General features: G+C 63.8%; 53 protein-coding genes and 2 pseudogenes. 35 read left to right on the forward strand and 20 right to left on the reverse strand.

Going from position 1 to position 56,953, the window contains the following annotated elements:
- Nucleotides 1–429 precede the first annotated feature (429 nt).
- The 11 genes from XH81_RS12915 to fabZ all read left to right on the forward strand — a co-directional run bounded on the left by XH81_RS12915 (nt 430) and on the right by fabZ (nt 12,283).
- A complete protein-coding gene (locus tag XH81_RS12915) occupies nt 430–1,425 on the forward strand; it encodes a 30S ribosomal protein S2 (protein WP_028141512.1) in 996 nt (331 codons plus the stop codon).
- A gap of 132 nt (nt 1,426–1,557) precedes the next feature.
- Nucleotides 1,558–2,481 carry a translation elongation factor Ts gene (tsf, locus tag XH81_RS12920; protein ID WP_028141513.1) on the forward strand — a complete coding sequence of 308 codons (924 nt, stop codon included), beginning with the start codon at nt 1,558–1,560 and terminating at the stop codon, nt 2,479–2,481.
- Between the two features lie 61 nt (nt 2,482–2,542).
- Nucleotides 2,543–3,259 (forward strand): UMP kinase, encoded by a 717-nt coding sequence (gene pyrH / locus XH81_RS12925; RefSeq protein WP_028141514.1) that lies wholly within the window; start codon nt 2,543–2,545, stop codon nt 3,257–3,259.
- A gap of 70 nt (nt 3,260–3,329) precedes the next feature.
- Complete coding sequence (frr, locus tag XH81_RS12930; RefSeq protein ID WP_028141515.1) at nt 3,330–3,893, forward strand: ribosome recycling factor; 564 nt, start codon at nt 3,330–3,332, stop codon at nt 3,891–3,893.
- An 11-nt stretch (nt 3,894–3,904) separates the two neighbouring features.
- A complete protein-coding gene (locus tag XH81_RS12935) occupies nt 3,905–4,663 on the forward strand; it encodes an isoprenyl transferase (protein WP_028141516.1) in 759 nt (252 codons plus the stop codon).
- A complete protein-coding gene (locus XH81_RS12940) occupies nt 4,660–5,502 on the forward strand; it encodes a phosphatidate cytidylyltransferase (protein ID WP_028141517.1) in 843 nt (280 codons plus the stop codon). Before XH81_RS12935 ends, XH81_RS12940 begins: the two co-directional genes overlap by 4 nt.
- A 4-nt stretch (nt 5,503–5,506) precedes the next feature.
- Entirely contained in the window at nt 5,507–6,730 is a 1,224-nt protein-coding gene (gene dxr, locus XH81_RS12945; protein ID WP_038971459.1) for a 1-deoxy-D-xylulose-5-phosphate reductoisomerase, read from the forward strand.
- A gap of 44 nt (nt 6,731–6,774) precedes the next feature.
- The gene (rseP, locus tag XH81_RS12950; protein ID WP_028141519.1) at nt 6,775–7,926 is read left to right on the forward strand and encodes an RIP metalloprotease RseP; all 1,152 of its coding nucleotides are present in this window, start codon (nt 6,775–6,777) and stop codon (nt 7,924–7,926) included.
- A gap of 177 nt (nt 7,927–8,103) precedes the next feature.
- Nucleotides 8,104–10,632, forward strand: a complete 2,529-nt coding sequence (gene bamA, locus XH81_RS12955) for an outer membrane protein assembly factor BamA (RefSeq protein ID WP_028141520.1) — start codon at nt 8,104–8,106, stop codon at nt 10,630–10,632.
- Between the two features lie 125 nt (nt 10,633–10,757).
- Nucleotides 10,758–11,825 carry a UDP-3-O-(3-hydroxymyristoyl)glucosamine N-acyltransferase gene (gene lpxD / locus XH81_RS12960; RefSeq protein WP_028141521.1) on the forward strand — a complete coding sequence of 356 codons (1,068 nt, stop codon included), beginning with the start codon at nt 10,758–10,760 and terminating at the stop codon, nt 11,823–11,825.
- Nucleotides 11,822–12,283 (forward strand): 3-hydroxyacyl-ACP dehydratase FabZ, encoded by a 462-nt coding sequence (fabZ, locus tag XH81_RS12965; protein WP_028141522.1) that lies wholly within the window; start codon nt 11,822–11,824, stop codon nt 12,281–12,283. The genes lpxD and fabZ overlap by 4 nt, the downstream gene beginning before the upstream one ends.
- A 27-nt stretch (nt 12,284–12,310) precedes the next feature.
- Here fabZ and XH81_RS12970 read toward each other — a convergent pair whose 3' ends face one another.
- On the reverse strand, nt 12,311–12,634 hold the full coding sequence (locus tag XH81_RS12970) for a KTSC domain-containing protein (RefSeq protein WP_028141523.1): 324 nt from the start codon (nt 12,632–12,634) through the stop codon (nt 12,311–12,313).
- A gap of 175 nt (nt 12,635–12,809) precedes the next feature.
- Here XH81_RS12970 and lpxA point away from each other — a divergent pair, with 175 nt between their 5' ends.
- Genes lpxA through lpxB form a run of 3 tightly spaced genes read left to right on the forward strand, consistent with a single transcriptional unit; the run spans nt 12,810 to nt 15,653 of the window.
- On the forward strand, nt 12,810–13,601 hold the full coding sequence (gene lpxA, locus XH81_RS12975) for an acyl-ACP--UDP-N-acetylglucosamine O-acyltransferase (protein WP_028141524.1): 792 nt from the start codon (nt 12,810–12,812) through the stop codon (nt 13,599–13,601).
- A 19-nt stretch (nt 13,602–13,620) separates the two neighbouring features.
- Nucleotides 13,621–14,478, forward strand: a complete 858-nt coding sequence (locus XH81_RS12980) for an LpxI family protein (RefSeq protein ID WP_038971467.1) — start codon at nt 13,621–13,623, stop codon at nt 14,476–14,478.
- The gene (lpxB, locus tag XH81_RS12985; protein WP_085968104.1) at nt 14,475–15,653 is read left to right on the forward strand and encodes a lipid-A-disaccharide synthase; all 1,179 of its coding nucleotides are present in this window, start codon (nt 14,475–14,477) and stop codon (nt 15,651–15,653) included. Before XH81_RS12980 ends, lpxB begins: the two co-directional genes overlap by 4 nt.
- A gap of 137 nt (nt 15,654–15,790) precedes the next feature.
- Here the strand turns inward: lpxB and XH81_RS12990 are convergent, their stop codons facing one another.
- From XH81_RS12990 to gltX, 8 genes are all read right to left on the reverse strand, one after another.
- On the reverse strand, nt 15,791–16,558 hold the full coding sequence (locus XH81_RS12990) for an SDR family NAD(P)-dependent oxidoreductase (RefSeq protein ID WP_028141527.1): 768 nt from the start codon (nt 16,556–16,558) through the stop codon (nt 15,791–15,793).
- The gene (locus XH81_RS12995; RefSeq protein WP_028141528.1) at nt 16,555–17,664 is read right to left on the reverse strand and encodes an ABC transporter ATP-binding protein; all 1,110 of its coding nucleotides are present in this window, start codon (nt 17,662–17,664) and stop codon (nt 16,555–16,557) included. The genes XH81_RS12990 and XH81_RS12995 overlap by 4 nt, the downstream gene beginning before the upstream one ends.
- 10 nt (nt 17,665–17,674) lie before the next feature.
- A complete protein-coding gene (locus XH81_RS13000; RefSeq protein WP_028141529.1) occupies nt 17,675–18,532 on the reverse strand; it encodes a carbohydrate ABC transporter permease in 858 nt (285 codons plus the stop codon).
- Nucleotides 18,525–19,448, reverse strand: coding sequence for a carbohydrate ABC transporter permease (locus XH81_RS13005; protein ID WP_271596225.1), 924 nt, complete (start codon nt 19,446–19,448; stop codon nt 18,525–18,527). The genes XH81_RS13000 and XH81_RS13005 overlap by 8 nt, the downstream gene beginning before the upstream one ends.
- On the reverse strand, nt 19,445–20,731 hold the full coding sequence (locus XH81_RS13010; RefSeq protein WP_028141531.1) for an ABC transporter substrate-binding protein: 1,287 nt from the start codon (nt 20,729–20,731) through the stop codon (nt 19,445–19,447). The genes XH81_RS13005 and XH81_RS13010 overlap by 4 nt, the downstream gene beginning before the upstream one ends.
- A gap of 57 nt (nt 20,732–20,788) precedes the next feature.
- Nucleotides 20,789–21,967, reverse strand: a complete 1,179-nt coding sequence (locus XH81_RS13015) for an ROK family transcriptional regulator (RefSeq protein WP_028141532.1) — start codon at nt 21,965–21,967, stop codon at nt 20,789–20,791.
- A 274-nt stretch (nt 21,968–22,241) separates the two neighbouring features.
- Nucleotides 22,242–23,546 carry a citrate synthase gene (gene gltA / locus XH81_RS13020; RefSeq protein ID WP_028141533.1) on the reverse strand — a complete coding sequence of 435 codons (1,305 nt, stop codon included), beginning with the start codon at nt 23,544–23,546 and terminating at the stop codon, nt 22,242–22,244.
- A gap of 147 nt (nt 23,547–23,693) precedes the next feature.
- The gene (gene gltX, locus XH81_RS13025; protein ID WP_028141534.1) at nt 23,694–25,133 is read right to left on the reverse strand and encodes a glutamate--tRNA ligase; all 1,440 of its coding nucleotides are present in this window, start codon (nt 25,131–25,133) and stop codon (nt 23,694–23,696) included.
- Nucleotides 25,134–25,299: 166 nt separating this feature from the next.
- Between gltX and XH81_RS13030 the strand changes: the two genes are divergently transcribed.
- The 17 genes and pseudogenes from XH81_RS13030 (at nt 25,300) to XH81_RS13110 (ending at nt 40,483) form a co-directional block, all read left to right on the forward strand.
- Complete coding sequence (locus XH81_RS13030; RefSeq protein ID WP_271596226.1) at nt 25,300–26,976, forward strand: glutamine--tRNA ligase/YqeY domain fusion protein; 1,677 nt, start codon at nt 25,300–25,302, stop codon at nt 26,974–26,976.
- Between the two features lie 7 nt (nt 26,977–26,983).
- Nucleotides 26,984–27,370, forward strand: coding sequence for an SgcJ/EcaC family oxidoreductase (locus XH81_RS13035; protein ID WP_028141536.1), 387 nt, complete (start codon nt 26,984–26,986; stop codon nt 27,368–27,370).
- Between the two features lie 202 nt (nt 27,371–27,572).
- Nucleotides 27,573–27,806, forward strand: a complete 234-nt coding sequence (locus XH81_RS13040) for a DUF2171 domain-containing protein (protein ID WP_015685840.1) — start codon at nt 27,573–27,575, stop codon at nt 27,804–27,806.
- 94 nt (nt 27,807–27,900) lie between these two features.
- A pseudogene (locus XH81_RS13045) lies at nt 27,901–28,812 on the forward strand (ComEC/Rec2 family competence protein); the annotation flags it as partial.
- Nucleotides 28,813–28,973: 161 nt separating this feature from the next.
- Complete coding sequence (locus XH81_RS13050; RefSeq protein ID WP_271596227.1) at nt 28,974–30,185, forward strand: tyrosine-type recombinase/integrase; 1,212 nt, start codon at nt 28,974–28,976, stop codon at nt 30,183–30,185.
- 1 nt (nt 30,186) lies between these two features.
- Complete coding sequence (locus XH81_RS13055) at nt 30,187–30,654, forward strand: hypothetical protein (protein WP_271596228.1); 468 nt, start codon at nt 30,187–30,189, stop codon at nt 30,652–30,654.
- 95 nt (nt 30,655–30,749) lie between these two features.
- Nucleotides 30,750–30,941, forward strand: a complete 192-nt coding sequence (locus XH81_RS13060; RefSeq protein WP_140479925.1) for a helix-turn-helix transcriptional regulator — start codon at nt 30,750–30,752, stop codon at nt 30,939–30,941.
- 2 nt (nt 30,942–30,943) lie between these two features.
- On the forward strand, nt 30,944–31,222 hold the full coding sequence (locus XH81_RS13065) for a transcriptional coactivator p15/PC4 family protein (protein WP_271596229.1): 279 nt from the start codon (nt 30,944–30,946) through the stop codon (nt 31,220–31,222).
- Nucleotides 31,219–31,665 (forward strand): hypothetical protein, encoded by a 447-nt coding sequence (locus tag XH81_RS13070; protein ID WP_271596230.1) that lies wholly within the window; start codon nt 31,219–31,221, stop codon nt 31,663–31,665. Before XH81_RS13065 ends, XH81_RS13070 begins: the two co-directional genes overlap by 4 nt.
- Nucleotides 31,666–31,706: 41 nt before the next feature.
- Nucleotides 31,707–32,903, forward strand: coding sequence for an AAA family ATPase (locus XH81_RS13075; RefSeq protein WP_271596231.1), 1,197 nt, complete (start codon nt 31,707–31,709; stop codon nt 32,901–32,903).
- 697 nt (nt 32,904–33,600) lie between these two features.
- Nucleotides 33,601–34,038 carry a hypothetical protein gene (locus XH81_RS13080; RefSeq protein WP_271596232.1) on the forward strand — a complete coding sequence of 146 codons (438 nt, stop codon included), beginning with the start codon at nt 33,601–33,603 and terminating at the stop codon, nt 34,036–34,038.
- Nucleotides 34,039–34,176: 138 nt separating this feature from the next.
- Complete coding sequence (locus XH81_RS13085; protein WP_271596233.1) at nt 34,177–34,914, forward strand: hypothetical protein; 738 nt, start codon at nt 34,177–34,179, stop codon at nt 34,912–34,914.
- Nucleotides 34,911–35,387 (forward strand): hypothetical protein, encoded by a 477-nt coding sequence (locus XH81_RS13090; protein WP_271596234.1) that lies wholly within the window; start codon nt 34,911–34,913, stop codon nt 35,385–35,387. Before XH81_RS13085 ends, XH81_RS13090 begins: the two co-directional genes overlap by 4 nt.
- A 2-nt stretch (nt 35,388–35,389) precedes the next feature.
- Entirely contained in the window at nt 35,390–35,584 is a 195-nt protein-coding gene (locus XH81_RS13095; RefSeq protein ID WP_271596235.1) for a hypothetical protein, read from the forward strand.
- A 16-nt stretch (nt 35,585–35,600) separates the two neighbouring features.
- Nucleotides 35,601–35,843 carry a hypothetical protein gene (locus tag XH81_RS13100; protein ID WP_271596236.1) on the forward strand — a complete coding sequence of 81 codons (243 nt, stop codon included), beginning with the start codon at nt 35,601–35,603 and terminating at the stop codon, nt 35,841–35,843.
- Complete coding sequence (locus tag XH81_RS13105; RefSeq protein WP_271596237.1) at nt 35,840–37,090, forward strand: hypothetical protein; 1,251 nt, start codon at nt 35,840–35,842, stop codon at nt 37,088–37,090. The genes XH81_RS13100 and XH81_RS13105 overlap by 4 nt, the downstream gene beginning before the upstream one ends.
- A 3-nt stretch (nt 37,091–37,093) precedes the next feature.
- Entirely contained in the window at nt 37,094–40,483 is a 3,390-nt protein-coding gene (locus XH81_RS13110; RefSeq protein WP_271596238.1) for an LPD38 domain-containing protein, read from the forward strand.
- On the opposite strand, the gene XH81_RS13115 is transcribed toward XH81_RS13110, so the two are convergent.
- Nucleotides 40,480–41,418 carry a hypothetical protein gene (locus XH81_RS13115; RefSeq protein ID WP_271596239.1) on the reverse strand — a complete coding sequence of 313 codons (939 nt, stop codon included), beginning with the start codon at nt 41,416–41,418 and terminating at the stop codon, nt 40,480–40,482. The genes XH81_RS13110 and XH81_RS13115 overlap by 4 nt on opposite strands.
- Nucleotides 41,419–41,459: 41 nt before the next feature.
- Entirely contained in the window at nt 41,460–41,966 is a 507-nt protein-coding gene (locus XH81_RS13120) for a DUF6932 family protein (RefSeq protein WP_271596240.1), read from the reverse strand.
- A gap of 752 nt (nt 41,967–42,718) precedes the next feature.
- Here XH81_RS13120 and XH81_RS13125 point away from each other — a divergent pair.
- A complete protein-coding gene (locus XH81_RS13125; protein WP_271596241.1) occupies nt 42,719–43,336 on the forward strand; it encodes a hypothetical protein in 618 nt (205 codons plus the stop codon).
- A gap of 141 nt (nt 43,337–43,477) precedes the next feature.
- On the opposite strand, the gene XH81_RS13130 is transcribed toward XH81_RS13125, so the two are convergent.
- Nucleotides 43,478–44,176 carry a hypothetical protein gene (locus tag XH81_RS13130; RefSeq protein ID WP_271596242.1) on the reverse strand — a complete coding sequence of 233 codons (699 nt, stop codon included), beginning with the start codon at nt 44,174–44,176 and terminating at the stop codon, nt 43,478–43,480.
- 917 nt (nt 44,177–45,093) lie between these two features.
- On the opposite strand from XH81_RS13130, the pseudogene XH81_RS13135 reads away from it, so the two are divergent.
- Nucleotides 45,094–46,467 (forward strand): annotated as a pseudogene (locus tag XH81_RS13135) (ComEC/Rec2 family competence protein); the annotation flags it as partial.
- 9 nt (nt 46,468–46,476) lie between these two features.
- Here the strand turns inward: XH81_RS13135 and XH81_RS13140 are convergent.
- The 7 genes from XH81_RS13140 to XH81_RS13170 all read right to left on the reverse strand — a co-directional run bounded on the left by XH81_RS13140 (nt 46,477) and on the right by XH81_RS13170 (nt 53,091).
- Nucleotides 46,477–47,418 carry a GAF domain-containing protein gene (locus XH81_RS13140; protein WP_028141556.1) on the reverse strand — a complete coding sequence of 314 codons (942 nt, stop codon included), beginning with the start codon at nt 47,416–47,418 and terminating at the stop codon, nt 46,477–46,479.
- Nucleotides 47,419–47,634: 216 nt separating this feature from the next.
- The gene (locus XH81_RS13145) at nt 47,635–48,069 is read right to left on the reverse strand and encodes a hypothetical protein (protein WP_028141557.1); all 435 of its coding nucleotides are present in this window, start codon (nt 48,067–48,069) and stop codon (nt 47,635–47,637) included.
- Between the two features lie 561 nt (nt 48,070–48,630).
- Nucleotides 48,631–49,332 (reverse strand): transcriptional repressor LexA, encoded by a 702-nt coding sequence (gene lexA, locus XH81_RS13150; protein ID WP_026202323.1) that lies wholly within the window; start codon nt 49,330–49,332, stop codon nt 48,631–48,633.
- 176 nt (nt 49,333–49,508) lie between these two features.
- On the reverse strand, nt 49,509–50,720 hold the full coding sequence (locus XH81_RS13155; RefSeq protein ID WP_028141558.1) for a molybdopterin molybdotransferase MoeA: 1,212 nt from the start codon (nt 50,718–50,720) through the stop codon (nt 49,509–49,511).
- A 223-nt stretch (nt 50,721–50,943) separates the two neighbouring features.
- A complete protein-coding gene (locus XH81_RS13160) occupies nt 50,944–51,150 on the reverse strand; it encodes a hypothetical protein (protein ID WP_038971469.1) in 207 nt (68 codons plus the stop codon).
- 169 nt (nt 51,151–51,319) lie between these two features.
- The gene (locus XH81_RS13165; protein WP_028141560.1) at nt 51,320–51,943 is read right to left on the reverse strand and encodes an HAD-IA family hydrolase; all 624 of its coding nucleotides are present in this window, start codon (nt 51,941–51,943) and stop codon (nt 51,320–51,322) included.
- A gap of 14 nt (nt 51,944–51,957) precedes the next feature.
- On the reverse strand, nt 51,958–53,091 hold the full coding sequence (locus tag XH81_RS13170; RefSeq protein ID WP_028141561.1) for an alpha-hydroxy acid oxidase: 1,134 nt from the start codon (nt 53,089–53,091) through the stop codon (nt 51,958–51,960).
- 354 nt (nt 53,092–53,445) lie between these two features.
- On the opposite strand from XH81_RS13170, the gene XH81_RS13175 reads away from it, so the two are divergent.
- Complete coding sequence (locus tag XH81_RS13175) at nt 53,446–54,783, forward strand: S41 family peptidase (protein WP_028141562.1); 1,338 nt, start codon at nt 53,446–53,448, stop codon at nt 54,781–54,783.
- Nucleotides 54,784–54,884: 101 nt separating this feature from the next.
- Here the strand turns inward: XH81_RS13175 and XH81_RS13180 are convergent, their stop codons facing one another.
- Nucleotides 54,885–55,139, reverse strand: coding sequence for a hypothetical protein (locus XH81_RS13180; protein ID WP_028141563.1), 255 nt, complete (start codon nt 55,137–55,139; stop codon nt 54,885–54,887).
- 462 nt (nt 55,140–55,601) lie between these two features.
- Between XH81_RS13180 and XH81_RS13185 the strand changes: the two genes are divergently transcribed.
- The gene (locus XH81_RS13185; protein WP_028141564.1) at nt 55,602–56,822 is read left to right on the forward strand and encodes an OpgC domain-containing protein; all 1,221 of its coding nucleotides are present in this window, start codon (nt 55,602–55,604) and stop codon (nt 56,820–56,822) included.
- The last annotated feature ends 131 nt before the right edge of the window (nt 56,823–56,953 follow it).

The following is a 56,953-nucleotide window of genomic DNA, read 5'->3' on the forward strand; positions in this document are numbered from 1 at the left end:
TCCGCCCATGGCGCGGCCCGCACCCCCGCCGCCGGTGGCTCGACCGGCACCCCCGCCGCAGCCGCGTATGGCCGTTGCACCACCACCCCCGCCGCGCCCGGCCGCGCCTCCACCGCGCCCCGCACCCCCACCGCCGGCGGCCAAGAAGTGCCCGCCGAACCAGCCCAGGTGCTAGTCAAGTGTTAGTCACGTGCTAATCAAGTGCTAGTCGGGCGTTAGGGAGCGGCCCGGTCTCCAGGGAAAGGACCTCTCGCGGGCGAAATCCGCCCCCGAAAGGCCCTTATTTCCTTGCTTCTGGCCGAAATGGCGCTATACAGCGCCGCATCTCACACGGAAGCATGGCTCACAAGGCCGTCCGGTGGCAGCCGGGGCGACAACGCTCCGTTTTGCTCACACGCTTCCGGAGGAACCAACCGGAGAACTAGAACGATGGCGCTACCCGATTTCACCATGCGTCAGCTGCTTGAAGCTGGCGTGCACTTTGGTCACCAGTCTCACCGCTGGAATCCGAAAATGGCTCCGTTCATTTTCGGCGCTCGCAACAACATTCACATCGTCGACCTCGCGCAGACCGTGCCGATGCTGCACACGGCCTTGCAGGCGGTCAGCGACACCGTCGCCAAGGGCGGCCGCATCCTGTTCGTCGGCACCAAGCGCCAGGCGCAGGACGGCGTCGCGGACGCTGCCAAGCGCTGCGCGCAGTATTTCGTCAATTCGCGTTGGCTCGGCGGCACGCTGACCAACTGGAAGACGATCTCGGCCTCGATCAAGCGCCTGCGTCACCTCGACGACGTGCTGTCGGGCGGCGATGCCAGCTCCTACACCAAGAAGGAGCGTCTGACGCTTCAGCGCGAGCGCGACAAGCTCGACCGCTCGCTCGGCGGCATCAAGGACATGGGCGGTCTGCCCGACCTGATCTTCGTGATCGACACCAACAAGGAAGACATCGCGATCCAGGAAGCCCAGCGGCTCAACATCCCGGTCGCTGCGATCGTCGACACCAATTCGGACCCGAAGGGCATCACCTATGTGGTGCCGGGCAATGACGACGCCGGCCGTGCGATCGCGCTTTATTGCGACCTGATCGCGCGCGCTGCCATCGACGGCATCTCCCGCGCTCAAGGCGATTCGGGCATCGACGTCGGCGCCTCGGCCCGTCCGCTCGCTGAAGAGCTGCCGGCAGCTTCGTCGAGCGGCTTCCAGGGCCTCGCAGGTCCGCGCGGCACCGCCGACGACCTCAAGAAGCTCCCGGGCGTGTCGGGTGCGATCGAGAAGAAGTTCAACGACCTCGGCATCTTCCACTTCTGGCAGCTCGCCGAGCTCGATCACGACACCGCGCACACGATCGGCGAAGAAGTCGGTCTGCCGAGCCGTGCGGACGCCTGGGTGGCCAAGGCCAAGGCGCTGACCGCGGAAGCGGAATAGTCAAGAGAGCGATGGGTTGGCCGGACAAGTTCCGGCCACCATTTCAGTTGACGCGAATCCCTGAGATGGACCGCGGCGGGGCGCTTCGATGCCACGCCGCGGCGAACCAGCAGGCACAAAGGATTTTCAACGATGGCAACGATCACAGCTGCGATGGTCAAGGACCTGCGCGAGTCGACCGGCGCGGGCATGATGGACTGCAAGGCCGCGCTGACCGAAAACGACGGTAACATGGAAGCGGCGCAGGATTGGCTGCGCAAGAAGGGCCTGTCCAAGGCTGCCAAGAAGTCGGGCCGCGTCGCGGCCGAGGGCCTGATCGGCGCCCTGACCAAGGGCACCAAGGGTGTCGTGGTCGAGGTCAACTCCGAAACCGACTTCGTCGCGCGTAACGGCCAGTTCCAGGGCCTGGTCAAGATGGTCGCCCAGGTCGCATTCGACGCCGGCTCCGATGTCGAGAAGATCAAGGCCGCCAAGGTCGGCGACGTCACGGTCGAAGCCGCCATCAATGACGCGATCGCCACCATCGGCGAGAACATGACGCTGCGCCGCGCAGCTTCGCTCGAAGTGAGCCAGGGCGTGGTGTCGAACTACGTCCACGGCGCGGTCGTCGAGGGCGCCGGCAAGATGGGCGTGATCGTAGCGCTGGAATCGCCCGGCAAGGCCGACGAGCTCGCAACGCTCGGCCGCCAGATCGCGATGCACATTGCCGCCGCGAACCCGCTGGCGCTCGATCCGTCCGGCCTCGATCCGGCGGTCGTCAAGCGCGAGAAGGACGTGCTCGCCGACAAATATCGCCAGCAGGGCAAGCCCGAGAACGTGATCGAGAAGATCGTCGAGTCCGGCCTCAAGACCTACTACAAGGAAGTCTGCCTGCTCGAACAGGCCTTCATCCACGACACCGGCAAGTCGGTGGCGCAGGCGTTGAAGGAAGCCGAGGGCAAGGTCGGCGGGGCCCTGAAGATCGCCGGCTTTGTGCGCTATGCTCTTGGTGAGGGAATCGAGAAGCAGGAAAGCGACTTCGCGGCCGAGGTCGCTGCGGCCAGCGGCAAGAAGTAAGCGCCGGAACACCTCCTTCCGGCGTGCCGCCGGAAGCGGCGCCCGGACAAGGAAAGTGCTCATGTCTGATCCGGTCTATCGTCGCGTCGTGATCAAGCTGTCCGGCGAATATCTCGCGGGACAGCAAGGCTTTGGCATCGATCAGCCGACCGTCGACCGGGTTGCGGACGACCTGATTGCGGCCCGCAAGCTCGGCACCGAGGTCGCGGTCGTGATCGGCGGTGGCAATATCGTGCGCGGCGTCGAGGTCTCCGCCCGCGGTGTGTCGCGCCCGACCGGCGACACCATGGGCATGCTCGCCACCATGATGAACTGCCTCGCGCTGGAAGCGGCGATCGAGCGCAAGGGCACGCCGGCGCGCACACTGTCGGCCTTCGTGATGCCCGAGATTTCCGAGCTGTTCACCCGCACTGCGGCGCACAAATATCTCGCCGAGGGCCGGATCGTGCTGCTTGGCGGCGGGACCGGCAATCCGTTCTTCACCACCGATACGACCGCGGTGCTGCGCGCCGCCGAGATCGGCGCCCAGGCGGTTCTGAAGGCCACCAATGTCGACGGCGTCTACTCGGCCGATCCGAAGAAGGATCCGGCCGCCACGCGGTTTGACCGGCTGACCCATTCGCAGGCGATCGAGGGCGGCTACAAGGTGATGGATGCGACCGCCTTCGCGCTTGCCCGCGAGACGTCTCTGCCTATCATCGTATTCTCGATCGCGGAGCCGGGTTCGATCGGCGCGATTCTACGTGGCGTCGGCCACGGAACCATTGTCGCCGGCTGACCGCTCATCTGTCGCGCGCCTTCAGGGAAGGTCGCGGGAGCGGTCGCCGGGATCTTGAAGGAGAAACGTGATGTCCACGGGTACTTTCGACCTCAACGAAGTGAAGCGCCGCATGCAGGGCGCCGTCCAGTCCCTCAAGCACGAGCTCGGCGGCCTGCGGACGGGGCGCGCCTCCGCCTCGATGCTCGATCCGGTGCAGGTCGACGCCTATGGCAGCCACATGCCGCTCAACCAGCTCGCCACCGTCAGCGTGCCGGAGCCACGCCTGATCTCGGTGCAGGTCTGGGACAAGTCGATGGTCAAGGCGGTGGAGAAGGCGATCGTCGATTCCAACCTCGGTCTGTCGCCCGCGACCGAAGGCCAGGTGCTGCGCCTGCGCATCCCCGAGCTGAACGAGGAACGGCGCAAGGAACTGGTGAAGGTCGCGCATAAGTATGCGGAGGCCGCCAAGGTTGCCGCGCGCCACGTCCGCCGCGATGGCCTCGACGTCCTCAAGAAGCTCGAGAAGAACCACGAGATGTCCGAGGACGACCAGAAGCGCCACGCCGACGAGGTGCAGAAGGCGACCGACGGTACGATCACGGAAATCGACCAGTTGCTGGCCGCCAAGGAAAAAGAAATCCTCACCGTTTAAGGCCACCTTCAATGTCCAACGCCGCCGCGCCCGCAACGGAAGGACCCGACCGGTCCGAGGCGCCCGCGCACGTCGCCATCATCATGGATGGCAATGGGCGCTGGGCGGCCGCGCGCGGTTTGCCGCGTGCGGAGGGGCATCGCCGCGGCGTCGAGGCTCTGCGCCGCGTCGTGCGTGCCTCGCACGAGCTCGGCATCCGCTACCTCACCATCTTCTCCTTCAGCTCGGAGAACTGGTCGCGTCCGGCGAGCGAGATCGGCGATCTCTTCGGTCTGCTCCGCCGCTTCATCCGTAACGATCTCGCCAGCCTGCATCGCGACGGCGTCAAGGTCCGCATCATCGGCGAACGCGATGGGCTCGAGAGCGACATCTGCGCGCTGCTCAACGAGGCCGAGGAGCTGACGCGTGACAACACGCGCCTCACGCTCGTCGTCGCCTTCAATTACGGCTCCCGGCAGGAGATCGCGAAGGCGGCGCAGAAGCTCGCGCGCGAGGTCGCCGAGGGCACGCGCAATCCCGATACGATCGACGCCGAGACGCTGGGAGCGCATCTCGATGCGCCCGACATTCCCGATCCCGATCTCATCATCCGCACCAGCGGCGAGCAGCGCCTATCCAATTTCCTGATGTGGCAGGCGGCCTATAGCGAGCTCGTGTTCGTGCCGATCCACTGGCCCGATTTCGACAAGGCGGCGCTGGAAAGCGCGATCGCCGAATTCGCCAGGCGCGAGCGCCGTTTCGGCGGCCTGGTCGCGAAAACCGCCTCGTGAGCGAACAAGACGCCGCACCGGCGGGCGCCAAGCCTGCCCCGAGCAATCTGGTGATGCGGGTCCTCGCAGCGCTGGTGCTGGCGCCGCTGACCATCGCGGTCGCTTATGCCGGCGGCTGGTTGTGGGCGCTGCTCGTCACCCTGGTGTCGATCGGGCTGTTCGCGGAATGGCTGACGGTGGTGGGCGCGGGCTCGGCGGCGCTGACCGGGGCAGGGACGATCGTCATCGCGATGATGGGGGCTGCGGTCGCTTTTGGCGGGCTCAAGACCTCCGTCATCGTCGGCCTCGTCGGCGGCGCGATCGTGACGCTGATCGCGCGCGGCAAGTTCATCTGGGCTGCGACGGGCTTTGCTTATGCAGCGGCAGCGCTGCTGGCCTCGATCCTGGTGCGAAAGGATCTCGTCAACGGCTTCTCCGCGCTGATGTTCGTGCTGCTGGTGGTGTGGGCGACCGACATCGGCGGCTATTTTGCCGGTCGCAGCATCGGCGGGCCGAAGCTCTGGCCGCGCGTGAGCCCGAAAAAGACCTGGTCCGGGGCGCTGGGCGGCTTCGTCGCAAGCCTTCTGGTTGCGGTGGGCTTTGCGGCTTGCGGGTTCGGAAAGATGGGGCCATTGCTGCTGGTCAGCGCCATCCTTTCGGTGGTGTCGGCATTGGGCGATCTGTTCGAATCCGCGGTCAAGCGGCTCTTCGGTGTCAAGGATTCCAGTCACTTAATTCCCGGCCATGGCGGGCTTATGGACCGCCTGGACGGTTTTGTCGCCGCCATCCTGGCGGCATGGATTATCGGCTTTCTCCGCCATGGTGTGCATAGCGCCGGAAGCGGTCTTATGGTTTGGTGAGGATATGAGCGCGGTCCCATTGCGTAATAACAAGGCTGCGGCGTCCAGCGTCCGCAGCGTCACAGTTCTCGGCGCTACCGGCTCGATCGGCGACAGCACGATGGATCTGCTGCGCGCTTCGCCCGAGCGCTATCGCGTCGAGGCGCTGACGGCGAACGGCAATGTCGAAGCGCTGGCAAAGCTCGCGAAGGAATTTTCCGCGCGCTTCGTCGCGATCGCCGACACCTCCAAGCTCGCCGAGCTCAAGGCCGCGCTCGCCGGGACCAGCACCGAATGCGGCGCCGGCGAGAGCGCGGTGATCGAGGCCGGCGCGCGTCCGGCCGATTGGGTGATGGCGGCCGTGAGCGGCGCTGCCGGATTGAAACCGGCGCTGGCGGCGGTCGATCGCGGCGCGCATGTGGCGTTGGCCAACAAGGAATGTCTGGTCTGCGCCGGCGATTTCTTCATGCAGCGTGCGGCCAAGGCCGGCGCCTGCATCCTGCCGGCCGATTCCGAGCACAATGCGCTGTTTCAGGCGCTTGCTTCGGGCAATCGGGATGAACTCGTCCGTGTCATCATCACCGCCTCGGGCGGCCCGTTCCGCACCTGGAAGCCGGCTGACATCGAGCAGGCGACGCTCGAGCAGGCTCTGAAGCACCCGAACTGGAGCATGGGCCAGAAGATCACGATCGATTCCGCGTCGATGATGAACAAGGGGCTCGAGGTGATCGAGGCGTCCTATTTGTTCGCGCTGTCGCCTGACGAGATCGACGTCCTCGTGCATCCGCAGTCGATCATCCACGGCATGGTCGAGTTCTCCGACCGTTCGGTGATGGCCCAGCTCGGTGCGCCCGACATGCGCACGCCGATTGCGCATTGCCTCGGCTGGCCCGACCGGATCAAGGGGCCGGCGGCCAAGCTGGACCTCGCCAAGATTGGCCAGCTGACCTTCGAGGCACCGGACTTCGAGCGCTTCCCCGGATTACGGCTGGCTTTCGATTCGCTCCGGACCGGGAAGGGGGCGACCACCGTCTACAACGCGGCCAATGAGGTCGCGGTCGCCGCCTTCATTGCCGGCAAGATCCGGTTCGGCGCGATCGCCCGGCTGGTGGAGGCAACATTGGATGACTGGATTCGCAGCGGGAACCAGGCGCCCCTGACGTCGGCCGATGATGCAATCTCTGTTGACCATGTTGCTCGAAATAGAGCTGCCGCCCTATTGCCTCAAATTGCCTTAAAGGCATCCTAGATGGTTCGGGGCCAGGGCCTTGCGGCGCTGGATGAGGGAATTCGATGATCGACTTTTTTGTCCATAGTTTCAATACGTTGAGCCATGGGCTCCTCGGCTACGCGGTTCCCTTCCTGTTCGTCCTGACGATCGTCGTGTTCTTCCACGAACTCGGCCATTTCCTGGTCGCGCGCTGGGCGGGCGTTCGCGTGTTGACCTTCTCGCTCGGTTTCGGACCTGAGCTGGTCGGTTTCAATGACCGCCACGGCACCCGCTGGAAAATCTCGGCCATCCCGCTCGGCGGCTACGTCAAGTTCTTCGGCGACGAGAGCGAGGCCTCGACCCCCTCGGCCCAGACGCTCGCGGCCATGACGACCGAGGAGCGCGCCGGCAGCTTCCACCACAAGAAGGTCGGCCCGCGCGCCGCCATCGTCGCGGCCGGACCCATCGCCAATTTCATCCTGGGCGCGCTGATCTTCGCGGGCATGGCGCTGTATTACGGCAAGCCGAGCACGATCGCGCGGGTCGATGGCGTCGTCGTCGATGGCGCCGCGGCTGCGGCCGGCTTCAAGATCGGGGACGTCGTCGTCCAGATCGACGGCAAGCCGATCGAGAGCTTTGCCGACATGCAGCGAATCGTTGCGATGAATGCGGGTTCGGCGCTTGCCTTCCAGGTGAAGCGGGACGGCGCCATCGTCTCGCTGACCGCAACGCCGGCGCTGCTCGAGCGCAAGGATCCGTTCGGCAACAGCCACCGTCTCGGTGTGCTCGGTGTGGAGCATAAATCTCAGGCCGGCGAGGCCTCGACCGCCCCGGTGGGCATCGGCGAGGCGCTCAAGATCGGGGTTGAGCAGGTCTGGTTCATCATCACCAGCACCTTCAAGTTCCTGGGCTCTCTGTTCGTCGGAAACGGCAATCCGAACGAGGTCAGCGGGGTTCTGGGCATCGCGAAGATGTCGGGGCAGGCGGCCAGCGCCGGGTTCCAGTTCGTGATCAATTTGTGCGCGGTGCTGTCGGTGTCGATCGGCCTGCTGAACCTGTTCCCGATCCCGCTGCTCGATGGCGGCCACCTGATGTTCTATGCGGCGGAGGTCGTCCGCGGCCGACCCCTGTCCGAGCGGACTCAGGAGATGGGGTTCCGAATCGGGCTCGGTTTAGTGCTGATGTTGATGGTGTTTGCGACCTATAACGACATCCTGCGGATGGCGGCATCTTGATGGAGGCTTTTTTGTGGCGTTGCTGATGAGCAACGTCTTGGAATGAAATTGAAATTACGGCGCTTTCGGCCGTTTGCGGCGTCGGTGAAATTGGCTACAAGCGGCCTGAACTTGGGGAATCTTCCAGACCGGCGTTGGGGTTGGGTCTGGCTCGGAATGATAAGGGCGCGTTGCGCGATGAAGTTTGGACTGCGACTCCGGGGGGGCTTGCTCGCAACCCTGATCATGTTCGGCGCGCCGGTGATTGCCCCGGTCGGGGCTGTTTTTGTGTCTTCGTCTGCGCTCGCTCAGACCGTGCAGTCGATTTCCGTCGAAGGAAATCGCCGGGTCGAGGTGGAGACGATCCGCTCCTATTTCAAGCCGGGTCCGGGCGGGCGCCTGGATCAAGGCGCCATCGACGACGGCCTCAAGGCCTTGATCGAGACCGGCCTGTTCCAGGACGTGAGAATCAACCGCGGCGGCGGCGGCCAGATCGTCGTCTCCGTGGTGGAAAACCCGGTGATCGGCCGGATCGCCTTCGAGGGCAACAAGAAGATCAAGGACGAGCAGCTCACCACTGAAGTCCAGTCCAAGGCGCGCGGCACCTTCTCCCGCGCCATGGTGCAGTCCGACACGCTGCGAATCGCTGAAATCTATCGCCGGTCCGGCCGCTACGACGTGCGCGTCACGCCCGAGGTCATCGAGCAGCCGAACAACCGCGTCGACCTCATCTTTACGATCGAGGAGGGCGCCAAGACCGGCGTCAAGTCGATCGAGTTCGTCGGCAATGTCGCATTCTCGTCCTATCGCCTCAGGGACGTCATCAAGACCCGCGAATCGAACCTGCTGAGCTTCCTGGCCAGCGGTGACATCTATGATCCCGACCGCGTCGAAGCCGACCGCGACCTGATCCGCCGCTTCTATCTCAAGAACGGTTTCGCCGACGTCCAGGTGGTGGCCGCGCTCACCGAATACGATCCGGAGAAGAAGGGCTTCAACGTCACCTTCAAGATCGAGGAAGGATCGCAGTACCGCGTCGGCGCGCTCGACTTCCGCTCCAGCATTCCGAACTTCGATCCCTCGTCGATGCGCGCCTATTCGCGCGTCAATGTCGGCTCGCTCTACAACGTCGAATCGGTCGAGAAGTCGGTCGAGGAGATGCAGATCGAGGCCTCGCGCCGCGGCTACGCCTTCGCCGTGGTCCGGCCCGGCGGCGACCGCAATTTCGAGGCGCACACCGTCTCCGTCGTGTTCAACATCGACGAAGGTCCGCGCACCTATATCGAGCGCATCAACCTGCGCGGCAACACGCGTACCCGCGATTACGTGATCCGCCGCGAGTTCGACATCTCCGAGGGCGACGCCTACAACCGCGCCCTGGTCGACCGTGCCGAGCGGCGCCTGAAGAACCTCGACTACTTCAAGAGCGTGAAGATCACGACGGAGCCGGGCTCGTCGAGCGATCGCGTGGTCCTGATCGTCGACATGGAAGAGAAATCGACCGGCGACTTCTCGATCTCGGGCGGTTACTCCACCACCGACGGCGCGCTGGCCGAAGTCTCGATCTCCGAGCGCAACCTGCTTGGCCGCGGTCTGTTCGCCAAGGCGTCGGTGACCTACGGCCAATATGCACGCGGTTACTCGCTGTCGTTCGTCGAGCCGTATCTGCTCGACTACCGCGTCGCGCTTGGCCTCGACCTCTATCAGCGCCAGCAGCTGTCCAACAGCTACATCTCCTACGGCACCAAGACGCTCGGCTTCTCGCCGCGCCTCGGCTTCTCCTTGCGTGAAGATCTGGCGCTGCAGCTGCGCTACTCGATCTACCAGCAGGAAATCACGCTGCCGTACTACCTGGCGAACTGTAACAACAATCTGGGTACGTCGGCCTTTAATCCGAGCCCGGCCTTCGTCAATGCCAATGGCGGCGTTCCGGATCTCAGCTCGACCAACGGTCTCGGCTGCTACAGCGACGGCGAAGCTTCGCTGCCGGTGCGCAGGGAGCTCGCCAACGGCAAGACCCTGACCTCGGCGCTTGGCTATACGCTGACCTACAACACGCTGGACAACAACAAGAACCCCACCGACGGTCTGCTCGTCGACTTCCGTCAGGATTTCGCCGGCGTCGGCGGCGACGTCTCCTACCTGAAGTCCGTCATCGATGCGAAGTACTATACTCCGCTGGTGTCTGACATCGTCGGCCTCGTCCGCGTGCAGAGCGGCATGCTGAACAAGATGGGCAGCGATCTGCGCATGCTCGATCACTTCCAGATGGGTTCGAACCTCGTCCGCGGCTTTGCCCCGAACGGCATCGGCCCGCGCGATTTGAACCCCTTCGGTACGCAGGACGCCCTCGGCGGCACCAAGTACTGGGGCGCTTCGCTCGAACTGCAGATGCCGTTCTGGTTCCTGCCGAAGGAAGTGGGTCTGAAGGGCGCGGTCTATGCCGATGCCGGCGGCCTCTACGACTATAAGGGACCGACCGGCTGGACGACGACCAACGAAGTCAATGTACCGGGCTGCATCCCCTCGAGCATCAATCCGTCGTCTGCGGGCACCTGTACCGGCCTCGTCTACGACGACAGCAAGGTCGTCCGCTCGTCGGTTGGTGTCGGCCTGATCTGGCAGTCGCCGTTCGGTCCGCTGCGCTTCGACTACGCCGTGCCGCTCAGCAAGGGCAAGTACGATCGCACGCAGGAGTTCCGGTTCGGCGGCGGCACCACGTTCTAGTTCGATCAGCACGGCACGATCCGGATCACTGGAACCGGTTTCCGAAAGGGATCGTGCCGATCCAAGAGATGGAGCATGATGCGGCTCGACCGCTTCATGCCGAAGCCGGACCGCGACGGGGTGGAATGGCGCAGCCGACCTTCTTCATAAAGCCGCCTGCCTCAACGCTGGCTGACATTGCCACGCTGACCAAGGCGCAGCTGGTCGACCCCGCCAGGGGCGACCACATCATCACGGGCCTTGCTTCGCTTGACGAAGCGGGCCCGATGCATCTGGCGTTCTTCGACAACCTCAAATACGCCGACGAGATCAAGGCGACCAAGGCCGGCGCTTGCCTGGTGAGCCCGCGCTTCGAGCCCCAGGTGCCCGCGCACGTGGCCGTGCTGCGGGTGGCGCAGCCGTTCCGGGCCTTTGTCAGGATCGCGCGGGAATGGCACGGCGAAGCGCTGAGGCCCCAATCCTGGGTCGGCAATGACGGCATCGCGCCGTCGGCGATCATCGATCCCTCGGCCCGACTCGAGGACGGCGTGATCGTCGATCCCCTGGCCGTGATCGGCCCGGATGTGGAGATCGGCAGCGGCACGGTGGTCGGCGTCGGGGCGGTGATCGGGCCCGGCGTCAAGATCGGCCGGGACTGCAATGTCGGCGCGCGCACCGCGATCCAGTGCGCCCTGATCGGCAACAACGTGCTGATCCATCCCGGCTGCTCGATCGGCCAGGACGGCTACGGCTTCATTTTTTTCGGCCCCGAGGGTCATCTGAAGGTGCCTCAGACCGGGCGGGTGCTGATCCAGAACGATGTCGAGGTCGGCGCCGGGACCACGATCGACCGTGGCAGCTTGCGCGACACCGTGATCGGCGAAGGCACGAAAATCGACAATCAGGTCCAGATCGGTCACAATGTCACGATCGGCCGGCATTGCCTGCTGGCCGCCCAGATCGGGCTCGCCGGCAGCCTGTCCATTGGCGACAACGTGGCACTCGGAGCGAAGGTTGGCATCAACAACCACCTCAAGATCGGGGACGGGGCCCAGGTGACCGCGATGAGCGGCGTCAAGGACGACATCCCGCCGGGCGGACGCTGGGGTGGTTTTTTCGCCAAGCCGACCAAACAATGGTTCAAGGAGATCATCGCGGTGGAGCGCTTGGTACGCGACAGCAGGGCTGATCCGAAGGATGAGGGACGGGAATGACGGAGGAATCACCTGTTAAGTTCGAGCTGGTGGACATCAATGCCATCCTCCAGACGCTGCCGCACCGTTTCCCGATGCTGCTGATCGACCGCGTGATCAACATCCGGGCCGACTACAGCGGCATCGGCATCAAGAACGTCACCTTCAACGAGCCGGCCTTCCAGGGGCATTTCCCGGAGCGACCGGTCTATCCCGGCGTCATGATGATCGAGGCGATGGCGCAGACCGCGGGCGTGATCGGCATCAAGTCGGTCGAAGGCACCGACAAGCCGCGGGCGGTCTATTTCCTCACCATCGACAAGTGCAAATTCCGCAAGCCCGTGCTGCCGGGCGATACCATCGAGTATCACATGCGCTCGCTCGGCCGCCGCAAGGCCATGTGGTGGTTTCACGGCGATGCCAAGGTCAACGGGCAGGTGGTCGCGGAGGCCGACGTCGGCGCCATGCTGACGGACTGAGCGGCACGCGGTCCTCGCTGGACGGGCTCACGCGCCGCAATCGTAGCGGCCGCCAGGAGCCTCGCGCTTAATGTTTTGGTTGAAGAACTGACCCATGGATGGCGCGCCCAGGAGACGGTCGGCGGTCTCGGCCGCGACGCCGCAATAGCGCGCATAGCTGCCGCCAGTCGCGACGACGAGGTCGTGATGCGCGCGGTCGTAGCAGACCCGCTGAAGCACAGTGCTGCGGCTGATGTCGCGGCATTCGAATGTCGCGAGGTCGATGCGGCGGCGTTCGCCGGTCTCGACCGTCTCGGACACGATCGGTGCGGCCGCGAGCTGTGCGAGCAGAAGTGCCAGGGCCCTGACCATGAAAGCTGAAGCTCCGCATGAAGTTGTTGAGGAGCCGGGACGACCGCCTCATCCGGCACTTGAAACCGGCAGAGATGATACGTCACTGGACAGATCGGGCATAGTCGCGCTAACCACCGGAAATCTGAGCGACTTCAACGCATAACCAGACATTCTTGAAGAGTAAGATTGCTTGATGAGCAAGATTGATCCCACCGCACGGGTCGCGGACGGCGCCGTGATCGGCGAGGGCACCGAGATCGGGCCCTATTGCATCATCGGCCCGAATGTCGTGATCGGCGCGAACTGCAAGCTGATTGGGCATGTTACCGTCATCGGCCATACGTCGATCGGGGACGGCGGCGTGATCTCGCCGTTCGTGGTCCTCGGCGGCGCGCCCCAGGATCTCAGCTACAAGGGCGAGCCGACGAAGCTCGAGATCGGCTCTGGCTGCGTCATCCGCGAAGGCGCGACGATGAATGTCGGCACCATCAAGGGCGGCGGTCTGACGCGCGTCGGCAACGGCGGCTACTTCATGAACAACAGCCATGTGGGCCATGACTGCATGGTCGGCAACAACGTGATCTTTGCGACCTCGGCGACGCTTGGCGGCCACTGCGAGATCGGCGACGCCGTCTATATCGGCGGCCTCTCCGCAGTGCACCAGTTCACGCGCATCGGCCCCTACGTGATGGTCGGCGGGGTCTGCGGCGTACGCGACGATGTCATCCCGTATGGGCTCGTTAACGGCCAGTATGCGGTGCTCGAGAGTCTCAACCTGATCGGCATGAAGCGGCGCAAGTTCACCAGGCAGCGACTGGCGACGGTGCGCGGGTTCTACCAAAAGCTCTTCCATGGGCCCGGCACATTCGCCGAGCGGTTAGAGGCGTCCAGGCCGCTTGCAGGCGAAGATCCGGCGATCGCCGAAATCCTCGACTTCATCGGCAAGGGCAAGCGCCCGCTCTGTCTTCCTGCCCTCGCGAAGTGATTTTGGGATGGCCGCGGACATGACATCGGCGGCGTCGGACACCTCATCGCCGGTCGGCATCGTCGCCGGCGGCGGCGCGATGCCGTTCGCAGTCGCCGACTCGCTTGCCGCGCGCGGCATCACGCCGGTGCTGTTTCCGCTGCGCGGGGCCTGCGATCCCGCGCGGGTGGAGAAATTCCGCCATCGCTGGATCTCGGTCGGCCAGCTCGGTCGCGCGATGCGACTGTTCCGCGAGGAGGGCTGCCGCGACCTGATCTTCATCGGCACCTTGGTGCGGCCCTCGCTCTCCGAGATCCGGTTCGACGTCAAGACGATGCGGCTGCTCGGCAATGTCATCCGCGCCTTTCGCGGCGGCGACGATCATCTCTTGTCCGGCGTCGGCCGCATCCTCGAGCAGGATGGCTTTCGCATGGTCGGCATCAAGGACCTCGCCCCCGATCTCCTGATGCCCGAGGGCTGCATCAGTCGCGCCTGGCCCAGCGATACCAGCAAGACCGACATCGCGCGCGGCCGTGCGGTGCTGACTGCGCTCGGTCCGTTCGACATCGGCCAGGCTGCAGTGGTGATCGACGGCCATGTGGTCGCGGTCGAGGACATCGAGGGCACCGATGCGCTGCTCGCGCGCGTCGCGCGGCTGCGCGAGGAGGGACGCATTCGCGCGGCCGCCGGCCGCGGCGTGCTCGTGAAGGCGCCGAAGAGCGGTCAGGATCTGCGTTTCGACCTGCCGACGATCGGCCCGCGCACCATCGAGGGCGTCGCGGCGGCCGGCCTTGCGGGCCTCGCCGTCATCGCCGGCAACACCATCGCCGCAGAGCCGCAGGCGATGATCGCCCTCGCGGACGCCAAATATCTCTTCGTCATCGGTCTGCCGGCGTGATGCAGTCGCGCGATCCCAAGCGCAAGATCTTCCTGATCGCCACGGAGGAATCCGGCGACCGGCTCGGCAGTGCCTTGATGAAGGTCCTGCGCCAGCGTCTCGGCGACGGCGTGCAGTTCGTCGGCGTCGGCGGACGTACCATGGCGCGCGAAGGGCTGGAATCGCTGTTTCCGATCGAGGAGCTGTCAATCGTCGGATTTGCCGCGGTGGTGCAGCAATTGCCGAAGATTCTGCGGCTGATCCGCGAGACGGCCGACGCCGTGGCCGACGCCGCGCCGGACGCGCTCGTCATCATCGACAGCCCCGATTTCACCCATCGCGTCGCCCGCCGCGTGCGCGCGAAGAATCCTGCGATCCCGGTCGTCGATTACGTCTCGCCGCAGCTCTGGGCGTGGCGGCCGGGGCGGGCGCGGACCATGCTCGGTTATGTCGACCATGTGCTCGGTCTGCTGCCGTTCGAGCCGGAGGAATACCGCAAGCTCGGCGGACCGCCATGCAGCTATGTCGGCCATCCCTTAGTCGAGCAATTGCCCTCGCTGCGGCCGAACGCGGAGGAGCAGGCACGTCGCGACGGTGAGCCGCCGGTGCTTTTGGTGCTGCCCGGCAGCCGCCGTAGCGAGGTCAGGCACCATCTCGATGTCTTCGGCGGAGTGCTCGACCGCTTGCAGGCGGAAGGCCACGCCTTCGAACTGATACTGCCGACCATGCCGCATCTCGAGGCCACCATCCGCGAGGGTATCGCGAGCTGGCCGGTCAAGCCAAGGGTCGTGACCGGCGAGAACGAGAAGCGCGCCGTGTTCCGCATCGCGCGTGCGGCGCTGGCCAAATCCGGTACGGTGACGCTGGAGCTCGCACTGTCGGGTATTCCAATGGTGACTGCCTATCGCGTCGGTGCGATCGAGGCCTTCATCCTGCGTCGCGCGATCCGCGTCTCCTCGGTGATCCTTGCCAATCTCGTGATCGGCAAGGATGTCATTCCGGAGTACCTGCAGGAGGAGTGCACGCCGGAGAAACTGGCGCCGGCACTCGCCGAGGTGCTGACGGATTCGCCGCTGCGCAAGCAGCAGGTCGAGGCCTTTGCCCGGCTCGACCAGGTCATGTCGACCGGCCACAAATCACCGAGCGTGCTCGCCGCCGACATCGTGCTCGAGACGATGCGCAAGGGACGGCGGTAACGGAGGTCTCGTAGGGTGGGCAAAGGCGCGTCGCGCCGTGCCCACGATTCGTCGCGATGAGAAGAATTCGTGGGCACGCTTCGCTTTGCCCACCCTACGAGACCGTGAACGTTGCGCCATTGTGGCCGGATCAAGTTCTACGCAAGTCCTGCATCGACCCGAAAACACTGGCTGGTGATGCGCTGGCTTTCGTCGGAGGCGAGGAACAGCGCCATGTTGGCAATGTCCTCGGGCGTCACTGCATCCGGAACGGCCTGACGGGAGCGCATTTCGGTGATGACCTGCTCGTCCGGATACCACAGCCGGCGTTGACGTTCGGTGATGACCATGCCTGGCGCAATCGCGTTGACGCGGATGCGGTCGGGGCCGACCAGCCGGGCCAGCGAGTTGGTGAAACCGACGATCGCCGCCTTTGCCCCGGCGTAGACCGGCAGCGCCGGTGCACCGCGCATCCAGGCGATCGACGACATGTTGATGATCGAGCCGCCGCCGCGCGCCTGCATCTGCGGCACCACCGCTTGCGCCGCAAAGAAGACGTGCTTGAGATTGAGGCCGATCATCCAATCGAACTCTGCCGGCGTCACCTCGGCCAGCACCTGGCGTTGATCATTGGCGGCATTGTTGACGAGGACCGCGGCATCGCCGAGCGATCGCTGCACCTGTGCCATTGCGGCCCGCAAGGCCTCGATGTCCAGGAGGTCGCATGGCACGAACAAGGGCGCGGCTTCGGACGCAGCGCTCACCTCCGCGACCAGCGCCCCGCCGGCTTCTTCATCCACATCGAGGAACGCGACGCGCGCTCCCTGGGCCGCGAAGGCGCGCACGAAGGCGGCCCCGATGCCGCTGGCGCCGCCGGTGATCAGTACGACGCGGTCCGCAAGTCCGGCATAGCTCGTCTTTGTCATGCGATCAGTCGCTCCGTCTCGGGGTCGAACAGGCAAATGCGGCGCGTGTCGAGCGCGAAGGGGGCTGCCGTCCCCGGCGGGGGGCGGATGTCCGGCGTGATGCGCGCCAGCGCGGACTCGCCGCCGAGCCGCAGCAGCACGATGGTTTCGGCGCCGGTGGGCTCGACCATCTCCACCGGCGCGTGGACGACGATGGGTGCACCGCCGGAGAACACGCGGTTGCCCTCCGCGATGCATTCCGGCCTGATCCCGAACACCACCTCGCGGCCAAGATAGGGTGCCGCCGAATCGTATCCCTGCAGGCGGAGGCGAACTTCGTCCGGCCGCCCCGCGCCGATCACGACCACGGGGCCGCCGGCGTCGGCCTCGAGCCGCGCCGGCATGGTGTTCATCGGCGGGGAGCCCATGAAGCGTGCGACGAACAGATTGGCGGGATAGCGGTACACGGTATCGGGATCGGCAAACTGCTGCACCACGCCGCGATGCATCACGGCGATCCGCGTCGCCATCGTCATCGCCTCGATCTGGTCGTGGGTGACATAGATGATGGTCGCGCCGATGCGCTGGTGCAGCCGCTTGATCTCCATCCGCATCTCGACGCGCAGTTTTGCGTCGAGATTGGACAGCGGCTCGTCGAACAGGAAGAGCAGGGGATCGCGTACCAACGCACGGCCCATCGCCACGCGCTGGCGCTGGCCGCCGGAGAGCTGCGACGGCTTGCGGCCCAGCAGCGCCTCGATCTGGAGCAGTTTGGCGACATTCGCGACCGCAGAGTCTTGCTCCGCTTTGGGTACGTGACGGCATTCCATGCCGAAGGTGATGTTCTGGCGTACGGTCATCGACGGGTAGAGCGCATAGGACTGGAACACCATGGCGATGTCGCGGTCCTTGGGCGGGACGTCATTGACCACGCGTCCGCCGATCTCGACGGTCCCTGCGCTCGGATGGTCGAGCCCGGCGACGATGTTGAGCAGCGTGGACTTGCCGCAGCCGGATGGCCCGACCAGCACCGTGAACTCGCCGCTTTCGATGTCGAGATCGATGCCCTTCAGCACCTCCAGATTGGCGTAGCGCTTCGACAGGGTTCGAATGCTCAGTGCTGCCATGACAACTCCATCATTTCACGGCCCCGGCAGTCAGGCCGCGGACGAAGTATTTGCCGCCGAGGAGATAGATCAACAGCGTCGGTAGCGCCGCGATGATCACCGCGGCGCTCTGCACGCCGTGCTGCGGGATGTCTGCGACTGCAGCGGACAGCGCGATGAGAGCGGCGGTGACGGGTTGCTGCTGGCCGCTCGTGAATGTCACGCCATAGAGGAACTCGTTCCAGATATGCGTGAACTGCCAGATCACGGTGACGATCAGGATCGGCGGCGAGAGCGGCAGGATGATGCGCCAGAAGATACGGAAGAACCCGGCGCCGTCGATGCGCGCGGCCCTGATCAATTCATGGGGGATGGCGACATAATAGTTGCGGCAGAACAGCGTGGTGAAGGAGAGCCCCTGGATCGTGTGAATCAGCACGAGGCCCGCCAGCGTGTTGATGAGACCGATGTCGCGCAGCACGATGGTCCAGGGAAGCAGGCGCATCTGCTGGGGCAGGAACAGGCCGAGGGTCACGATGCCGTAGATCCAGGTGTCGCCGCGAAAACGCCAGAGCGACACGGCGTAGCCGGCAATGGCACCGAGCAGGGTCGAGAAGATCGTCGCAGGAATCGTGACAAGGGCGGAGTTCAGCATGTACGGCCGGATGCCGGCGCAGGTCTCGGCAACGCAGAAGCCGCTCCAGGCAGCCAGGTAGTTGCTCCAGGCCCAGTGCTGCGGCCAGCCGATCATCGAGCCCTGCGCGATCTCCTCGTTGCTGCGGAGCGAATTCAGCACCACAACAGCCAATGGCGCGAGCCATGCTGCAGCGATCAGCAGGACGATGAGATAGATCAAGATCCGGCTTGGTGCGAAAGTCCGCTCACGCATGGGCGGCCCGCCGTCGCTGAACATATCGCCACGCCGCATACGGCAGCAGCACCGCGAGAAGAATGAGCAGCATAAGCACCGCCGCCGCCGCTCCCCGGCCGAGCAGGCTGCGCTGGAACATCAGGTCGTAGACGACCAGTGCTGGCAGCTGGGTTGCGATTCCCGGCCCGCCGTTGGTGAGCGCGCGGACGAGGTCGAATGTCGAAATCGCGAACTGCAACTGGATCACGACGACGGTGATGGTGATCGGCCAAAGCGACGGCAGAATGATGCGCCGGTAGATTCGAAATGGCCCGGCGCCGTCGATCTGCGCGGCCTTGATGATGTCGGTGTCGACGGAGCGAAGGCCGGCAAGGAACAGCGCCATGGCGAAGCCCGAGGATTGCCAGATCGCGGCGATCACGATGGTCCAGATCGCCATGTCGCGATCGATCAGCCAGTCGAACTTGAAGGAGGTCCAGCCGAGGTCGTGGACGAGCTTCTGGATTCCGAGGCCGGGATTGAGCAGCCAACTCCAGACCGTGCCGGTGACCACGAACGACACCGCAAGCGGATAGAGGAAGACGGATCGCAGCAGGTTCTCGCCGCGAATGCGCTGGTCGAGCAGGATCGCAAGGGTGAGGCCGGTCACCAAACTCAGCAGCACGAAAGCGCTGCCGAACAACAGCAGATTGTCGAAGGCGATCTGCCAATTCCGCGATGCCGCCACCGCCGAGTAGTTGCGCAAGCCCACCCATCCCGTAACAGGGACCAGCGTGGATGGCGTGAACGAGATCCAGATCGTCCACAGCGAGAACGACACGAGGTGCGCGGCGGACAGCAGCAGCGGCACCCAGATCATCAGATATTCCGGCAGCCGGCGCACCCATTCCGGAAGCGCCGGCCGGCCCGGTCTTATCGCGGCGGCATTGCTCAACGTGCGCCCTCGACGGCCTCGGCCAGACGAGTGGCTGCCTGCTCCGGCTTGATCGTCTTGTTCTTTACGTACTCCGTGATCACGTCGATCATCGCGGCGGTCATGCCGTTTTCCTGCGCCATGTTGTGCGCGAGGCTCAGGACCGCCTGGTTGCTGGCGATTGCGTCCTTCAGAGCTGCCGCGGTCCGCCGCTGACCGTCCGACCAGCCTTCGCCGGACAGATCGACGTCGGTACGCACGGGGATCGATCCCGTGATCTGCGAATACATGGTCTGGATCGCCGGATCCATGACGAGCTGGGCCATCAGCGTCTGGCCGGCCTGCAGGTCAGGCTCCTTGCGCTGCCAGAAGATGAAGGCATCGGCGTTCAACAGGAACACCGGCTTGCTGTTGTCGCTCGGACCTGGCGCGATCATGAAGTCCTCGAACTTGAAACCGGCATTGCGCAACACGCCCTGCGCCCAGCCGCCCATGATCATCATGCCCATGTCGCCGTCGATGAAGCGCTTCAAATTGGTCGAGAAGTGCTGGGCGCCGACGTTGGGGTCCATCCAGTCGGCGATCTTGCGCACCTGTGCGAACGCAGCCTTGATCTCGGAGCCCTCCAGGGCCTTCTTCTCGAGATTCATGATGGCGGCGCGGTATGCGAGGGGACTGATGCCGGCCAAGGCAGCCTCGAATTTTTGCCCGTCGTCGGGGCGGGTGCCGCCGTTGGCGATGGGATAGGGGACGCCGCCCGCTTTCATCTTGTCGGCGAGTTCGTTGAAGTCTGCCCAGGTGACGGGGATCTTGTCGGCCTTGGCCTTGTCCATCGCGCGTTTCGAGAGAAACAGCATGTTGGTGCTGTAGATCTGCAACGGCAGTGCGATCCATTTGCCGCCCGGCTTGTGCAATTTCGCAAGGTCCGGCGCGACCACCTTCTCATAGCCGGCGGCAGCGACGACGGCGTCGAGATCGACGGTCGGGGCAATCTTCGACCAAGCTGCGATCTCGGGACCCTTGAGCTGCGAGCAGGCCGGCGGATCGCCGGCCATGATCTGGGCGCGCAGCTTGTTCATCATCTCGGTGGTGAACCCGGGGACGGGCGAGTGCTGCCAGACGCCGCCCTTCTCCTCGAACTTCTTGCCGAGCGCGGTGATGGCTGCCCCATCGCTGCCCGCGGACCATTGCGAGATTGCGGTCAGGCGCGGCTTGACCGCGCCTTGCGCGCGGGCAAAGGCCGGCAGTGCGAGCGCGGCAGCGGATCCAGCGAGCAGACGGCGCCTTGTTGTCGTGATCGGCATGGCAGTTCCTCCCGGTGTGAACTCTCTTGCGCGCGAGCCGCGCAGCTTCAGGCCGTCTCAGGCGGCCTCCGTCGACGCGGCCGGCATGCCGCCGCGGCAGGCGAGGCAGAACGCGGCGAAGGCCAGCGCGGCCCTGGGATCATTGCCGTTCGACGGCGGCACGAAAGCCAGCGACACCTGCGCATGCTTGCGGCCGCCGAGCAGGCAGGCATCGACGCCGTCGACCAGCGCTTTCCGATCGCCTTCCGCAAGGAGCGAAGGCCAGCCGGAGATGGCGACGCCGTGACAGGGCTTGACGTTCAGCGTGTTGCCGATCGCGAGCCCAAGGCGATACAGGCGATGCCGCAGCTCCTGACGCACGCGCGAGGAGATCGGGATCGCGCTGACCCAATCGCTGCCGAGCTGGAGCAACTCCGGCTCGGGCACGCCGAGAAGCTCGGCCAGCGCCGGAAGCGAAGTATAGGCCTCGACACAGCCGAGGTGGCCGCAGCGACAGCGCGGCCCGCCTTCGCCAAACACCATGTGACCGAGCTCGATTGGCTGGAGCGCGTCGGTCTCGACGGGATCATCCATCCAGGCGCCCGCAACGCCATGGCTGACAAAGACGAACAGGTGTGTGTCATTGAATGGATAGTTTTCGGTGCGACAGCGATGGAATGTGGCGTGCGCCACGACCGAATTGGTAAATTCGACGGGCACGTCGGCGAACATCTCGCCGAACATGTCGCTGATGCGCCCGACGTCACAGGGAATGATGGGGTTGCCCGCGGCGCTGAGCCGGCCGAGGCCCGGAATGGAGACGCCGACCTGAGAGAGGACGACGCGGCGGCGCCGCGTCCAGTCGCGCAGCAATGTCATCGCTTCGCGAAACGCCCGGTCGACGGTCTCGACGGTCGGCGTCTTCGGCAGGGGCACGCGCTCGGTGTAGTGCAGCTCGCCCGACAGGCCGCCGACGCCGAGGCTGAGGTGCTGAGCGGTCAGCTCGAAGGCTGCGAGGGCAACCGAGCCGTCGAGCGACACGAGTCCGGTCGGGCCGCCGACGTAGGGGGCAGGGCGCCGCACTTCCTCGATCAGGCCTTCGGTCTTCAGGTCAAGCAGGATGCGCGACAGGCTCGCTTCGGACAGGCGCACGGCCTTGGCCAGCGGCGGGCGAAACGAGCCACCCGACTGAAGCAGGTGAGTCAAAATGGCAGCGCGCGTCTGCCGCCGACTTCTCGGCTGCTCCGGCATTTCCATCCCTGTCGTCATTCTTACTTAGTGTAAGAATTTGCGCGCGGAGCGCTTTGACTGTCAAGGCGTTTGCGGCCGCAGGCGTGGACTTTGTTGTTGTGCGCGGCAGCAAGCGTGTCACGGCCCGATTGGTCTCGTAGGGTGGGCGTGCCCACGACTTCGTATCTGTTGCGGAGAGGTGGTGGGCACGCTGCGCTTTGCCCACCTTACGGCACCTCCATAAACAAAAACGGCGCCATCTTGCGATGGCGCCGCTTCGAAAGCCGTATCGGCTTGGAGCTTACTTGCGATCCTTGATCGTGACGTAGTCGCGGCGGGTGACGCCGGTGTAGAGCTGGCGCGGACGGCCGATCTTCTGCTGCGGGTCCTCGATCATCTCGCTCCACTGGCTGATCCAGCCGACGGTGCGGGCGACCGCGAACAGCACGGTGAACATCGAGACCGGGAAGCCCATCGCCTTCAGCGTGATGCCCGAATAGAAGTCGACGTTCGGGTAGAGCTTGCGGTCGATGAAGTACTGGTCGCTCAGCGCGATCTTCTCGAGCTCGAGCGCCACCTTCAGCATCGGATCGTCGCCATGGCCGGTCTCCTTGAGCACGGCGTGACACATCTTCTGCATGATCTTGGCGCGCGGATCGTAGTTCTTGTAGACGCGATGACCAAAGCCCATCAGGCGGACTTCGGAGTTCTTGTCCTTCACCTTGGCGATGAATTCGGGAATCTTGTCCACGGAGCCGATCTCGGCGAGCATCGCGAGGGCTGCTTCGTTGGCGCCGCCATGCGCCGGACCCCACAGGCAGGCGATGCCGGCGGCGATGCAGGCGAACGGGTTGGCGCCGGAGGAGCCGGCGATGCGCACCGTCGAGGTCGAGGCGTTCTGCTCGTGGTCGGCATGCAGGATGAAGATCTTGTCCAGCGCGTCAGCGAGCACCGGGTTGATCTTGTAGTCCTCGCACGGCACGGCGAAGCACATGTGCAGGAAGTTCTCGGCGAACTTGAGCGAGTTCTTCGGGTACACGAAGGGCTGGCCGACCGTGTACTTGTAGGCCATCGCCGCCAGCGTCGGGATCTTGGCGATCATGCGCATGGAAGCGATCATGCGCTGCTTCGGATCGTTGATGTCGGTGGAGTCGTGATAAAACGCGGCGAGCGCGCCGACCGCAGCCACCATGATCGCCATCGGATGCGCGTCGCGGCGGAAGCCCTGGAAGAAGCGGGCCATCTGCTCGTGCACCATCGTGTGATGGGTCACGCGGTCGTCGAAATCCTTCTTCTGCGCGGCGGTCGGCAGATCCCCGAACAGCAGGAGATAGCAGGTCTCGAGGAAGTCGCCGTTCTCGGCGAGCTGCTCGATCGGGTAGCCGCGGTATTCCAGCACGCCCGCGTCGCCGTCGATATAGGTGATCTTCGACTGGCAGCTCGCGGTGGAGGTGAAGCCGGGATCGTAGGTGAACAGGCCGGACTGGCCGTAGAGCTTGCCGATATCGACGACATCAGGCCCGACGCTGCCGCTGTGGATCGGGAGATCGTAGTTCTTGTTTCCGACCGTCAGCGTAGCGGTCTTATTGCTCGGTTTTGCGTCCATCGTAGGTCCCCGATGAAATGTGAAGCGGGCCGGAGCCGGAGGCCCCCTTTGCGAGATGATGGGGCAGGCCGGATGTTCCAGAAGGTACGGGGGAGATGGGTATATTATTGCTGTGTGCGCTGCAAGATCACCGCACGCATGCTCGACTTACGTCTTAGTCTGGTCCTTGGACTGATCCTCAAGCCGGCCGAGGCTTTCCTGGCGTCCCAGGACGTCCAAAACCTCAAATATACCAGGCGACGTCGTCCGCCCCGTCAGCGCGGCCCGCAAGGGTTGGGCGACCGCGCCGAGCTTGAGACTATTTTCCTCGGCAAAAGCGCGTAGCGCGGCTTCGGTGGTGGCGCCGCTCCATATCTCGACTTTCTCCAACGCGGAATGAAGCTGGCCGATCAGCTTGCGGTTCTCTGGCGTCAGCAGCGCTTGTGCCTTGGGATCGAGCTCCAGCGGCCGGTCGGCGAAGATGAAATAGGCGCTGTCGATCAGCTCGATCAGCGTCTTGGCGCGCTCCTTCAGGGCCGGCATGGCCTTGAGAAGCTGGGCGCGCGTAGTGTCGTTTAATTTGGCCTTAATCTCGTCGCGTGCGGGCACGAGATGGTCGAGCACGTCCTCGAACATCTTCACGAGTGATTGATCGTCGGCGTGGCGGATGTAGTGGCCGTTGAGGTTTTCCAGCTTGGCGAAATCGAAGCGGGCAGCGGCGCGGCCGACGCTGGCGAGGTCAAACGCCGCGATCATCTCCTCGGTCGAGAAGATCTCCTGGTCGCCATGGCTCCAGCCGAGCCGGACGAGGTAATTGCGTAGCGCGGCCGGCAAATATCCCATGGCGCGGTAGGCATCGACGCCGAGCGCGCCGTGACGCTTGGAGAGCTTCGAGCCGTCCGGGCCGTGGATCAGCGGAATGTGGGACATGCTCGGCAGAGCCCATCCCATCGCATCGTAGATCTGCTTCTGGCGCGCGGCGTTGATCAGATGATCGTCGCCGCGGATCACATGGGTGACGCCCATGTCGTGGTCGTCGACCACCACGGCGAGCATGTAGGTCGGGTTGCCATCGCCGCGCAAGAGCACGAGGTCGTCGAGGTTCTCGTTCTGCCAGACCACGCGGCCCTGGACCTGGTCCTCGATCACGGTCTCGCCGGTCTGCGGCGCGCGCAGGCGGATCGTCGGCTTGACGTTGGACGGGGCTGTCGCGGGATCGCGATCGCGCCACATCCCGTCATAGAGGCGGGTGCGCCCTTCCGCGCGCGCCTTCTCGCGCATGGCGGCGAGTTCCTCGGCGGTCGCGTAGCAGCGATAGGCCTTGCCGTCGGCGAGCAGTTGCTCGGCGACCTCGCGGTGGCGCGCGGCACGGCTGAACTGGTAGGTGACCTCGCCGTCCCAGCCGAGCTCCAGCCATTTCAGACCGTCGAGAATGGCGCCGATCGCCGCCTCCGTGGAGCGCTCCCGGTCGGTGTCCTCGATCCGGAGCAGCATCTTGCCGCCGTGCTTCTTCGCATACAGCCAGTTGAACAGCGCGGTGCGGGCGCCCCCGATATGGAGGAAGCCGGTCGGCGAGGGAGCGAAGCGCGTGACGACGGAATTGGTCATTCTTGGCAGGGCCTATGCTTTGGAGGCGGTGGTGTATAGCAGGAACGGGACATAAACAAAGCCCGCCGGCGGACCTGCCAGGCCCCGCTTGAGGCCTGCTTAAGCTCTTGGCTCAGCCTCCCGAATTTGGCAGAAGAACCGCTGATTTCCCGACAGGATTTTCGTAATGACAGAACCGGTGGCAGCTGAGGTTGGGCGCGATTTCATTCGTGACATCGTCCAGGCCGACCTCGACCAGGGCAAATACAGGGAGATCGTGACCCGGTTCCCGCCGGAGCCGAACGGCTATCTGCATATCGGCCATGCCAAGTCGATCGCGCTGAATTTCGGCATCGCCCAGGAGTTTCCGGGCCGCTGCCATCTGCGTTTCGACGACACCAACCCGGTCAAGGAAGAGCAGGAGTATATCGATTCCATCCAGGCCGACGTGCGCTGGCTCGGCTTCGACTGGGGCAAGAACCTGTTCTTTGCTTCGGACTATTTTGACCGCCTGTACGAATGGGCGGAGCAGCTGATCCGCGACGGCCTCGCTTATGTCGACGACCAGACCCAGGAGGAGATCCGCCTCTCGCGCGGCACGCTGACCGAGCCCGGCAAGAACTCGCCGTTCCGCGACCGCAGTGTGGACGAAAACCTCGGCCTGTTCCGCCGCATGAAGGCCGGTGAATTCCCGAACGGCACGCGGGTGCTGCGGGCCAAGATCGATATGGCAGCCGGCAACATCAATCTGCGCGATCCCGTGCTGTACCGCATCCTGCATGCGCATCATCCGCGCACCGGCACCAAGTGGCACATCTATCCGAGCTACGATTATGCCCACGGCCAGTCGGACGCGATCGAGGGCATCACGCATTCGATCTGCACGCTGGAGTTCGAGGACCACCGGCCGCTCTACGACTGGTTCATCGAAAAACTGCCGGTGCCGTCGCAGCCGCACCAGTATGAATTCGCGCGGCTCAACCTGACCTATACGCTGCTGTCCAAGCGCGTGCTGACCCAGCTCGTCCGCGACGGCCATGTCGCGGGCTGGGACGATCCGCGGATGCCGACCATGGCGGGGATGCGCCGCCGCGGCGTGCCGCCGGCCGCGCTGCGTGAATTCGTCAAGCGCATCGGCGTCGCCAAGGCCAACAGCGTGGTCGACGTCGGCATGCTCGAGTTCTGCATCCGCGAGGAGCTGAACCGCACGTCGCAGCGACGCATGGGCGTGCTGCGGCCGCTCAAGGTGGTGATCGAGAACTATCCGGAAGGGCAGACCGAGGAGCTCGAGGCGATCAACCATCCGGATGACCCGTCCGCCGGCACGCGCAAGATCACGTTCGGCCGCGAGCTCTATATCGAGCAGGACGACTTCATGGAGAACCCGCCGAAGAAGTTCTTCCGCCTGTCGCCGGGCAACGAGGTGCGACTGCGCTACGCCTATTTCGTCAAGTGCACCGGCGTGATCAAGAACGAAAAGGGCGAGGTGGTGGAGCTGCGCTGCACCTATGATCCCGCGACCAAGGGCGGCAACGCGCCCGACGGCCGCAAGGTCAAGGCGACGATGCATTGGCTGCCGGCGGCGGCGTCGGTGCCCGCGGAGATCCGCATCTACAACCAGCTGTTCGCCAATCCGAGCCCGGACGCCCAAAACTTCGCGGCCGATCTCAATCCGAACTCGCTGGAGATCCTCAGCGACGCTCGGATCGAGGCATCGGTCGCAGCGAGCAATTCGACCGAGCCGATGCAGTTCGAGCGGCAGGGCTATTTCGTCCGCGACAAGGACTCGACGCCGGGCAAGCCGGTGTTCTCCCGCACCATCGGCCTGCGCGACACCTTCGCGAAGGAAGTCGCAAAAGGGTGATGCGCATATGAGCAACGAAGCCGACGCCATCGTTTCCGCCATCATCGCGAAATGGTGCGCCGGCTTCGCGACGCTCGACGCCGCCGCGCTCTCGTCGCTCTATGCGAAAAACGCGTTCTTCTTCGGTTCGAACCCGAAACTCTATCGGGGCAGGGACGGTGTTGCCGATTACTTCAACGGCCTGCCGCGCTGGCGCAAGCCGAGCGCCGTATTCTCCGACGTGAACGCAGCGCAGGCCGGCCCCGATCTGATCAACATGGCCGCGACCATCTCGTTCGACCTCGCCGGCGAGCGCCCTGATCTCGTCGTCAAGATGAGCTGGGTCATCGTCCGCGAGGACGGCGACTGGAAGATCGTCAATCACCACGCTTCGGCGAAGGCGCCGCTGATCTGATTGGCGCTCTTCATCAGTTTGTCATTCCGGGATGGCCCGAAGGGCCAGGCCCGGAATCCATAACCCCAGCTTGTGGTTATGGATTCTCCGATGCGCAATTGCGCATCATAGCTCGCGCCAAGTGGCGCGCCCCGGAATGGCAGCAGAATACGAACCGAAGCTCTCTCCGCGCGTTGAGGTGGCTCCAACCAAGGATCCCACCATGCAGAACATTGCAGAGCATATGGAAGTCATCGGCGCCGACGGCGTTCATGTCGGCACGGTCGACAAGGTCGAAGGCAATCGCATCAAGCTGACCAAGAAGGACAGCGGCGAGGGCAGCCACAAGGGCCACCATCATTTCATCGACAAGGGCCTCGTCGCCGGTGTCGAGGGTAACAAGGTGCGGCTGTCGGCCAAGGCGGATGTCGCCGTGACGATGGAAGAGGAAAAGTAGGGGGAGTCCCTTCGTTCTCGATTTGTACCGCTGTTCGCGCGGCCGCACGTTCCGGTAGCCTTGGCGACAATCGCGTCGCGTAGGGTGCAGGGATATGGCGGAGCCGGGCCGGCCAGCACGGTCCCAGGGTATAGCCGGGACGTGGCCGGTCGGTCGTGCTGCGCAGGCGGGCGGCTTGGTGCCGGCGGGCTTTGGCGCCTGGTCGGCAATCGTCGAGACGCTGCGTGAATGGGCCCGCGCGGAGGCCGGCGCCGGGCGACTGTTGCCGTGGGTGCCTGTCGCCTTTGGCGGTGGCATCGCACTCTATTTTGCCGCCGATCATGAGCCGGTGCTGTGGGTCGTTGCCGCGACGGCTATCGCGCTCACGTTTGGCGCGGTGCTGTTGCGGCGGAGCCGGCTGTTTGCGCCTGCGATCATGATTGCGGCGGTCGCTTCCGGCTTTGCCGTGGCAACCTGGAAGACGGCGCGCATCGCCCACCCCGTGCTGGCCAAGCCGCTCTATTCAGTGTCGCTGTCGGGTTTCGTCGAGGCCCGCGATATCCGCGAGCGAACCGATCGTTTCGTGCTGCGCGTCACGGCCATGGAGGCGCAGCGCAGCGAGGTCAAGCTGGAACGCGTCCGCCTGTCGGTGCGCAAGGGCACTGCGCCCGAGGTCGGCAGCTTCGTGCAGCTCAAGGCGCGGCTGATGCCGCCGCTCTCGCCGGTGCGCCCCGGCAGCTACGATTTTTCGCGCGACATGTTCTTTCAGGGCATCGGCGCCTCCGGCTTCGTGATGGGCGCGATCACGGCTTCAGTCCCGCCCGATGCCGGCGGCCTGCGGCTGCGTTATGCCGCCTTCATGCAGGGCCTGCGCGATGCGATCGATGCCCGCATCCGTGCCACGCTCGAAGGTGACAACCGCGCGATCGCGACAGCGCTGCTCACCGGGCGGCGCGATGCGATTTCCACGCCCGTCAATGACGCGATGTTCATCTCGGGGCTCGGCCATGTGCTCTCGATCTCCGGCTAACAGATAGCCTCAGCGGTCAGAAGCGTTCACGACGCTTCAAAATCCACAGTTTTCAACGGCTTAGGCCAAGAAGCACGTGGCGGCTTCGTTCACACGCGGTCACTATCGGTCATCGGTTTGCATCCCCCGTGCTTCCCAAAAAGGATGGACTGCTTCCCATGCTCAAGATTGCCGACGATCGCATCCGCTTTACCGACACCTACGTGAGGCGGCTCAGCCTGCCGGCTGGCAAGACCGATCACATCGCTTGGGATCCGGACCTGCCGGGCTTCGGAGTGCGTCTCCGCGCCGGCAAGGCGTCCTACGTGGTGCAGTACCGCGTGGGGATCGAGCAGCGTCGCAAGAGCCTTGGCGACGTTCGGAAGGTCACCTTGGAGGACGCGCGCGGCATTGCCCGAAAGAGGTTCGCGCAGGTCGAGCTCGGCATCGATCCCGACGCCGACGAAGAAAAGCGGCGAGTCGAGCAGACCGCCGATGCGCGAACCTTTGCGAAGGTCGTGGAGCTGTACCTGGAGGGGCAGAAGCCCCGGGTTAGACCGAACACCTACATTGCGGAGGAACGCTATCTACGGCGGCACTGCGGACCCCTCCAAAAGAAGCCGGTCAGCAAGATCAGCTTTGAGGAGATCGCAAGCTTGCTGCGCGACCTGGTCCGAGACCATGGACCGACGTCAGCCGCCCGTGCTCGCGGGGCGCTCTTGGCGTTCTTTTCCTGGTGCATGCGCCAAGGCTTGGCAAAGGCAAACCCGGCAATCGGAACGGAGAACCCGATCCGCGGGAAGGAACCTCGAGATCGGGTTTTGACAGATGACGAGATCCGCATCATTTGGCGGAATTGTCTCGATGACGATTTCGGGAAGATCGTCCGGCTTCTGCTTCTGACCGCCTGTCGGCGTGATGAAATCGGTGGACTGCGCTGGGAGGAAATCGACCTCACCGCGGGCAAGCTGGCGTTGCCGAAGGAAAGAACGAAGGCGAAGCGGGGTCACGAAATCGCGCTACCGGCAACCGCAATCGAGATCGTCAAGTCGATCCGCCGGCGCAATAGCCGAGGCACGTTGTTCGGTGGCGGCGCGAGCGGCTTCAACGCATGGTCCTACAACACGCTGGCGCTCGGTGCCCGCATCACTTCGGCTGAAGGCAGGGCCTTGGCGCCCTGGCGATTGCACGACCTTCGCCGTACGGTGCGCACTCGGATGGGCAAGCTTGGCGTGCTGCCGCACATTGCTGAGCTCGTGCTCAACCACGCCGGCCACAAGTCAGGCATCGGCGGCGTCTACGATCATCACGACTACGGGCCCGAGATCGCCGAGGCGCTACGGAAGTGGGAGGCGCACCTGCTCGCGATTGTCGTGGCCGCGGAGCGTTGAGATGTCGGAAAATCTGATCAAGTTTTCCCTCCACGACGTCACCACGCTGGGTGGCGCTCAGATGGAAGCTTTAAAGCTGTTCAGGCAAATCGAGGCGCATCACGGCCGTGACAGAGCTCAGGCAATCTTCAGAGAGTTGAGTAAGCCTCTATCGAAAGCGCGCGCGAACGAGCTGAAGAATTGGGCGCTCCTCGAGCGTTACGACACAATGGAGAAGCCAAACGTCGCGGAGTTGGCGCGTCAAATCGTCGAAGAGAATGCCGGCCTTTCGGAGGAGAGGCAGTTGACGCCGCGCTATAGGCCGACATTGCCGACCATCGATAAGCATCTGCGTAACCTCCTCCGCGAGAGGCAAGAAGCACTCCGGGAAGAGACATGGGAGGGGCCCACCTCCATGAGACGCTTCAATCGCGAGTGGAACGAATGGATTGAGGCGGAGATCAGCAAATCTGGAAGTGCTGAAACCTAGAACTTCCAGGAAGTTCTCCAAAAAAAGAAATCGAATTTTCGAGCCGGCTTAACGCGAATACCCCTGATACATCGAAGCACTCAGGGAGGTTCATCGTGGACGACGATCGCGTTATGTCATTCGAAGAGTGGTGCCTGCTTAACGGGTTTTCTCGCAGCACCGGGCAGCGCCTTGTCGCGAGCGGCAAGGGACCGGCATTCATTCGTTTGTCGACCCGCCGGGTAGGGGTGACAGTCGCAGAGAACCGCCGCTGGCAGGCTTCGCGTCGTATCGAGACGGCGGCCTGACTATGGGCGCGCGCAAGCCAGAACTGGCCGAGCCCGTCGTCGTTGATCAGTTTTGGGCCAACCGCCGTCTCGATGCGATCATCGTCGACCTCTCCACCTACCAGGGCCACAACCTCGTCAACGTGCGCAAGCACGCGATGGATCGCGACGGCAAGCTCAAGCCAACGCCCAAGGGCGTCGCCATCAAGATCGCGCGGCTGCCCGACCTCGCCAAAGCGATCAACAAGGCGCTGGCCAAGGCGCGGGAGCTCGGCCTGCTCGATGGGAGCGATGCCGAATGAGCGCCGCGGAAGAATTTGCGGAGTGTTGCGCCGACCAGCGCTGGTTCGTTGACAACGGGTGGGTCACGAAGCAGGTCGCGGTCGACAACCTCCAACTGCTCGCCGAATGCGCGGGCTATGTCGATGATCTCGGCCAGGACGAAGTGCAGCGCTTGATGGGCGAGGCCTTTGCGCCGATCGAAGACCTGCCGTCCGACTATGCATCGCAATTGTTGATGCAGTGGGAGCTTGCCGATCCGCGCGACCGCTGGCGCTGGACGGGCGAGCTGCCGCCGGTGCAGCAGGTCTCCACGATCGAGAAGACCCCTTATCGCACGGCGCAGTCAACGATCGACGCCTTCCACGTGGTGTTGAGCGCGGGCGATCCGGACCGGATCGCAAATTGGCTCCACAATCATCAGGCTGACGCACCGGCGCTTTTCAAATCTGTTGAGGCAGCCTGATGGGAATCACACCCGCCCAGGCCGCTATGGCGCGGACGCTCATGGTCGACTTTGGCCTGGTCCGAGCCGAAGATCCGGCCCAAGATCAAGACCCGCGCCGCGATTTTCCGCCGGCTGATAGCTATGAGCAATTCAGCGAGCCCGAAGCCGGTCGGTTGTCGCTCGTTTCGCCATCAGAACAGAAATCACCCACCTATGCCGCGATCACGCCGGCAGTGTGGAAGGGCACCGAGGCGGAGCAACAGCGCTGGCTCGCGAGCGGTCGCATTCCATGCGGTGACCTGACAATCCTGGCCGGCAATGGCGGGTCCGGCAAAACCGAGATCGTAACCCAGCTGCTGGTGCACACCGCCGCAGGCCTCGGCGATTGGCTCGGCTGCACGATTGAGAACGGGCCGGCCCTGTTCCTGTCCTGCGAGGAGCCCGAGCACAACATCCGCGACCGCGTCGAGCGCATCGCCAAGCACCGGTGCATCGACCCGCATGGCCTCACCGATCTGCATCTGCTTTTCCCCGACCTCGAGAGCACATGGCTGGTGCACGCCGGCGGCGATGGGCGCCTGTCCCGCGCTCCGCTGCTCGACTGGCTGGAAGGCTGGATCCGCGATCGCCGGCCGCGCCTGGTCGTAATCGACAGCATCGCCGCGGTGTTCGACGGGGAGGCGATCGCGCGCCGGCAGGTCCGCGCCTTCCTCGCCATGCTCCGCAAGATCGCTCGGGAGAACGACGTCGCCATCGTGATGCTCGACCATCCCAGCGTCCGAGGCATGGCCGACGGCAGTGGCACAGCCAACAGCGTGGACTGGCGGAACTCGGTGCGCTCAATGCTGCACTTGTCCGACCCGGACAAGGACGACCAGGACCAGCGCACGCTCGCGGTCACCAAGAGCAACTATGGACGGTCAGGCGAGAAGGTGACGCTCCGCTGGGGCGGCCTGACCTTCACCACCGCCATGGCCGGAGAGGCCTCGCCATATCGCGCGTCGGTCGACCGCGACATCGAGGAGCTATTCCTGCGGCTGCTCGACAAGCGCCTTGCCCAGGGCCGCCCGGTCCATGCGAAGACCGCCAAAGGCAGCGCGCCTGCCGAGTTCGTGCTGGACCCTGAGGCCACTGGCATCACCGCCGAGGCCTTCCGCAACGCGATGGAACGCCTGTTCGCTCGCAACGCCATCAAGACCGTCGAGACCGGCTCACCCAGCAAGCGGCGCCAGCACATCGAACGGGTGACAGCATGACCCGTAGTTTCCCGGCTTCCAACGCCCCTACCAACGCTCTGCCGACACTTCCAACACCCCTACCAACTATCCTGCCAACACCCCTTCCAACGGGTGGCAACGGTATTGCCAACGCCTGTTCTCCAACCCCCCATACCCCCCGAGCGTTGGAAGCGCCCAACGCCGCTGGGGCGCGGCTAGGCGTTCCGGCCGCTCAAGGAAGGGAAGGGCGGAAAGGACCTCGTTGTCGGCATGCATGCCGTAACCGCGAGATTGGAGCTGGCGGACCGTGCATTATGCGCTCGCCTGGTGGACAGCGTAACTCGTTACGAGCAAGGCGGCGGTCGGCTCAAACGCTTCCCATACGCTTCCCGATGCCGCGCAGTCTGTCGCGACCGGTCGGTAAAGCGCTGTTCGTGCTGCCCAACCTCCATCGCCGTTCGATCTGTCCCAATCATGTGGCGTCGATCGGGAAGGGGTTTTCGCGCGCGCTCTCTCATGAACTTCAGCACTCTTGGAAGCTGACGCCCGCGCGAGAGAGTCGGCCAATTCCCCTGTCAGATGCTGAAGGATTTCCCGCGAAAAGACGGGGTGGGGTGCCGGGTGGGGGGAAAATCCCGCGCGCGCTCCATAATCGACGTGCGGTGTCTGTTTCGCGGCGGCCGTCCAAAAAATCGGCGGCGACCTCTCAGAAAACCTTGTTGGACATCGCTAGACAATGAAGCCGCGCTTGATCGGATCTCGCGAGCAGTTGCTCGACGTCGTGCGCACCCGCCGCGACGAGCTCGACCTCAGCCACGAGACGCTGGACGCCATCACAGGGCTGCAGGGCGGCTACGTGAGCAAGTTGCTCGCCGACCCGCCGGTGAGGGGCTTCGGCCAAATGTCGCTCCAGGCCCTTCTGGACGCGCTGGGGCTGCGCATCGCATTCGCAGTGATCATGGAGGACCCGGAGCAGGCTGACCGCGTGCGCGGCCGCTGGAAGCCTCGCAAGCGTCGGCCGACGAACACGAAGGTCGCCGCATCCGTCCCACCCGATCAAACAATGCGGTGCGTTGCTAGCAATCCGGAAATCACGCCGAATGCTGACAGCACGAACCTGACAGAGGCCAACAATGGCAAACACGAGAATGATCGGCACGCGGATCGGCCCTGAGCTGGAGCAGCGCATTAAGGACCTGGCCGCGCGGGAGAGGCGCACGATGAGCGACTGGATCCGCTGCCGGTTGGAGGACGCCGCGGCGGCGTCTCAGTCCGACCAGCACCGCAGCGAAGCGGCGTGAGGATCATCAGCATGTTTCGCAGGAAGTCCGGCGAGCAAGCCGCAGAGCACCCGTTGCCGCAAGTCGAAGCATCGGCCCGGCGCGCGCCAGCCGTCCAGGAGAAACTGGATTGCGCCTTGGGCGCGTTGAATGAGCTCGAGCAGGAGGTCGCCGAGTTCGCGCTCGATGCTGCCGAGCGCAAGCCGGGCGCGGCGGACAAGCTGGCCGGCCACCGATCCAGGATCGACGCCGCCAGAACGGCGGTGGCTGAGCTGCAAGCGGCATTGCGGCTGGCGCTGCGGCAGGATTCCGAGGCCGAACTCGCCGAGCAGGCTGCAGCGCGCGATCGGCAATTGCGGGAATTTGCGGCGACCGCGGAGGAGTGGACCCGCGTCGGCGTGGAGCTATCCGGCCTAATCGAGAAGGCGGCGAAGCTGCGCGTCGAGCTCGGCACCCTGGCCGAGGAACTGCAACACAAATTCCCGACCGGCATCGTTCCGCACCCGATCGACTTCAAATCGGTGGACATCATGGTCGGCGGCATCGCGAACCCGGTGGCGATCGATGCACTCCTGGCCGGAGAGATGTTCAAGCACGGTTTGCCGAACGCCTTTCTGCCTGGCGCACGAGCACCCCACGCATCGCTGGCATACGACCGGCCCAGCATTGAAGCCGCGCCCGTCGTCTTTCGGCGGGCCGGTGCGTACTTCGTCGGGCTTCTGCGGGATCGTTTCGACGCGATCAAATCACCCACTTCGGAGGCAGCATGACCGATCAAATCCAAGCGCCGGTCACAGCGGCGGATGCGCGCGCGCAGATCGATGCGCTCTCGGCGAACACCGAATTCGGCTCAAAGCTGCTATCCGGCGACGTGGCCGCGACGAAGCAGTGGAACGACTTGCATAGCGTGCTCGGAAAGGGCGGTGACGAGATCGAGAACGCCATGAACGGCGTGGTCCTCGGCGCCGACACGATCCCCGACGGTCAGTCAAAACTGCTCGCCGAAGGCGCGTCATGGATGCGGAGCCTGGGACTCTCGGATGACGTGGTCCGCGAGGCGCTGGAAGGCGCCGGCGTCAGCAAGGAGGAATACCGGATGGTTACGGACTGGCGGAACCGCCAGATGAATAATCCGGCATTTACGAAGCGTTTTCTCGCGAACGAGGCTGAGGCAGTCCGACTGATGATGACCGCATCCGTGGTGATCGCGGGCGGCATCAAGGGCGAAGCAAAAGGATTTTGAAGATGATCAAGTATCAGATCGACGTCGTCGACCCCAAGAGCAACGAAGAGCGGCAGGTCACCGTCTCGATTACGCCTCTGCAGCGCGCGCGTGCGAAGCGCAGCAGTGACTGGATGCGCGCAATCCAGGATATCGCGCGACCGCTGATCCCGGCGGGCTTCCTACCGATCGGCAATCGCGTCCGGGCTCTTCACTGAACAGGAGCAACGGTACATGCGCTTGATCCTCCTTCTGTCCATTTTGCTCTACGCGGGGCCCGCCACCGCGCAAGATGAAAATATCACGCTGGAGCTTTCTCCAGCGGAGGCCCTAGCGATCGTGCGCGCACAAGATCTATGGCCGATCAGCAAGCGGACGCCGCCCGGTTTCTTCGAGGTGCAGATCAAGATCGGTCGCGCGCTCGATCAAAATCCAGACGGTCGCAAGGCCGTCAAAGAATTGGAGCGTTCGCGATGAAATTCCTCTTCCGTTTTGGCCTCGCGGTCGCGCTTGCCGTCGGCATCTCTCCCGTCTGTGCTCAGCAATACAATGCCGTCCGCGACAACAGCGTTATCGGTCGCATCGGCTCCGGCAGCGGCTCGGGGCCATCGCAGGCGATCACGTTTGACCAGCTTGCAGCACAGCTTGCGTTGAAGGGCTCGGTATCCGCGCCCCTCGCGCGCGTGGCCACCGCTGCCGTGGCGGCGGGTGGAAGCTGCGCTTCGAACGGTGACTTCAGCGCCATCACCACCGGCGGCGCGGGCACGCAGGCGACCATCTCGCTGCACGCTACCGGGGGGCAGATCACATCGGTTAACTCGATCGTCTCGCCGGGTGCATGGTATCAAAATCCGTCCTCACCAAACGCAGTGGCGATCGCTGGCTGCAACGGCGTCACGCTGAATTTGACGTTCACCGGCGCCACCGCGGGCAACGCGATCATCATCGGGGCAACGCAAGGCACGCTTGCGGATGCTGGCGCGCCGCCGGCCTTGACGACGACCGCAATCAACACCGCATCACCGCTTTCCGGCGGCGGCACGCTCGCCAGTTCGCGCACCATCGGTCTTGCCGCCGGCACGCTCGACACCGTCCTAGGCTATTGGGGTTCGACCACCGCGTCGGCGACGGCGATCAACAACTGCACGAATTCGCTGACCTACTCGACCTCGACGCACGCCTTCGGCTGCAACACCGGCGCGGGCACCGGCAACGTCGTTGTCTCAGGTACTCCGACTGCCAACCAGATCGCACGCTGGACGAGCTCGACGGATATTCAAGGCGTTGGCTTCGGCACTCTCCAGCTTACGAGCGCGCATCAAAGCGCCATCCCGACAAACCCTGGCGGCACGGCCAGCACGACCGGTGTTCACATGGGGCTTGGCGCAACTTGTAAGGTCACACCGGCAACGACAGGTCGCGTAAGATTCACGATCATCGGATCGGTCACCAACAACAACACCCCCAAAAACACGACTGTTGCTGGCCGCTACGGGACCGGGACTGCGCCAAGCGCTGGTGCGGCCTTGACTGGAACGTCATTCAACAGCGGCGTTGTTTATACGACCCCGAGCGGGACCGCATATGCTCCTTTCAACATTGAAGGCATCATCAGTGGATTGAGCGTAGGGACACAGGTTTGGTACGACGCCTCTGTCGCAACCAACGACGCCGCCACGACGTCTTCGATCTCGAACCTGACCTGCCTGGCGCAGGAGTTTTAGGCCATGGCCGAGAACAATGACTCCGTTGGACCGTGGAGCGACTACGTCGGCGCGAAGGACGACTGGCAGCCCGTCGCGAACCAGCCTGCAGAAGGCCCATGGAACGCGTACCGGGAATTGAGCGACGAGCAGGTTTTCGGCCCGCAGCGAGAATTGAGCGATGCTGAAGTATTCGGCCGACGCGCCATCGAGGTGCCAGACCGCATTCCGCAGGCGATGGAGGATCGCCTCGTCGCGGGCGAGGAGGCCCGCAAGCGCGAGGGTGGCCTGCTGCAGACCATCCCGCAGGGCATCGATCTGATGTCCACCCCGGAAGGGCGCACGCGGCTCTGGGAGGCGGTGAAGAAATATCCCTCCAAGATGCTCGACGACACCATCAACATGCTGAAGCTGCCGGGCGACGTGATGTCCGGCAAAGTCGACTTGTCCACAGAGGAGGGGCTGGATCAGGCCATCGGCCTGGGCATGCTGGTCGCCGGTAGCCGGCTGAGCAAGTTGCCGACCACGGGCAAGACCTCGGGCATGGCCGTCTCGATGGGCGAGCCGGTGTCGCGGATCAGCAAGGGACCGATGGGCGAGATCTACGACCTGCCGATCGGCACCGCCGCGCGCTCGGAGGACTTCGTCGCGGCTGCGGAGATCGTGGGGGGCGAGAAGGCTCCCATGGCCGTCCAGGAGAAGCTGCTGGCGGCCTACGAGGAGAAGGGCCTGCACCCGTCGGAGGTCGCCCACGACGCCATGAGCGACCCTGTGGTGGCGCAGAGCCTGTTGTCTAGCGACAAGGCCGACCTGCCGCCCGGTGGGCCTCCCAAGGGCCCGCCAGAGCCGCCCAAGCCCCCCGGCGAGCCGCCGGCGCCGCCCCCTGAAGGATCGTTCGAGGCGGCGCAGAAGACCGTCCTCGACAAGATCAGCATCGGCGAGTCCGCGCCGGCCGAGCGCAACACCTGGGCGAAATACTATCGCCTAGCCGTGGACGATCTGCACCCGCTGAAGGCCATCGACGAGGACGCCTACCAGCTGGCGCGGCTGACCCGCGGCCAGTTCGGCAAGGCCGAGCATTTCATTGAGCACGGCACCTTCGACTTCCAGACCTACAAGACCAACGGCAAGCCGCTGGCCGAGATCATCGAGCCCGTCAGCAAGGACCTCGACGGCTTCCGGGCCTACCTCGCGTCCAAGCGCGCCATCGAGATCGAGGCGTCTGGCCGGAAGTCCGGCGTCGATATCGAGGCCGCGCAGCGCGTGGCGGCCGAGGGGGAGGGCAAGTATGGCGAGGCGGCCGCTGGGCTCCAGTCCTACCAGGAGAACCTGCTCGCCTACCTGCGCGACAGCGGCGTGATCTCGGGCGATGCCTTCACCGCAATGCGGGAGGCCGGCCAAAACTACGTGCCGTTCTATCGCGTGTTCGAGCCCGAGAGCGGCGCGCCCGGCAGCAAGGGCTTTGGCCCCGGCAGCCCGGTGAAGAAGCTGAAGGGCTCGGAGCGGGACATCATCGACCCGCTCGAATCCATCATCAAGAACACCTACGCGTTCATCTCGGTGGCCGAGCGCAACGCCGTCGGCATCAAGCTGATCGACGCGCTGAAGGAGCAGGGCGAGAAGGTCACGACCGGCAAGCTGCCGCGGGACGCCGAGCTGGTCGACTATCTCAAGGAGAGCGGGGTCACCGACCCCGAGAAGCTGGCCGACTTCGTGCAGACCGCAGCGCGGGACGATGGTGACACGCTGTCGGCGTGGCGGGATGGCAAGCGCGAGCAGGTCAAGGTCAAGGACCCGGAACTGGTTGCGGCGTTCCGCAATCTCGACCAGAGCAGTGCCGACATGCTGGTGCGCGTGCTGGCCGCTCCCGCCAAGCTGCTCCGCGCAGGCGCGACGCTGTCGCCGGACTTCATCGTGCGCAACGTCGTTCGCGACTTCATGACGGCCTTCATCAACAGCGGCAGCGCCCTGTTCTCGCCCATCGATACGGCCAAGGGCCTGGTCGGCGTGATCCGCAAGGACGCCGATTTCCAGAACTGGATGAAGGGCGGCGGCGCTAACGCGACCATGGTGGCGCTGGACCGGCGCTATTTGCGGGAGAGCCTGCGGACGCTGAACGGCGAGACCGGCCTGATGGAGCGCGGCTGGAACGTGGTGACGAGCCCGGTCCGCGGCCTACGCCTCGTCTCCGAGCTCGCCGAGAACGCCACCCGCCTTGCCGAATTCAAGAAGATGACCGGCGAGAGCAAGGCCGACATCCAGTCCGCGGCCTATGCCTCGCGCGAGGTGACGCTGGACTTTGCCCGGATCGGCGCCTCCATGCGCGCCTACAACATGATCACCGCGTTCGGGAATGCGCAGATCCAGGGCCTGGATCGCATCGGCCGCGCCTTCGCCGACCGGCCCGTGAACACCACGGCGAAGGTCGCCGGCGGCATCACCCTGCCGTCGGTCCTGCTCTGGTGGGCGAACCACGACGACCCTCGCTACCAGGAACTGCCGCATTGGCAGAAGGATATGTTCTGGATCGTGATGACGAAGGATCACGTCTTCCGGATCCCCAAGCCGTTCGAGCTCGGCGTGGTGTTTGGCTCCGGGGTCGAGCGCATCCTCGACGCGACGGTCGGCCAGAACAAGGAGGCCTTCGACGGGCTCGGCAAGTCGATCGCGCAAGTGATCATGCCGAACTATATCCCGACCGCCGCACAGCCCATAGCGGAGCAATGGGCTAATCGCTCGAGCATGTCCGACCGAACGCTGATCCCGGCCGACATGGAGAAGTTTCTCCCCGAATACCAATACACGCCATACACGACCGAGGTCGCCAAGAAGCTCGGTCAGGTCGTTAGCGCGTTTCCGGGCATGCGCTCGACCGCAGTTGGCCCCGGGGCGCCTTTCGGCCCGATGGCGCGCGCCGTGTCCTCTCCGATCCTGGTGGAGAACTACATCCGGTCGTGGACCGGTGGGCTCGGTGTCTATGCCCTTCAGGCAGCCGACGCCGGCCTACGGAAGGCGGGGGTGTTGCCCGATCCGGTGACGCCGACCCCGACGCTGGCTGACATCCCGGTCGTGAAGGCGTTCGTCGTCCGCTACCCGTCGGCCTCGACACAGTCCATCCAGGACTTCTACGACCAGCACGAGGTCACGAAGCGCTTCTACGACACATGGCTCGCCAAGGCGAAGGAGGGCGATGTCGATGCCATGTCGCGCATCCAGGCGGCGGGCGGTCCCATGATGTTCGTGCGGCTCGATGCCATCAAGGAGACGATGTCCGACCATTCGAAGCTCGTCCGCGACATCTACAAAAACCCGACCATCAAGGCCGAGGAGAAGCGGCAGCTGATCGACGGCCTCTACTTCAACATGATCGAGATCGGCAAGGCTGGGAAGGAATTGATGAATCGGCCGCGCTAGCCCGCTTCCAAAGGAGCGATCCCGACCAGGGTGTAAAACGTGCGCGTGTCTCCAGAAATAGCTTCGTCAATCTCGACTTTCTCAAGAGTCGCCATACACTGACGACCAAAGAAGTCACGCAACTTCATCTTTACTTCTCGCGCCAGTTTGCCTTCGATCACTTCGCGGTTCATATCGTAGAGCTCGAAGCGATCGCGTAATAAACTGGCCCCAACCAAAAACGCCTTGATTGTGATTTCAACGCTCTGCTTCGTGCGAAATCTGGCAACATTCTTTTGGAGATTGGGAATTTGTTCTTTGTCGGCGTCCCACGCGAATTGTGTGCCGGAAGTATCTGTCCACTTCAGCCCGAAGCCAGCATTGTGGCGTGACAGATCATCCAGAATGTGACGGAGATGCCCAACGGCCCTTTGACCAAGTTCTCCAGATAGCCTTGAGATTTCTTTTTCCTGCTTGGCGGCGTTGAGCAGTGTAAAGAGCGTTTGCAGTGTAGAAGATGCTGTGCTTTCACCGAACTCGTCGAACTGAGGGCGGATGTAAATTTCCATTCCAAAAGAAGAAGGAAAGACATCTGCGAACCGCATCGCGGTGGCGTCAAGAATATACTGCGAAATAGGTCCGCGTCGCCTCGGTCCAGTCGTGATCGCTTGCGCAATCGCGGAGTAAAGCTTCTGAATTCGGATCAAGAAGACGCCGAGTTCGCCGACCCCGGCTGTGTGATCGTTGTAGGCATGACCACTCAGACTGATTTCAATCCGCTCCCGGATGCGGTGCTGAACTAGTTCAACTCTCTCCGCTTCGAGGCGACGCTGTAAGTGAGTCAAGCTGTTCAGGCTCAACTTGGCTGCAAAACTGTCCGGATTTTGCGCAGCAATGTACTGCCCTGCAGCCAAGGCGTCGTCGAGCTCTGCAAGGCGACGCACGAGACCGCGCATCCTAGCTTCAGCCTCGGCAGGGGCGATGTTCTCCCATACGATCATTGCGTTACAGGAGCGCTCGCGGGAGGGGCAAACCTGACGTGAACGATTCCCTTCGGGACATCGCTTCGATCGTACCCGAATTCACCCATCCAATATTTCCGCTTAGCGCGGGCAGGCTCACTCATGGGATGACCATCCGGATAGACAGGACAAAAATATGCGTCACACAGATACTTGGCCTTAGTATCAGGCCCCGCCACCAGTTGCATAAGAGCCTGCTGCTTCTCGTGCGGAAGCGCGTCAACTACGGTCGCATCAATGAACATTACTAAATCGACGTCGCCAGGATCGTTCTTACTCGTGACAAAGCTCCCATCGAGAAACTGTTCGCAAGCGCCAACTAAATCGACGATCTCTTTGCAATGCTGCTTGTAGCCGTCGAATATCCACTTCCTCGTCGGAGAATGCGGAAAGCTGGTTACGAATAGAGCTTCGAACTCTTCTTTGTCGAAAACGTGCAGCCCGGCCTCTAGGTACCCATGCCCATTGAACTTTGAACTCAATACCGCCCCCTTGCCCGGTCCGATTCCGAAGGAACCCTAGCTCAACCTAGGGGAGCGCGAAAGTAGCCTTTCGCCGAAATGGCCAAGGCGCCATTCCGGAAGCGACGGGCGCCCTAATGTAGCAACCGGCCAGCTTCTGCGACCCGGACCCTTTCTCTCAGATCGTCGAGCTCCTCGATCGCGTCCAGCAATTTCACCAGCTCGCGGGCGATCTGCGTCAAACTGGGCTTTGGGCGTCTTGGGATACGGACACGCTGTCCCATTGGTGCACGCCTCCTTGGCTCTGGGAGGTCCAATTGGCAAGGAGCGTGCCACCCCATGAAGGGGTAGATTTTTAACGCAAATCAGCTGATGATGTCCGTGGGTGTGAGAGCCCGGACCAGTGATATCGACCGCATTCCCTGCAAGGAATTGCCCTGTCGCCTGCAAGCGACGGGCGGCGGTTGAACGAGCCCTCTAAGGGCTCAACGGACGCGCTTGGCGGCGCGGTACCGACCGGACCTTTATGGCCGGGGCGTGCCGTTCTGTCCAGAGGGCTTCGGCCCTTAAAAGCGGTGCACCTGTCTCACTGGCAGGCTCTCACCCCCCGGCTGCTCCGTCTGTCACGGAGCACGGCTGTGAGAGGCCGCAACCAGTGAGCATTTCTTATGAAAACCTTAACGAGCGGAAATTCCCCACCGATCTCCTCCGTATGTGATCAGAGCACGCCGGCCGACAAAGAGCCGATCTCAAAAACCCGCAGGAGTTTCGTCATGAATTCAATCGTCACGCTTCCAATTGTCACCGCCGCCCCCACCACGGCACCGTTGTTGCACGGCCTGGAAGATCCTGTCTTCGCGGCCATCGAGAGGCACAGGAGGGCTATGGAAGCACTCAAGGCGGCTAACGCCGAACAAGAGCGGGTATTGCGTTTGGCAGACGAGATGGTCGGCTTGCATGCGCTCTCGGTACTGGACATGAGAGAGCCCAGCAATCCTCCTGGCTGGCATCCATACGTGGATGCCATCTGCTCGTCCGACATCGAAAACTTTGTGCCGAGAGCCGAGCACCAAGAATTGCACGACCACTATCAGATGGCCTTTGCGGAGCGTCGGACGGCGCGAGCCAAGTTTGTCGAGGAGATGGCCGGGGACATAGACGCCATGGTCAACGCGCCCGGCGAGCAGGAGTTTGATACTGCCCAAGAGTTGGTTTCCACCTCTCCGACAACTTTGTCGGGGATGCTTGCTCTGCTCACCTACGTCGGCGAGTCGAGAGAAGACGGGCAATCTGATGAGGGGATCACACCGACATTCGACGAGGAGAACCTCACGGTTCTCGTCGAGACGCTGGCACGTACTGCTAAGAGGCTGACCTCGCGAGTAGCGTGACGTCGTCCAAAGCCCGCCGGTTCGCGCTGGCGGGCCTCGCAACCCTATTTTTTGGGCGGAGGTCGAACGCCGTGATGTCGGAGCACCTTGTTGGTTTTTTTGGCTGTCTTGCCGACGGCCTTCTTGGCCTTCTTGGCCTTCTTAGCTTTCCTTGCCATGCCACCTCTCGCTGATCCATATTGAGGCCCGTTGCCACCAATATTTGTGGTCACTCTCGGGACAGTAGTTATACCCGTTTCTTGCAATAAAGTTCTTGAGCAGCCTATGGGACAAAGGCACCCACACGCGGTTGTTCGCGCGATCCGCCGCTTCAAAATAGGTCGCGTCTACGGCCGCATTATAGGCGAGAGCGTCCAGCGCTCGCATCGGCATGGGTTCGTCCGCGGCAATCGTTTGCAGCTTCGATTTCCACTTTTGGCCGTCGAGCGCAGAATCCAACTCCAAATCAGCCAGCAACTCATGGTATTTGCGCTGGAGGAATTCGTGCGTACGAGCCTTGTAGCCGAAGTCGAATGTTAGCTGCGCCGTTGCCACGATCAGCACTGCAAACTCCAGCCACGTCTCGTTAATCTCAAAAAGCTTTGAAGCTTTTCCCGCAACCGCGGCGCCGAGAACAATGACCACGAAGTTCAGCAGACGATTCAACCCGTCATAGAAATTCTTGCGGGCGGTGTGATAGATCGCGTTGCGAAGTGCATCGAATTTCGCTTCGAAGGAAGAGTCGGCCACAGCGCCACCCAGATCACTTTTTAGGTGGTGGTGGCGGCGGAGGCGGGGCTGGCCGGACCGGGGGCTGATTGCTTGGACTGGGGCGGCTCGGCGGAGGAGCCACTCCAGCATGCTTTGTCTCGTGATCGCTCATCATGGCCTCAGTATCGAGGCGTCCGATGCCCGGCGGCGCCGGTGTATGGGTTCACGTTGCCAGTTGTGGTGAAGTTGTCCCGCTGAGTGCTGTTCGGATTGGTCGCAACATAAGGCTGCACGTAAGTGCCGGTGTTTGTAGTGTAGCCCGAAGATCTGTGCGTGCTCGGGTTAGAGCCGGTCCCGCTCAGGTATTGCGCCTGGGCGGAGGTTGCTACGATCATAATTGCTGCAGCAAAATATAGCTTCTTCATTCTAATCCCCCAAAGGTTTTATCAAACGCCCGACGCAACCACGTTCCAGGGGCGGTGTCGAGTCCGACGAAAGGATGCCGGAACGGCGTACCGACGATATGACCCCGCCGCCGGTTCACGTTGGCGGCTCTATTGCAGTCAGTCACAAATGTGGGGCTGGTCCGCGTCCATCCCCCTCCGACACTTCCGGACTTCGCCAGTGACACGATTTACGCGCCAAAGAAACGCCGGGCCGCTTGCCATCTGGAACGGGACTACAAACTGAGCCGCGACAATCGAAGCGCCGATGATTGCTGCGCCGGCCAAAATGGATTGCGGAATCGTCATGGTGCCCCCTGCGTCCGATGATCCCCCACCATACGGCAGTTGCAATTCAATTGGCGCCGGAGTCAGATCGGCGCCCATGGGGCGGGACCAACAGATCATTGACGAACTGGGAGCGTTCGAGCGGCTTTGCCTGGAGCTCGCTGCCGACGCGACCATGCCTGAGGAGCGAGCAGGGCTCGAGTTCATGGCCAACTGCTACCGCGCCGAAGCCCGTTGCCTCGAAAGCCGCTTCCCATCTGCTTCCCGGTCTGGAATTCTGGGAAGCAACGGCGCTTTAAGTCGATGCATTACCTACATAAAATCTCTTCTTGACCGATCTCCGGCTATCACATGGCGGTCGTCGCCGGCGTCGTCTTCTTCGCGGTGCGCGCACTGCTGGCCTTGATCCCGGGACTGGCGGCCGGCTTTGCCATCAAGAAATGGTCGGCGGCCGCAGCGCTGGTGGCGGCTGCGTTCTATCTGCTCTTGTCTGGCGCGGAGGTCGCGACGCAACGTTCGTTCTTCATGACGGCGGTGGTGCTGATCGCCGTGATGGTCGATCGCCGCGCCATCACCTTCCGTACGCTCGCGGTGGCGGCGCTGATCGTGCTCGCGGTCGCGCCGGAAGCGCTTGTGCATCCGAGTTTCCAGATGTCCTTTGCCGCGACGCTGGGTCTCGTCGCGCTGGTACAGATCGGCATGCCGAACCTGTTTGCCTCACCCGATCATTCGGCGACCGCGCGCGTCGCGATGTGGGGCGGCCGCGAGATCGCGATGCTGTTCCTGGCCTCGCTGATCGCCGGGCTTGCGACCACGCCCTACGCCGCCTTCCACTTCCACCGCGTCACGCCCTACGGCGTGCTCGCCAATCTCGGTGCGATGCCGGTGGTCTCGGCGCTGGTGATGCCGGCGGGGCTGCTGGGATTGCTCGCAGCGCCGTTCGGGCTCGACGGCGTGTTCTGGTGGCTGATGGGGATCGGCATCGACTGGATGGTCACGGTCTCGCGCTGGGTGGCGGCATTGCCGGGCGCGGTCGGCCGCATCCCGGCGTTCGGCATCGCGCCGCTGATCGCAGCGAGCCTGGGGGTCATCGTGATGGGCCTGTTGCGCACGCCGTTGCGCTGGGGCGGTGCCGTCGTGCTGCTGGTTTCCATCGGCTGGGGGCTGTCGGTGCGGCAGCCCGATATCCTGATTGCCGGGGACGGCGCGAGCGTCGCGGTGCGGGGCGGGGACGGGCGTTTGCATCTGATCAGGGCAGGCAAGGACAATTTCGTGCTGAGGGAGTGGTTGGCTGCCGACGCCGATCCGCGCGATGCCGGCAGTAGCGCGCTGGCGAGCGGCATATCGTGCGACGAGTCGGGCTGCGTAACGCCGCTCGCAGACGGACGGCTGGTCGCGCTGGCCTCGCGCATCGACGCGTTGGCGGACGATTGCAACCGGGCTGCACTGGTGGTGACGTCGAGGCCCGCGCCGCACGATTGTGCGGCGATGGTGGTGGATCGGCAGCGGCTCGCTCGCCAGGGCGCGCTGGCATTGACCCAGCGTGGCGACGGCTTTTCGGTTCAGGCGGTGAGGGCAAGAGGCACGAACCGCCCGTGGTTACCGGCCGGTGCGGGCGAAGGTGACTTCGACGGCAGCCTTGCGCAGAAGGCGGCTCCCCGCAGCCGCGACGCAACGCCATCGGAGACCGACTTGCAGGCCGACGATTGACGCCATCGATTACAGATACCAGGCCAGCACGGCTTCGAGCTTTGCCTTGCCGATGACCGGCAGGGCCACCATTCGGCTCAGCCCGGCTGCGCAGGCCTCAGAGCCCGCGATCGAGCCGTCATGAGTGAGATCGTCGTTGAGCGCGGGCATGCCGGCGGCCCAGGCGCCGCCGATGCTGCCTTCGCCTCTGGCAATGGAATTGGCGGCATAGCGGGCGGCAAGGTCGGTCTGCGCGCTGCAATCGCCGGCGCGAAAGACCAGCGCCGAACGGGCCTCGTTCGGGACCCAGATCTCGAAGCGTCGCGCAATCGGCGTTGCCTGCGCGGAGAGGAAAGTCAGGACCCAGGTTTGGTCGGTGCCGGTTCGGTAGGGCACGCCGACACCCAGATTGATCCCGACCTTGGCTGCGTCCTCCCAGCGCAGGAAGCTCTTGGCGTCGTGCAGGTCCTTGATGATCAGCGGCAGGCCCGCCTTCCAGGTGCGTCCGGGAAGTCCGAAGCCGCGAGGAAATTTAGTGTGGCGCGAGTTGAATTCGAACATGTCCGCCGCGCCGTAATAGCCGTCGACGAGGCCCATCTCGTGGGAGAGATCAGGATCGTTGTGCCAGAGTTCGATCGCGCCGACATGCGCCTCGTCGTCGCCGCAGAACAGCACCATCACGGCTTGCAGAAATTCGCCTGCAAACACCGGCACCGCCACGCCGCAGGTGAGGCCGGCGGCGACGGCCTGATCGGTCCGCTTGAAATACGAGTTGGCGAATTTCGTGAGGATGACGGGATGGCCGCAGGCCCAGGTCTTGCCTGGAAGCCCCTCGTCATATCCGAAGTGCAGCTCTTCGCTGACGGCCTTGAACGCGGACAGCCCTTCATCGTAAAGGCCGCCGCCGAATTCCAGCCGCATGCGCGTCCGGTCAGGCACCCAGAGTTCAACAACGCGAATAAAGGTTTTCATCGAGCGTGTCCGCCGCCTCAAACCACGACAGCATCGGTCATTTGGCTGCGGAGCGGAGGTTCAAAATTCAGGCAGGACGGCCCAAACTTCGTGCGGCGACGAGGTGCGGCGGCGCTCGCCGATCGAATTTCGTGAAACACAAACCCACCGGGCTCGCCGGCATCGGCCGGCGACGGCATTTCAATCCTGGCCCCGGACCCGCCGGGCCGGAGGGCGTCAGCCGATCGGCAGTCGCGTGACCGTCGGGCGACTGTCGGCGATGATCTGCGGCTTGTGCTCGCGCTCGCCGATCGGCTGGGTCACCGGCAGTTGCAGCACGGTTGCGCGCTGGCCCTCGACGAGCTGCGTCACCAGCACGGATTTGCCGTCCGGGAATTCGATCGCATCATGATGGCGATCGGGAATGTGCGGATCGATCTTGCCGAACTTGCCGACGCGGGAGTTGACGGTGCGCGTCCAGATCCAGCGGTTGTCGTAACGGACGTTATCGGCGAAGGCGAGCTCCGTTCCCGGCAGCAGGCAGACCGCGACGGAGAGATCGGCTTCGGAGGCGAAGCCGCGCGTCGAGGTGCCGCGGAATGTTGTCGTGACGATCGTCTCGCCGACTTCTGCGGGGCGCGTCGCGACGGCATGCAGGCTGTAGTCACACATCGGGTGCTCCTCTATGCAGAGATAGCGACCCGCACCCCTTTGGAGGCGCAGGCCCCTACCAGAGTGGAAGCACGTGACGGTCTGCTTGGTTGTAGGCAAATCTGCGGCTGGGATCCGCGAGCCCCGATCACATTATCTTTTCCATCTTTTCCGAATTCGATAGGAACAAAGTCGGCTTCCGTGCATTTGGCAGGCGCGCGTCAACGACCGGCGAAACCAGCCAGCCCGAGTATCGTCAGCTCGGTTGCGTGCGCGCTGCATTGCGGTCGTTGCGGATTTTCTGGATCACGGCCGTGTCCTAGCCGACATGATGATGCGACCAGCGTTGCTGCGGCTGCGCTCAAACGATCCGGCGCATTTGGGCTGTCCCCCTCGAACTCGAAAGGCCGCGAAGCGATGTTGCTTCCCGCGGCCTGCCGAGGATGTCGCGAAAAGGGGGAGGGGCCGGACAATCTGTGCAGAACCAGAAAGACTATCCAGCCGGAGCGGACCATCATCCGCTCCAATCTCTGATCGGCGATGCCGACCGAAGGCGCGCGCGAGGCGCTGAAGACTCCGGTATCAGTACTTGCGGTAAAGCCCGATCAGCTTGCCCTGAATCTTCACGCGGTTCGGCGGTAGGATGCGCACCTCGTAAGCGGCATTGGCGGGCTCCAGCGCGATCGAGGCGCCGCGGCGGCGGAAGCGCTTGAGCGTGGCTTCCTCGTCGTCGATCAGCGCCACCACGATGTCGCCGGTATCGGCGCTCTCGTTGCGCTGGATCAGCGCCATGTCGCCGTCGAGGATGCCGGCCTCGACCATGGAATCGCCGCGCACTTCGAGCGCGTAATGCTCGCCGGAGCCGAGCATGTCCGGCGGCACGCTGATGGTGTGGCTGCGGGTCTGCAACGCCTCGATGGGGGTGCCGGCCGCGATGCGGCCCATCACGGGCACCGCAACGGGCCGCTCGCCCTCGTCCGCGGACGGGCTGGAGCTCGCGCGTAGCTTGCCGAGATTGCCCTCGATGACACTTGGCGTGAAGCCGCGTCGGTTGCCGGCGGCAGCTTGGAGCTCCGGCAGCTTGATCACTTCGATGGCCCGGGCGCGGTTGGGCAGCCGGCGGATGAAGCCGCGCTCCTCGAGTGCGGTGATCAGGCGGTGGATGCCTGACTTCGAGCGCAGGTCGAGCGCATCCTTCATCTCGTCGAAGGACGGCGGCACGCCGCTTTCCTTCAAGCGTTCGCTGATGAACCGCAGAAGCTCGTATTGTTTGCGCGTTAACATCTCGACCAAAGTCCCCCGGTTGATGTCGTTCGATTCCGAGACGATGAGTTCAGCGATAAGCCGCTACATCCTCGAAACAAATCATGAACGGACACTATATGTTCGATACATGTTCCGCAACTGCTTAATTTACCGTGAACAGAGCGAAACTCGCGGAATGCGTGTGGCCGCGCAGTTCAGACGGGGAGCCGCAGCACTTCGCAGGGGCTGCCGGCCTCGGCCTTTGGCGCAAACGGTGCGCGCACGAGAAGTACCTGTGCTGCAGCAAGATTCGCAAGCAGAGAGGAGTCTTGATGGCTGACGGGAAGGGCGACGAGCGTGCCGTCGTCGCGCGGCTCCAGGCGCGCGCGCAGATAATCCTCGCGCTGGTCATTGGCGCCGAGATCGCGGCCCAGCACGGCGCGCTCGCGATGGTGATGAATCACCGAACGGCCCGACAGCGCGCGAATCAGCGGCACCATGAACAGGAAGGCGCACACGTAGGACGACGCGGGATTGCCGGGCAGGCCAATGACGCCCATCGTCCCTAAGCGTCCGTGCATCATCGGCTTGCCGGGCCGCATCGCGATCTTCCAGAACGCCAACGCGATGCCTTCGTCCTTCAGCGCCTGCTGGACCAGATCGTGGTCGCCGACCGATGCGCCCCCGGTCGTGACCAGGACGTCGGCGCCGCTTTCGCGCGCGCGGCGGATGCCGGCGGTGGTGGCCTCCAGCGTATCCGCGGCAACACCGAGGTCGATGGTCTCGGCGCCCTCGCTGCGGGCGAGCGCGTGCAGGGCATAGCCGTTGGAATAGACGATCTGGCCGTGCCCGGGCGTCGAGCCCGGCATCACCAGTTCATCGCCGGTGGCGAGGATCGCGACCTTCGGACGACGGCAGACGGCGAGTTGCGGGTGATTCATTCCAGCGGCGAGGGCGAGATCGCGCTCTGTCAGACGGGTTCCCTTGCGCAGGAGGACGTCACCCTCGCGGAAATCAACGCCGGCGGGGCGGATGTGCCGACCCACGATCGCGGCTTCCTTGATCGTTATGTGCTTGCCCTCGGCGATCGTGTCCTCCTGGATCACGACTGCGTCGGCGCCGTCGGGAACGACGCCGCCGGTGAAGATCCGCACGGCTTCGCCGGCGCCGACCCTTTCCGTGAACGGACGGCCCGCTGCGACCTCACCGATCATCGTCAGCCTGGAATCGATCGTTGCCGCATCGGCCGCGCGCACGGCGTAGCCGTCCATCGCCGACATCGCCTGGGGCGGTTGGGTGCGCCGCGCAGCGACGTCCTGCGCGAGCACGCGATGGTAGGCTTCGTCGAGTGAAACCATCTCTGCAGGCAGCGGCTCTGCACCCGCCAGCACCGCAGCAAGGGCGTCGGAAACCGGCATCAAGGCCACGGCGAAACTCCTGCTCGGCACGTTCGGACGAAATGTTCCGACAGTCTTCTAGCCGAGCGCGGGAGCAGAGGCAAAAATGCGGCCACAATTTATCTTGCCGCTTTCCGGCCCTGGATCGAAGGCAGGCTCAGGCCTGGCGTGGCATGATCCAGAGAACGAGGCCGATCGGCAGGAGGGTGGCGATGGCGAGGACGAGAATGACGAGTGCCACGGCCGGCATCGCTCAACTCCCGCTCGGCCGGTCCGGCCCGTCGTCCATCGCGACGTCGGGAGCCTTCGGCCCTTGATCCTTGTCGGGCAGCGGATCGGCCTGGGATTTCAGGTCGGCGGCCTTGCTGATCAGCTTGGCGGAAAGGTCAGAATCCGAGGTGGTTCTTGCGAATTCAAGCAGGAGAGAGGCTTGCTTGGTGAGATAGGTTTTGCCCAGCACGTCCATAAGTCCGGTGTAGAAGTCCCAACGGACTCAAGAGTCCGGAAGGGGCCATTCCGTTCCCGGAACTCCGTACAAAAATGCACAAAGCGCTCTGGTTCCTCATTTTGGGCAAAATTGGGTCCGGGAAGGCTGCCCGACGTTGGCGCCTCCCGATGAGCGGAGATCGTCAGATGCCCAATGCCTTCAAGGCGTTCTCGACGTCGCGCGGCGACGTCACATGCACCGCCGTCAGCCCGCGCGACCGCGCGCCTTCGATGTTCTCGGCGAGGTCGTCGAAGAACACGATACGTGCTGCGGGCACGCCGATCGCGGCGACGACATGGTCGAAGGCTTCCGCGTCGGGTTTGCGCAGGCCGATGCTGGACGACAGATACAGCGCGCGGAAATGGCCGAGCAGTTCGCCATATTCCTTCGAGAAATAGTCAACATGCGGCCGGTTGGTGTTGGAGAAGGCATAGAGCGGCATCTGTTTCGCCGCGCGCGGCAGCAGCTCGGCGATATCAGGCATCTCGCCGGCGAAGATCGCGTTCCAGCCTTCCAGGAACTGGGCGTCCGAAATGCCGATGCCGAGCGAAGCACGCAGCGAAGCGAAATAGTCCTCGTCGCTGATCTTGCCGACCTCGTGCAGCCGGTAAGCCTCGTCACGCACATAGCGCGCGACGATGGCCTCGGGCTGGCAGCCGGCATGTCCCGCCCAGCAGGCGATCGCCTTGGAGAAGTCGATGTCGAGCACCACGCGCCCGAGATCGAACAGCAGCGCATCCGCGCTGCCGGGAGAGAGCGATGTCATTGCGTCCTTTTCACTCAGTATCGATACGGATCGTGGTCGAACAGCGGGAATGCGCTGAACACGCTCGGCGCGTTGGTGGCGGTCGCCGGATGCAGGCAGGATTTGTCGACCTCGGCAAATGACGTGGCGCCCAAAAGGCCGAGGCAGCGCAGCACCTCGTCCTCCAGCAGCTCCAGCATCCGCGCGACGCCGGCCTCGCCAGCCGCCGCCAGCGCCCAGCATTGCAGCCGGCCGATCCCGACCATGTCCGCGCCCGCCGCGATCGCCTTGACGATGTCGGTGCCGCGACAGATGCCGCCATCGACCATGATCTTGGCGCGGCCCTTCACGGCATCGACGATCTCGGGCAGCACATGCATGGCGCCGCGGCCATGGTCGAGCTGGCGGCCGCCATGGTTGGAGACGTAGATCCATTCGACGCCGTGATCGACCGCGATCTGGGCGTCCTCGGCGGTGGCGATGCCCTTCAGGATCAGCGGAATCCTGAACTTGTCCTTGATCATCTTCACGGTCCGCCACTCCAGGCCCTTCTGGAAATCGCCGCCGGTGGCACGCAGGCGGCTCTCGCGAACGTAGCGCTTGGCGATGTCACGCTCACGACGGCTGTAATGGGCGGTGTCGACGGTCAGGCAGAAGCCGGCATAGGCGTTCTTCTCGGCCCGGCTGACGACATCCGCGACAAAAGCATCGTCGCCGCGGACATAGAGCTGATAGAGCCGCAGCGCATCCGGCGCGGCTTCGGCGGTCTGCTCCAGGCCTGGCTCGGACACCGAGCTCAGCATGTGCGCCGCGCCGAAGGTGCCGGCAGCCCGCGCGACGCTCGCCGCGCCATCCGGGTCGAAGATCTCGAGCGCGCCGACGGGGGCGAGCACCACCGGCAGGCGCATTTTGCGGCCGAACTGCTGAACCGAGCCGTCGACCTTTCGGACGTCGCGCAGCACCCGCGGGCGGAAGGCGATCTCGTCCAGCGCCATGCGGTTGCGGCGCATCGTGGTTTCGGTCTCGGCGGCTCCGACGATGTAGTCCCAGGCGTTCTGGTTGAGGTTGGCCCGCGCTTTCCGAATGAATTCGTGCAGGTTCTGGAACGGCTCGTTGCTGGCGCCGAGCTCGACGTTCCGTTCCGGCCGGATCCGGGGTGCTTCGTTCATTGTTATCCTCCCGAGAATTTGAAGCCTTGTGTCATCGCCTAACCCGTCCAGCGTTCCAAAACCATCCTAAAATGGCATGGCTGCGCGGCGTGGACGGGCGCACCGATTCCCCCTTTAGGTCCCTTTGGGGGCGGGCCAGTCCTGCAACGTTGCCAAAAGTTTAGGCCCGAACGAAGCGATTTTTGCGGTGTACCGGTCGGCGGTGCATCCCGGCCTTGAAGAAACCAGAATGGTATTGTGAGAAGTGGACTGGATCGCCAATTGCATGGCGCCTCCCAAGTGTGCTTCCCAAGTCTCGAGAGACGAGCCCAAGCAAGCTCAAGCGAACCGCCAAGCAAAAAGGCAAGCCCATCCATGCGGAAAACCCTGCTGTTCCCTCTGGGCGCGCTCACCGGAGCGTGTCTCACCCTTCTGGTCGCCAGCCCGCACGGTGGTGTATGGGCGGCACGGGCGGCAGCGAGCGCGGACGATGCCTATTCCCAGCTCAACCTGTTCGGCACGGTGTTCGAGCGCGTCAAGGCGAGCTATGTCGAGAAGCCCGACAACGCCAAGATGATCGAAGGCGCGATCACGGGCATGGTGACCTCGCTCGATCCGCATTCGCGCTACATGAACGCGAAGGCCTGGACCGAGATGCAGGAGACCACTTCCGGCGAGTTCGGCGGCCTCGGCATCGAGGTCACCATGGAAGACGGCCTCGTCAAGGTCGTTTCCCCGATCGACGATACGCCCGCCTCGAAGGCCGGCCTGATGTCCGGCGACCTCATCAGCAAGATCGACGGCGAGGCCGTGCAGGGCATGACGCTCGAGCAGGCCGTCAACAAGATGAAGGGCCCGGTCGATACCAAGACCAAGCTCACCATCGTGCGCAAGGGCGCTGACGCGCCGCTCGATGTCGCGATCACGCGCGAGATCATCCATGTGCGCCCGGTGCGCTTCCACGTCGAGAACGGCGACATCGGTTATATCCGCGTCACCTCGTTCAACGAGCAGACCACCGACGGCCTGAAGAAGGCGATCGCCGCGATCGCCAAGCAGGTGCCGCAGGAGAAGCTCACCGGCTATGTGATGGACCTGCGCAACAATCCGGGCGGTCTGCTCGACCAGGCCGTGTCGGTGTCGAGCGCCTTCCTCCAGCGCGGCGAGGTCGTTTCGACCCGCGGCCGCAGTCCGGAAGAGACCCAGCGCTTCACCGCGCATGGCGGCGACCTCACCAAGGGCAAGCCGCTGGTGGTCCTGGTCAATGGCGGCTCGGCCTCGGCTTCCGAGATCGTGGCCGGCGCACTGCACGATCACAAGCGTGCGACCATCATCGGCACGCGCTCGTTCGGCAAGGGTTCGGTGCAGACGGTCATTCCGCTCGGTGCCGGCAATGGCGCGCTGGCGCTGACCACGGCGCGCTACTACACGCCGTCCGGCCGCTCGATCCAGGCCCAGGGCATCGCCCCCGACATCGAGATCCTGCAGGACGTGCCGCCGGAGCTGAAGGGCCGCATGGACACCATGGCGGAGTCCCAGATGCGCGGGCATCTCTCAGCCGGCGAGGGCGGCGAGCAGACCGGATCGCAGTCCTATGTTCCGCCGAAGGAGGAGGACGACAAGGCCCTGCATGCCGCGTACGACTTCCTGCACGGCGTCACCGCCAACGCGGTGGCCGCCAAGCCCGCGTCGAAGGCCGCGGTGCCGAACTAAGGTCTTCGACTTTCAGAGATCGATATCGCCCGGGAGTGGATGTCCGCTCCCGGGCGAATTCGTTTTGGGCGTTCGCGAGCGGCGGAATCACTGCGCGATCGTCATTGCTGCTTCTTCGGACCCGTGTGATGCGGGACTTCGGTCTTCGGTCCGCCGCCGTAATGGTGGCTGCCGCCAGATCCGCTGGTCGTCCCGCCGTCGCTCTCTTTCTTGCCCATATGGTGAGGGACCTCGGTCTTCGGTCCGCCCGAGTAGTGATGGCCGTTCTTCTCATCGGCCGTGCTCGTCTGTGCCATGGCGGGCAACGCAACGAACGACATGATCGCGGCGGCGACGATCAGCTTGCGGTGACTCATTCTGGTTTCTCCTGTTGATCTCGTCGAGTTGGTGTCAATCAAGTCCCGGTGGCTCGATCGAGCAGCAACCAAACCCGGAGCTTGATTGTGTAGGTTGAGCAAGATCAAATGTCGACGCGCGCACTCGCGAGCGTCGTTGCGCGGATCGCCGTGTTGCCGCAGGCGACGAGAAACGTCGATCTTCTTACAGAGAAAAATTCTCGCCGCTGCGAGAAATCGCAGGTCGCGCGCAAAGCCCGCGAGCATGCCGAGAGATATCGTGGCCGATGACTCTTCCGGTGGAGGACGACGGGCGCCTCGATTCATTACGCGCTTGAATCACAAAAAGATTTGGCTGGTGCGCCGATCGGGTTTGATGTCCGTCAAACCTGCGTCGATGACGCAACCTAGCGTGCCGCGCGAATGAGCGGCGACACGGTTGCGATCCGACAAAAATTGACCGCAGAGATGGAGAACGCACCGTTGACTGACGAGACCATTCACGCCCCCGGTCGGCCCTTGCAAGTTGCGTTTCTCCGGTTGTGGGAAACGATCACGATCAGGTCGGTGCTGGTCAAGCAACGGCGCGATGTGCGACTGGATCTGTTTCGCGGTCTGGCGAACTGGTTGATCTTTCTCGGGCACATTCCAGATTCTGCGCTCGCCTGGTTCACGACGCGAAACTACGGCTTCAGCGATGGCGCCGATCTGTTCGTGCTGATCTCCGGCTACACCGCGACGTTCGTATTCGGCTCGATGATGATGGAGCGTGGCTTCGTCATCGGCGCAACCCGGCTGCTGCGGCGGGTGTGGCAGCTCTATGTCGCTCACCTGCTGTTGTTCCTGGTCTATCTCACGGCCGTGCACTACATCGCGCACAGCTTTGACGATCTTCATCTGATGGATCAGTTCAACGTCGCGCCGCTCATGAACTTTCCCGTCGAGACGCTCTCGCAGGGCCTGATACTCAAGTTCAAGCCGCTCAATCTCGACGTTCTGCCACTCTACATCGTGCTGATGGCCGCGTTTCCCGTCGTGCTCTGGTTCATGCTGCGATGGCGCAATGCAGTGATGATCGGCTCGCTCGGTCTTTATCTGGCCGCCCGACATTACGAATTGAATCTGCCGTCCTATCCGGCAGGAGTCTGGTATTTCAATCCGTTCGCCTGGCAACTGCTTTTCGTATTCGGAGCCTGGCTGGCGTTGGGAGGGGCGGCGGCAAGCCGCTGGCTGCTGTCGTCCCGCACGCTGCTCGTCCTCAGTAGCGGCTTCCTGATCCTTGCGCTCGCGATGACGCTGGCGGAACGAGTTCCGGGACTGCGGGACTACATTCCCGAGGGGCTCGCCGCCGTCTTCATTCCAAACGACAAGACCAATCTGGGGCCTTATCGCGTCATCCATCTGGCGAGCCTGGTGTTCATCGTCGTCTCGCTCATTCCGATCGACTGGCCCGGTCTGAGGTCACCGGTGCTCCAACCCTTGATCAGATGCGGTCAGCAGTCGCTGTCCGTGTTCTGTGTCGGCCTCTTTCTGTCGTTCGTCGCGCATTTCCTGCTCGATTTCGGATCGGAGGGAATTCTGGCTCAGATCCTCGTTGGCGCCGCGGGTCTCGGGATCATGACGGGCGTCGCCTACTACCGGACCTGGTCGAAAGGCGTGGACAGAAGCCGATCGTCCGAGCAGCGCGGGGAGGCTGGCGAATGACGACTTCCGAGTTGGTCGCAGCGGCCTTTGACACCTCCGTGCGTAAGAGTTGCCGGCGCTTCGCGTCTATATGGCCTGACCCGCCCCACGCTGTCCTCATCGCAGATCTCGATGAGCAGAGAACCATCCGA

It is taken from the genome of Bradyrhizobium sp. CCBAU 25360 (assembly GCF_028128695.1).
Taxonomy (GTDB): domain Bacteria; phylum Pseudomonadota; class Alphaproteobacteria; order Rhizobiales; family Xanthobacteraceae; genus Bradyrhizobium; species Bradyrhizobium ottawaense.

Excerpts from the sequence above, each read along its gene's own strand:
- XH81_RS12915 (WP_028141512.1), top strand. The coding sequence starts at position 430 with ATGGCGCTACCCGATTTCACCATGCGTCAGCTGCTTGAAGCTGGCGTG.
- tsf (WP_028141513.1), top strand. The coding sequence starts at position 1,558 with ATGGCAACGATCACAGCTGCGATGGTCAAGGACCTGCGCGAGTCGACC.
- pyrH (WP_028141514.1), top strand. The coding sequence starts at position 2,543 with ATGTCTGATCCGGTCTATCGTCGCGTCGTGATCAAGCTGTCCGGCGAA.
- frr (WP_028141515.1), top strand. The coding sequence starts at position 3,330 with ATGTCCACGGGTACTTTCGACCTCAACGAAGTGAAGCGCCGCATGCAG.
- XH81_RS12935 (WP_028141516.1), top strand. The coding sequence starts at position 3,905 with ATGTCCAACGCCGCCGCGCCCGCAACGGAAGGACCCGACCGGTCCGAG.
- dxr (WP_038971459.1), top strand. The coding sequence starts at position 5,507 with ATGAGCGCGGTCCCATTGCGTAATAACAAGGCTGCGGCGTCCAGCGTC.
- rseP (WP_028141519.1), top strand. The coding sequence starts at position 6,775 with ATGATCGACTTTTTTGTCCATAGTTTCAATACGTTGAGCCATGGGCTC.
- bamA (WP_028141520.1), top strand. The coding sequence starts at position 8,104 with ATGAAGTTTGGACTGCGACTCCGGGGGGGCTTGCTCGCAACCCTGATC.
- lpxD (WP_028141521.1), top strand. The coding sequence starts at position 10,758 with ATGGCGCAGCCGACCTTCTTCATAAAGCCGCCTGCCTCAACGCTGGCT.
- fabZ (WP_028141522.1), top strand. The coding sequence starts at position 11,822 with ATGACGGAGGAATCACCTGTTAAGTTCGAGCTGGTGGACATCAATGCC.
- XH81_RS12970 (WP_028141523.1), bottom strand. The coding sequence starts at position 12,634 with ATGGTCAGGGCCCTGGCACTTCTGCTCGCACAGCTCGCGGCCGCACCG.
- lpxA (WP_028141524.1), top strand. The coding sequence starts at position 12,810 with ATGAGCAAGATTGATCCCACCGCACGGGTCGCGGACGGCGCCGTGATC.
- XH81_RS12980 (WP_038971467.1), top strand. The coding sequence starts at position 13,621 with ATGACATCGGCGGCGTCGGACACCTCATCGCCGGTCGGCATCGTCGCC.
- XH81_RS12990 (WP_028141527.1), bottom strand. The coding sequence starts at position 16,558 with ATGACAAAGACGAGCTATGCCGGACTTGCGGACCGCGTCGTACTGATC.
- XH81_RS12995 (WP_028141528.1), bottom strand. The coding sequence starts at position 17,664 with ATGGCAGCACTGAGCATTCGAACCCTGTCGAAGCGCTACGCCAATCTG.
- XH81_RS13000 (WP_028141529.1), bottom strand. The coding sequence starts at position 18,532 with ATGCGTGAGCGGACTTTCGCACCAAGCCGGATCTTGATCTATCTCATC.
- XH81_RS13010 (WP_028141531.1), bottom strand. The coding sequence starts at position 20,731 with ATGCCGATCACGACAACAAGGCGCCGTCTGCTCGCTGGATCCGCTGCC.
- XH81_RS13015 (WP_028141532.1), bottom strand. The coding sequence starts at position 21,967 with ATGGAAATGCCGGAGCAGCCGAGAAGTCGGCGGCAGACGCGCGCTGCC.
- gltA (WP_028141533.1), bottom strand. The coding sequence starts at position 23,546 with ATGGACGCAAAACCGAGCAATAAGACCGCTACGCTGACGGTCGGAAAC.
- gltX (WP_028141534.1), bottom strand. The coding sequence starts at position 25,133 with ATGACCAATTCCGTCGTCACGCGCTTCGCTCCCTCGCCGACCGGCTTC.
- XH81_RS13030 (WP_271596226.1), top strand. The coding sequence starts at position 25,300 with ATGACAGAACCGGTGGCAGCTGAGGTTGGGCGCGATTTCATTCGTGAC.
- XH81_RS13035 (WP_028141536.1), top strand. The coding sequence starts at position 26,984 with ATGAGCAACGAAGCCGACGCCATCGTTTCCGCCATCATCGCGAAATGG.
- XH81_RS13040 (WP_015685840.1), top strand. The coding sequence starts at position 27,573 with ATGCAGAACATTGCAGAGCATATGGAAGTCATCGGCGCCGACGGCGTT.
- XH81_RS13050 (WP_271596227.1), top strand. The coding sequence starts at position 28,974 with ATGCTCAAGATTGCCGACGATCGCATCCGCTTTACCGACACCTACGTG.
- XH81_RS13055 (WP_271596228.1), top strand. The coding sequence starts at position 30,187 with ATGTCGGAAAATCTGATCAAGTTTTCCCTCCACGACGTCACCACGCTG.
- XH81_RS13065 (WP_271596229.1), top strand. The coding sequence starts at position 30,944 with ATGGGCGCGCGCAAGCCAGAACTGGCCGAGCCCGTCGTCGTTGATCAG.
- XH81_RS13070 (WP_271596230.1), top strand. The coding sequence starts at position 31,219 with ATGAGCGCCGCGGAAGAATTTGCGGAGTGTTGCGCCGACCAGCGCTGG.
- XH81_RS13075 (WP_271596231.1), top strand. The coding sequence starts at position 31,707 with ATGGTCGACTTTGGCCTGGTCCGAGCCGAAGATCCGGCCCAAGATCAA.
- XH81_RS13080 (WP_271596232.1), top strand. The coding sequence starts at position 33,601 with ATGAAGCCGCGCTTGATCGGATCTCGCGAGCAGTTGCTCGACGTCGTG.
- XH81_RS13085 (WP_271596233.1), top strand. The coding sequence starts at position 34,177 with ATGTTTCGCAGGAAGTCCGGCGAGCAAGCCGCAGAGCACCCGTTGCCG.
- XH81_RS13090 (WP_271596234.1), top strand. The coding sequence starts at position 34,911 with ATGACCGATCAAATCCAAGCGCCGGTCACAGCGGCGGATGCGCGCGCG.
- XH81_RS13095 (WP_271596235.1), top strand. The coding sequence starts at position 35,390 with ATGATCAAGTATCAGATCGACGTCGTCGACCCCAAGAGCAACGAAGAG.
- XH81_RS13100 (WP_271596236.1), top strand. The coding sequence starts at position 35,601 with ATGCGCTTGATCCTCCTTCTGTCCATTTTGCTCTACGCGGGGCCCGCC.
- XH81_RS13105 (WP_271596237.1), top strand. The coding sequence starts at position 35,840 with ATGAAATTCCTCTTCCGTTTTGGCCTCGCGGTCGCGCTTGCCGTCGGC.
- XH81_RS13110 (WP_271596238.1), top strand. The coding sequence starts at position 37,094 with ATGGCCGAGAACAATGACTCCGTTGGACCGTGGAGCGACTACGTCGGC.
- XH81_RS13115 (WP_271596239.1), bottom strand. The coding sequence starts at position 41,418 with ATGCGCGGTCTCGTGCGTCGCCTTGCAGAGCTCGACGACGCCTTGGCT.
- XH81_RS13125 (WP_271596241.1), top strand. The coding sequence starts at position 42,719 with ATGAATTCAATCGTCACGCTTCCAATTGTCACCGCCGCCCCCACCACG.
- XH81_RS13130 (WP_271596242.1), bottom strand. The coding sequence starts at position 44,176 with ATGCTGGAGTGGCTCCTCCGCCGAGCCGCCCCAGTCCAAGCAATCAGC.
- XH81_RS13140 (WP_028141556.1), bottom strand. The coding sequence starts at position 47,418 with ATGAAAACCTTTATTCGCGTTGTTGAACTCTGGGTGCCTGACCGGACG.
- XH81_RS13145 (WP_028141557.1), bottom strand. The coding sequence starts at position 48,069 with ATGTGTGACTACAGCCTGCATGCCGTCGCGACGCGCCCCGCAGAAGTC.
- lexA (WP_026202323.1), bottom strand. The coding sequence starts at position 49,332 with ATGTTAACGCGCAAACAATACGAGCTTCTGCGGTTCATCAGCGAACGC.
- XH81_RS13165 (WP_028141560.1), bottom strand. The coding sequence starts at position 51,943 with ATGACATCGCTCTCTCCCGGCAGCGCGGATGCGCTGCTGTTCGATCTC.
- XH81_RS13170 (WP_028141561.1), bottom strand. The coding sequence starts at position 53,091 with ATGAACGAAGCACCCCGGATCCGGCCGGAACGGAACGTCGAGCTCGGC.
- XH81_RS13175 (WP_028141562.1), top strand. The coding sequence starts at position 53,446 with ATGCGGAAAACCCTGCTGTTCCCTCTGGGCGCGCTCACCGGAGCGTGT.
- XH81_RS13180 (WP_028141563.1), bottom strand. The coding sequence starts at position 55,139 with ATGAGTCACCGCAAGCTGATCGTCGCCGCCGCGATCATGTCGTTCGTT.